Genomic DNA, 56130 nt, shown 5'->3' on the forward strand with positions numbered 1-56130 from the left:
GCCTCGACACGGCGCACACCGGCGGCCACGCCACCTTCGCTGATGATCTTGAACAATCCGATATCGCCGGTGCGACCCACATGCGTCCCACCACACAGCTCGCACGAGGTATCACCCAGGCGCATCACACGCACGGTCTCGCCATATTTTTCGCCAAACAGGGCCATGGCACCGGCATCCAGCGCCTCCTGATAACTGCTGACGCTGACCTCGGCCGCGTGATTGGCCAGGATCTCGGCGTTCACACGCGCTTCGACCTCGGCGATCTCGTCGGCGCTCATGGCCTGCAGATGGGCAAAGTCAAAGCGCAGGCGGTCTGGCGCAACCAAAGAGCCCTTCTGCTGAACATGGGTGCCGAGCACCGCGCGCAGGGCGGCGTGCAGCAGATGGGTGGCACTGTGATTGCGGATGATGTCGGCACGACGCTGCTCATCAACCTGGGCGTGCAAGGCCGTGCCCACACGCAACTCACCCTCGACCACGCGGCCCAGGTGCATGATCGCGCCGGCAGCATCCTTGCGCGTATCTTCGACCACGAACCGCAGCCCGTCGCCAAGCAGTTCCCCGGTGTCGCCAACCTGCCCGCCCGACTCGGCGTAGAACGGCGTGCTGGCGAGAATCACGGCGCCTTCATCGCCCGCGCCGAGCAGCTCCGCAGCCTGACCATCGCGCAGCAAAGCCTGCACGCTTTCACGCGCACTCAGGGCCTCGTAACCAACAAATTCGCTGGCTTCGCCAACCCCGGCGTCAAGCCCCGCCGCAGCGCCGAAACGGCTAGCCGCACGAGCCCGCTCGCGCTGCTGCTGCATGGCCGCGTCGAACCCGGCGACGTCGACCTGCAAATCACGCTCGCGCGCCACGTCCTGGGTCAGGTCCAGCGGGAAGCCGTAGGTGTCATAAAGCTTGAACACGGTGTCGCCATCCAGCGTGCCCTCAGCGGCCTCGCACGCGGCATCGAGCAACTTCATGCCCTGATCCAGGGTTTCGGCGAAACGCTCTTCCTCCTGACGAATCACCTTGCCGACAAAATCCTGCTGCGCGGTCAATTCGGGATAGGCCTGGCCCATCTCCTCGACCAGCGCCGGCAACAGCTTGTAGAAGAATGTGCCCTCAATGCCCAGCTGGAAGCCGTGGCGGATGGCACGCCGCAAAATGCGGCGCAATACAAAGCCGCGCCCTTCGTTGGACGGCAGCACGCCATCCACGATCAGAAAGGCACAAGCGCGAATGTGGTCGGCCAGCACACGCAGTGAACGATTGGCCGGATCGGCATCCGGCGCCAGCTCGCGCACGGCCTTGAGCAGATGCACGAACTGATCCGTGTCGTAGTTGTCATGCACATGCTGCATCACCGCCGCGACGCGCTCCAGGCCCATACCGGTGTCGACCGAGGGCTTGGGCAGCGGCGTCAGCGTACCGTCAGCCGCGCGGTTGTACTGCATGAACACCAGATTCCAGATCTCGATGTAGCGATCGCCATCTTCCTCAGGCGTTCCGGGCGGCCCGCCGGCGATTTCGGGGCCATGATCGTAGAAGATCTCGCTGCACGGACCACACGGACCGGTGTCGCCCATCTGCCAGAAGTTGTCCTTGGCGCCGATGCGGGCCAGCTTGTCGGGCGCAACGCCGATGTCATTAAGCCAGATCGCTTCCGCCTCGTCGTCGTCCTCGAACACAGTGACAAACAGCTTGTCGACCGGCAGCTTCAACTCGACAGTGAGAAACTCCCAAGCAAATTCGATGGCTTCGCGCTTGAAATAATCGCCGAAGCTGAAATTGCCCAGCATTTCGAAGAATGTGTGATGGCGCGCGGTGTAGCCGACATTTTCCAGGTCGTTGTGCTTGCCACCAGCACGCACACAGCGCTGGCTGCTGACCGCCCGGTTGTAGGAACGCGGCTCCGTGCCCAGGAACGTGTCCTTGAACTGAACCATCCCGGCATTGGTAAACAGCAGGGTCGGGTCGTTGGCCGGGACCAGCGGACTGGACGGCACGGCCTGATGACCCTGACGCTCGAAATAGCCGATGAAACGGCTGCGAATCTCGTTACTGCTGATCATGGACACAACGGCTTTAATCGCGGGATGCAAAACCGCGCGATTCTAAGCCAAGCCCGGTGAATTGGCGACCTCAGGCCAATTCGTCGGCTGCCAGTGCCGCCAGCGCCGCGTCGATTTGCTCCGCATCAAAGCCACGCGCATACAGTTTCTGGCGCCGACGCGGTTCGGGGTCGCGCGCGGGCAAACGCCGGGCCGCCCGCAAACAGGCCTCGTCCCAGTCAATGTCATCCTGATTCAGCGCCGCGGCGCAAACCTCGCCCTCAATGCCCTGGGCGGAGAGCTCGGCGCTGACCCAGCGCGGCCCCCGCGCCTGCCCGGCACGGTGGCGCGCCATAAAGGCGGCGTAACGGCTCTCGTTGAGCCAGTCGCGCTGTTGCAACGTCTCCAGCGCCTCATCCAGCACATCGCTGGAGTAGCCTTTGCGACTCAGCTTTTGACGCAGCTCGCGCGCGCCATGTTCACGCCGCGCGAGCAGACTGGCGGCGGCCTCAAGGGCTGCCGCCAGCGTATCTTCAAACGGCTTCTTCGGTCGCTTCACTCGCAGCTTCGCTAGCGTCGGCCGGTTTGCGCTTGGGCAGGAGAATCTCGCGCAGCTTGGTATCGAGCTGCTTGGCCATGTCCGGGTGCTCCTTGAGGAACTCGCGCGCGTTGTCCTTGCCCTGGCCGATCCGCTCACCGTTGTAGCTGTACCAGGAGCCGGATTTCTCGACCAGATTGTGCTGCACGCCCAGATCAATCAGCTCACCCAGCCAGGAAATCCCCTCACCGTAGAGAATTTCGAACTCGGCCTGCTTGAACGGCGGCGCCATCTTGTTCTTGACGATCTTGACCCGGGTTTCATTCCCAATCACCTCGGCGCCCTTCTTGACCGCGCCGATGCGGCGAATATCCAGCCGCACGGAGGAGTAGAACTTCAGCGCGTTACCACCGGTGGTGGTTTCCGGCGAACCGAACATCACCCCGATCTTCATGCGGATCTGGTTGATGAAGATCACCATGGTGTTGGCACGCTTGATGTTGCCGGTCAGCTTGCGCAGCGCCTGCGACATCAGGCGGGCCTGCAAACCAACATGCGAATCGCCCATCTCACCTTCGATTTCCGCCTTCGGAACCAGCGCCGCAACGGAGTCGATAACGATGATGTCAACGGCTGCCGAACGCACCAGCATGTCGGCGATCTCCAGCGCCTGCTCACCGGTATCCGGCTGCGACACCAGCAGATCGTCGACGTTGACACCCAGCTTGCGGGCGTACTCGGGGTCGAGTGCGTGCTCGGCATCGATGAATGCCGCGGTGCCACCCGCAGCCTGCGCGGCGGCCACCGCCTGCAGGGTCAGGGTGGTTTTACCGGAAGATTCCGGGCCATAGATTTCGATCACGCGACCACGCGGCAAACCGCCGATACCCAGGGCCACATCCAGCCCCAGCGAACCGGTGGAAATGGCTTCTATGTCGCGCACCGGGCCACCATCGCCCAGGCGCATGACCGAGCCTTTGCCAAATTGGCGTTCGATCTGAGTCAGCGCTGCGGCGAGCGCTTTTTTGCGATTGTCATCCATGCGTGTTCTGCCAGTGATTCAAGTTTCGATTATCTCAGGATTGCCGAGGAATTGCCGGACACCGCCTGGTGCAGATCACGCACAGCCTGTGCCGCAGCGGCCTCGCGGATCGTGGCGCGATCGCCTGCGAACTGATGCCGCGCAAGCTGCGTTGTCGCGCCATCTCCCATGGCTATCAATACGAGACCCACGGGCTTTTCCGGACTCCCACCGCCGGGGCCATACACACCGGACTCGACCAGCACCCAGTCCGCGCCGCTCAAGCGCCGTGCACAGGCGGCCATTTCGCGCACGCTGGCCTCGCTGACTGCGCCATGCTCGATCAGCGTTTGCGGGGCCAGCCCCAGCAGCGCGGTCTTGAGGCTGTCGTGATAGCAGGTCAGTCCGCCAAGAAACCAGCGTGAAGCGCCAGCTGGCGCAGACAGGTGCGCCTGCAGCGCGCCACCGGCGCTGGCTTCGACCACGAACAGACGCTGCCCGCGACGAACCAGCGCTTCACCGAGCGATTCGACCTCATGACTTGCTAGCATTGTGGGTTTTCCGACCGCAAAGACCGTGAGTTCAGACCTTAGCGCGCACACGCCCATGATGCAGCAATTCCTCGCGCTCAAGGCCGAGCATCCAGAGGAGCTGCTGTTCTATCGCATGGGCGATTTCTACGAGCTGTTCTACGACGACGCCAAAACCGTCGCCAAGTTGCTCGACATCACCCTGACCACGCGCGGCCAGTCGGCCGGCCAGCCGATCCCCATGGCCGGCGTGCCGCACCATGCCTACGAGCAATATCTGGCGCGCCTGCTGCGCCTGGGCCAGTCGGTGGCGATTGCCGAACAATTCGGCGACCCCAGCGCCAAGGGCCCGATGCAGCGCAAGGTCGTGCGCGTGGTGACACCGGGCACGGTCACCGATGAAGCCCTGCTGGATGCTCGCCGCGAAAGCGCTCTGGGCGCCATCGCCAGCGTGGGCAACACCTACGGCATCGCGCGCCTGGATCTGGCCAGCGGGCGCTTTGTCATCGCCGAGTTCGATTCGGCCCACGCCCTGCATCAGGATCTGGCCACTGCCCCGCCCGCAGAACTGCTGATCAGCGACGCCAGCGAAGCGCCGCCCCTGACCCGTCTGCCGCCCGTGCGCAGCCGTCCGCACTGGCATTTCGAGCTGAGCAGCGCCCGCAAATTGGTGCTCGATCAGTTCCGAGTCCGCGATCTCAAAGGCTTTGGTTGCGATCGCTGCAGCGCCGCCATCGCAGCCGCCGGCGCGCTGTTGCAATACCTGCGCGACACTCAGAAACAGGAGCTGCCGCACATCACCGGCCTGCGCCTGGAGCAAACCGGCACGCTGCTGCGCATCGACCCAAACAGCCGGCGTAATCTGGAGCTGGAGGTCAACGCCAGCGGCGAACGCGACAACAGCCTGCTCGACCTGCTCGATGTCTGCGCCAGTGGCATGGGCAGCCGCTTGATGCAGCGCTGGCTGCGCGCCCCGACTCGCGACACCACGGTGCTGCGCGCCCGCTATCAGGCGGTCGAGGCGTTGCAACTCAACCGCAGTTTCGAGAGCCTGCATGATCAGCTGCGCGGGCTGTGTGACATCGAACGCGTCAGCACCCGGGTGGCACTGCGCAGCGCGCGCCCGCGCGACCTGTCAGGACTGGCCCGCACCCTGGCCGCCCTGCCGTCCATCGCAGCCAGCCTGCCGGCCAGCCCGCGCCTGGATGAGCTGGGCAGCGCGATCGGCGCCTACCCCGAACTGTGCGATTACCTGAGCGCGGCGATCGAAGCCGAACCGCCGGTGCTGCTGCGCGACGGCGGCGTGATCCGCAGCGGTTTTGACAGCGAACTGGACGAGCTGCGCGAACTTGCCCACAACTCGGCCGACTTCTTGCGCAAGCTGGAGGAATCGGAACGCCAACGCACCGGCATCGACAGCCTCAAAGTCGGCTACAACCGCGTTCACGGCTTCTACATCGAACTGCCGCGCAGCCGCTCGGCCGACGCACCGCCGGAGTACACCCGACGCCAGACGCTCAAGAATGCCGAGCGTTACATCACCGAAGAGCTCAAAAGCTACGAGGACAAGATTCTGTCGGCCCGCGAGCGCGCCTTAAGCCGCGAGAAGCATCTCTACGAGCAAATCCTCGACACCCTGCAACCCGAACTGCCGAAACTGCAGGCCACCGCCGCCGCGGTGGCCGAAAGCGACGTACTGGGCGCCTTCGCGCGCCAGGCCGAGCGCTATCACTGGGTTACCCCGCAGCTGGTCGACGGCCCTCAGATCCGGATTCGCGCCGGGCGCCATCCGGTGGTCGAAGCGCTCAACCCGACCAGTTTCGTGCCCAATGACCTGGCGCTTGACCAGGACCGCCGCATGCTGGTCATCACCGGCCCCAACATGGGCGGTAAATCAACCTACATGCGCCAGTGCGCCTTGATCGTGCTGCTTGCCCATATCGGCTGCCATGTGCCGGCCGATGAAGCCCTGATCGGCGCCGTGGATCGCATCTTCACTCGCATTGGCGCCGGTGATGACCTGACCACCGGACGCTCGACCTTCATGGTCGAAATGCAGGAAACCGCGGAAATTTTGCACAACGCAACCGCGCAGTCGCTGGTTCTGATGGATGAGATCGGGCGCGGCACAGGCACCTACGACGGGCTTTCGCTGGCTCAGTCTGCGGCTGAAGAGCTGGCCGCCACGGTGGGCAGCTTTACGCTGTTCGCCACCCATTATTTCGAGCTGACCGCACTGGCCGATGCACAGCAGGGCGTGCACAACGTGCATCTGGACGCCACCGAACACGGCGATGAGCTGATTTTTCTGCACCGGGTCAAAGATGGCCCGGCCAGCCGCAGCTATGGCTTGCAGGTGGCCCGATTGGCCGGGGTGCCGGCACCAGTGCTCAAACGCGCACGCAAGCATTTGCAGGCGCTCGAAGCCGGCGCCCAACACACGCTCGGGCCGGTGCCACAGATGTCCTTGTTCAATGACAGCGCGGCGCCAGCCGAGACCTCGGCTGTGGAGGAGACTCTGGCCGCGATCGACCCGGACAACCTCACGCCACGCCAGGCCCTGGAGCAGCTGTATGCGCTCAAGCGCCTGCTTGACGAGGAGGGCTAGGCCGCCACGGCCAAGCCCTGGACGCGATCAGGCCTTGGTCTTTTCGACCACGAACTCGGTCAGCTTGGCCAGACAATCACCAAAGGTCTCGGCGGTATCGACTTCCAACTCGGGCTTTTCCGGCTCTTCATACGGTGCAGAGATGCCGGTGAACTCAGGAATTTCGCCGGCGCGGGCTTTCTTGTACAAGCCCTTGGGGTCGCGTTCTTCGCACATCGCCACGTCAGCTTTGACATACACCTCGTAGAACGCCTCGCCACTGGCTTTGCGCGCGCGCTCACGGTCTTCGCGGTAGGGCGAGATGAACGCGGTGATGCAGATCAGGCCGGCCTGAGCCATCAGGTTGGCCACCTCGCCAATGCGGCGGATGTTCTCGGTGCGGTCTTCCGGCGAAAAGCCAAGGTCGGCGTTAAGGCCAAAGCGCACGTTGTCGCCGTCGAGCACGTAGGCCTGCTTGCCCAGCTCGTGCAGCTCACGCTCCAGCGCCATCGACAACGTCGACTTGCCCGAACCGGAAAGGCCGGTCATCCAGATCACAGCGCCCTTGTGGCCGTTCTTGGCAGCCCGCTCACCCGGACTGACGGTGTGGCTGACCTTGGTCAGATTCTTGTCGTTTGACATCACTTTCCCTGTTGCAGAACTTCGGCCGCAAAACCGTTCAGGCGACCGCAAAATTCCGCCATCATAGCCAATGCGCCCCCACCCTGACGAGATATTTGACACGTATTTATGTGCCCTCGGAGCACGATTGCACCGAGCAAAAAGTCATTGCATAGTTGGATTGGCGCCCCGGAAATCCAATCACAGCGCCGGAGGATGGTGGGCTAAACGATGTATCTGATCAGTCTGTTAGCAACGCTTGTGATTTACTGGCTGGTGCTGTCCGGTTTCTTCGACAATGGACTGCTGCTCAGCCTGGGTGCCGTGTCCTGTGTGATCACCGCCTGGCTGTGCCATCGTATGCGCCTTATTGACGGTGAAAGTCACCCACATCATCTGGCCTGGCGGCTGCCGCCTTACTGGCTGAAGCTCAGCGTGGAAACGCTGCGCTCCAACTGGAGCGTGATCCGGGTCATTCTGAATCCCAGCAGCCGCGGTATTGCGCCGGTCACCGGGCATGTGCCCACACCGGTTGGTGACGACGTGGTCCGCGCCACCCTGGCCAATGCGATCACCCTGACCCCAGGTACGCTGACCCTGAACGTGGAGGATGACCGCATGCTCATCCATGCGCTAAACCAGGACATGCTCGACGACATCCGTCAGGGCCAGATGGTGCCCTGGGCCAGCCAGTTGGAAAAATCATGATGCTGGCTGCGGCGATGGCCGCCATCCTGGTGTCCATGGTGCTGCTGCTGGTCCGCGCAGTGCTTGGACCCAAGGTCTACGACCGCATCCTGGCGGTCAATATTTTCGGCAACAAGACCGTGTTGTTCATCTCCGTGCTCGGTTTTCTGAATGGCCGCCCGGATTTTCTGGATGTTGCGCTGGTCTATGCCCTAATCAATTTCATGGGCATGGTGGCGGTGCTGAAGTTCATGCATTTCAGAGACTTGGGCTACGGGTTGGTACGCCAGGACGAACGCTCATGATCGCCAGCGTGCTCTCCAACACCTTTTTGCTTCTTGGCAGTCTGGCCTTGATCATCGGCTCGCTGGGCATGATGCGCTTTCCGGATTTCTACGCCCGCACCCACGCCGCCGGGGTGACCGAAACGGCCGGTTCAGCATTCATCATGATCGGCCTGATGTTTGCCGCCGGCCCGACCCTGATCACCCTCAAGCTGATGGTGGTGCTGAGCCTGCTGCTATACACCTCGCCCACCGCCGGTCACGCCCTGGCCCAGGCCGCACTGATTGATGGCCAAAAGCCTCTGGGCCGCATCGAAACCGACGAGAGTGCCGGATGAGCGAACACGCCCTGCTCGCCATTGATGCGGTGTTGCTGATCATTCTGCTGACCACCGCGATTGCCATCGCGCGCCAGCGCAACCTGTTTGCCGCGGCCATGATGACCGGTCTGTTCAGCCTGACGCTGGCCTGCCTGTTCGTGCTGCTCGATGCCATGGACGTGGCCTTTACCGAAGCGGCCGTGGGCGCCGGCATATCCACCGTGCTGATGCTCAGCGCCCTAGCCCTGACCGAGTATCGCGACCACCCGACCTCCCGCGGCCAGCACACCCTGGCGCTGCTGCTGTGTTTTGCGGTCGGCGGCCTGCTGATGTTTGCGGCCAGCGAGTGGCCGGCGCTGGGCGCGCCCGACACCCCGGTGCACCAGCATCCGATCACGGCTCATTATCTGGAGCAGTCGCAGCAGGAGATCGACCTACCCAATGTCGTCACCTCGGTCCTTTCAAGCTATCGCGGCTACGACACCCTGGGCGAGGTCACCGTGGTGTTCACGGCCGGCCTGGCCGTTTTGATCCTGCTGCTTGGCGTGCGCCGCGACAACCACGAGGAGGACGACGCATGACGCCGAAAAGCAACAGCGCCGTGTTACGCGTGGTCACCAAGCAGATCATTCCGATGATTCTGCTGTTCGGCCTGTATGTGCAATTTCATGGTGAGTACGGCCCCGGCGGCGGCTTTCAGGCCGGGGTGATTTTTGCCGCCGGCTTTGTGCTCTACGCGCTGGTTTTCGGGCTCGACAACGCCAGCCGCGCCATGCCGGCACGCGCCCTGTTCAAGCTGGCCCCGCTGGGTGTGCTGCTGTTTGCCGGGGTCGGTGTTTACAGCCTGCTGCGCGGCTATGCCTTTCTCGACTACACCGCAATTGATCCTCACGATCCGGTGCACGCCCAGCATCTGGGCATCCTGATCATCGAACTGGGTGTCGGGCTGACCGTGTTCTCGGTCCTACTGCTGATCTTCTACGCTTTCGCTGGGCGGCGTCGCGCCGACAGCCTGACCCACAAGGACATGGGCTGATGGACCTGGGATTGATCAACGGCTACGCCGCCGTGGCCTTGCTGATGACCGGCCTGTACATCGTGCTGGCCTATGACAACCCGATCAAACGCCTGATCGGGCTGAGCATTTTTCAGGCCGCTATCTTCGTCCTGTACATCAGCATGGGACGCATCGCGGGCGGCACGGCGCCCATTCTGGCCGAGGGTATTGAGCGCTATTCGCACCCGCTGCCGCATGTGCTGATACTGACCGCTATTGTGGTCGGCGTGGCCATGCTTGCGCTGGGCCTGGCACTGATCGTGCGCATCCATGAGGAGTACGGCTCGATCGACGAGCAGCACATTCTGGAACTGGAACGGGAGCCCGACGCTTGAACAGTCTGGTTCTGCCGGCCCTGATTCCCCTGCTCACCGCGCCGCTGATCGTGCTGATCGGCGGGCGCCACCGCGCCTGGCTGATGGCGTTCATCAGCCTCGGCGCCGCGCTGCTCAGCGTGGTCCATCTGTTCAGTCTGGGTGACAGCCAGAATGCCCTGGGGGGCTGGGCTGCACCGGTCGGCATCACCTATGTGATTGATGCGGCCAATCGCCCGATCCTGCTGCTGATCATGCTCGCCGGCCTGCTCGGCCTGCTGTGCGCACCACCCGAACGACTGGCCTGGCTGGAATCGCCGCGCCCGGCCATCTTCTACGCCCTGTATTGCCTGTGCGTCAGCGGCCTAGCCGGGATTGCCTCGACCGGCGATGCCTTCAATGTGTTCGTGTTTCTGGAAATCTCCTCGCTGGCCACCTACGCACTGGTGGCCGCCGGGCCTGGACGCAAGGCGCTGCGCGCGGCGTTTCAGTATCTGGTGCTGGGCACGCTGGGGGGCAGTTTCGTGCTGCTCGGGGTGGGCATGCTGTACATGGCGACCGGCAGTCTCAACATGGCCGACATCGCGGCGCTGATCCCGGCCTCACCACTGCCCAACGCCGTGCTGGTCGGCGGCGCCTTTGTGCTGCTCGGCTTCATGCTCAAAAGCGCCCTGTTCCCGCTGCATCAGTGGCTGCCCGGGGCTTACAGCCGCAGCCCCAATGCGGTCGCCGTTCTGCTCGCGGGCAGCGGCACCAAGGTGTCTCTGTACGCCCTCAGCCGCATCATGTTTGGCGTCTTCGGGGTGAGCTGGCTGGTAGCCCACCAGGTCGACAAGATTCTGCTGATTCTGGCTTGCGCGGCAATGCTGTTCGGCTCGCTGGGAGCGATCCAGCAAACCCGTCTCAAAGCGCTGCTGGCCTGGTCGAGCATCGCTCAGATCGGCTACATCGTGCTCGGCATCAGCACCCTGAGCGAGGCCGGCTTACGTGCCGCCTGGGTGTTCATGCTATTTCATGCCGTGATCAAGGGCGGCTTGTTTGTCTGCGCCAGCGGCTTGCCCAGCGACCGCCTGGAAAACCTGCCGGGTCTGGCCCAGCGCGACCCGTTGCGGGCTGCATGCATGACCCTGCTCGCGCTGGCCCTGCTCGGCGTACCGCTGACCGCGGGCTTCGTAAGCAAATGGCTGATGCTGCAGGCCGCCTGGGACAGTGGCGCCCTGCTCGGGGTTATCGTGTTCGCGGTGAGTTCGCTGCTGGCCGTGGCCTACGTGGCACGCATCGTCCTACCGATCTGGCAGCACAGTGACAACACCCAGCCGATCATCACCCCGCCGACCATCCGCCTGGCCATGCTGCTGACCACCGCTGCGGCGCTCATCTTCGGTGTCTGGCCCGGCCCGGTGATTGAACTGTGCCAGCGCGCTGCGGAGGCTCTGCTGTGAGCTTGCTGCTGCCGATTCTGATGCCACTGGCCGGTGCCCTGCTGATCGGCCTGTGCGGACGCTGGCCCAATCTACGTGAAGCCATGTCGGTGATCGCTGGCATCGCCACGGCGGCCAGCGTGTGGGCGCTCTATCAGGCCGGCCCGAGCAGTCTGCAGCTGACCGATTTCGGCGGCGGGCTGAGCATTTACCTGGCCACCGAACCACTCGGCCTGCTGTTTGCCATGGTCGCCGGCGGCCTGTGGCCTGTGACCGCCGTGTATGCGGCAGGTTACTTGCGTGGCGCTGGAGAAAAGCACCACACGCGCTTTTTCACTTTCATGGCGATATCGATTGCCGCCGCGCAATGCATAGCGCTGGCCGGCAATCTGTTCACCCTGTTCATCGGCTACGAACTGCTGACCCTGGCCACCTGGCCGCTGGTCGCGCACAAGGGCGATGACAACGCACGCAAGGGCGGACGCACCTACCTCAGCTATCTGATCCCCAGTTCGGTGGCCTTGCTGTTGCCGGCCATCATCATCGTGCAGCAGCTTGCTGGCAGCACCGTGTTCAGCCCCGATGGCGTGCTCGCTGCCGCTGAGCTTGGCCCCATTGGCCTGGGCCTGTTGTACGCCATGTTCCTGTTCGGCATCGGCAAGGCGGCCTTGATGCCGCTGCATGGCTGGCTGCCGGCGGCGATGGTGGCACCAACCCCGGTCAGCGCACTGCTGCACGCGGTGGCGGTGGTCAAGGCCGGGGTGTTCTGCGTGCTCAAGGTCACCCTGTACATCTTTGGCCTGGACACCCTGAGTGCCGCCGGCGCCACAGACCCGCTGATTCTGATCGCCGCCTTCAGCATGATTGCGGCCTCGCTGGTCGCCTTGCACGCCGACAATCTGAAGCGCCGGCTGGCATATTCCACGGTCAGCCAGCTGGCCTATGTCAGCCTCGCCGCCGCGCTGGCCAGTTCGGCCGCAGCCTATGCCGGCAGCCTGCAGATCATGATGCACGCGTTCGGCAAGATCACCCTGTTCTTCTGCGCCGGGGCCATTTACGTGGCGCACAAGAAAACCCTGGTCAGCCAGCTTGATGGCCTCGGCCGGCAGATGCCGCTGACCTTCATCGCCTTCACGCTGGGCGCCATTTCCATCATCGGTCTGCCCCCGGCAGGCGGCGCCTGGACCAAATGGTGGTTGATGCTCGGCGCACTGGATGCCGGACACGCCTGGCTGCTGGGCGTACTTGCCCTGAGCACGCTGCTCAACATCGCCTATCTGCTGCCCATCCCGCTGCGCGCCTTTCTGGCCGGCGACACACCCTGGCGCTGGGCCGAGGCGCCGCTGGCCTGTCTGCTGCCGCTGTGCCTGACCGCACTGGTCAGCCTGTGGCTGTTCTTCCAGACCCCCATGGCCTCGGCATTGATCGCGATCACCGGAGCGCAACCATGACGGCGCCAGCCAACAAGACACCGCGCTGGCCGTTGTGGCTGCTCATCGCCGCCTGCGCCCTGAGCCTGATCGCCGGGCTGTTCAATCACTGGCATGCGCATTTTGCCGCCGAAGCATGGCCGGGCTTTTTTGCTCTGATCGGTTTTGCTGCGGTCAGCCTGCTGACGCTGCTCGCACGCCTTGTCGCGCCGTTGTTGCGGCGCCCGCCGCAGTATTACGGCGAAGAATCCAGCGAACGCGAGGTGCGCCATGATTGAATGGCTCCTCCACCCGGCCTATCAGCTGTTCGCCGCTGGGCTTATTGCGGCAGCGGCCGGCCGCCGCGTTGGTGGCGCCATTGCCGTGCTGGCACCGCTGATCGGCATCGCCACACTGATCAATCTACCCGACGGCTTCGGCCTCAGCGCAGGCCTCGGGCCTTACACCATCCAGCCGCTGCGGGTGGATCGTCTGGGCTTTGTTTTTGCTCTGATCTTTCTGATTGCCGCGGCACTGAGTCAGATCTTCGCCCTGGCCGAGAATCGCCGCGTGTTGCGCGGCGCTGGCCTGATCTATGCGGGCGCGGCGGTCGGTGGCGTTCTCGCCGGCGATCTGATTTCCCTGTTCATCCACTGGGAGCTGACCGCTCTGGCCTCGGTCATGCTGGTGTGGGATAGCCAGCGCAAGCCGGATGATGCGCATCTGCGCGCCGGCCTGCGCTATCTGCTGCTGCAGATCATCTCGGGTCTGCTGCTGCTCATCGGCGCTGTGATGTGGATACGCAGCACCGGGCACGCACGCTTCGAACATATCGGCCTTGGCGCCCCGGGCGGGCTGTGGTTCCTGCTCGCCTTTGGCCTGAAATGCGCCTTCCCATTGCTGCACAACTGGATGCACGACGCCTACCCCAGAGCCTCGGCCTCCGGCACGGTGATGCTTTCGGCCTTCACCACCAAGCTTGCGGTGTACGCGCTGGCTCGCGGCTTTGCTGGCACCGAATCATTGCTCTGGATCGGCGCCCTGATGGCCACCCTGCCGATCGTGCTCAGCCTGCTGGAGAATGATCTGCGCCGGGTCCTCACCTACGGCCTCAACAGCCAGCAGGGCTTCATGGTCGCCGGCATCGGCATCGGCACCCCGCTGGCCATCGATGGCGCCAGCGCTCACGCGTTCGCCTGTGTGCTGTACATGGCGCTGCTGTTCATGGCCACCGGCGCGGTGCTGCATCGCACCGGCACCACCCAGGCCTCAGAACTTGGTGGCCTGTACCGCAGCATGCCGCTGACCACGCTGTTCTGCATCGTCGGCGCGCTGTCGATTGCAGCGTTTCCGCTGTTCTCCGGTTTTGCGACCAAATCCATGATCGTCTCCGCGGCCGCCTACGAGCACGAACTGTGGCTGTGGCTGGCATTGCTGCTGGCCTCAGTAGGGGTGCTTCTGCATGCTGGTCTGCGCACGCCATACGCGGCCTTCTTTAGCGCTCGGCGCAGCAGCGCGCCAGTGCGCGAAGCGCCCTGGCCCATGCTTGTGGCGATGGCCCTGACCGCGCTGCTGTGCATTGCCATTGGTGTATTCCCGCAGCCCCTCTACGCGCTGCTGCCGCATGAATCCAGCTACAAGGTGTTCACCGCCGATCACCTGATCAGCCAGTTGCAGTTGCTGCTGTTTGGCAGCCTCGCGTTCGTGCTGGCCCTGCGCGTGGGTCTTGCCCCGCGCTCCAGCCGCGGCGTGGTGCTGGACAGCGATTGGCTGTATCGCCGCGCGGCGCCCGCCATCTGGCGAGTGGCGCTGAGCATGTGGGCTGGCCTGATGCGGCTGCTCGGCGCCTGCGCCCGGTGGCTGCTGCGTCACGGGCAAAAGATCTTTGTCGAATCCTTCAGCGAACAGGAGCTTGGCGGCGTATGGTCGCTGACCAGCGGTGCGGCCCTGCTGCTGATTCTGCTCGGCGTGTGGTTGCTGCAGCTGCTCTGAGCCACCGGCTCAAGCGCGACTCGCCTCCAGCGGTACGTAGCGCGCTTCCTCGCGCTGGATCTTGTAGACCAGATCCAGGCCCAGCACCGACTGGACCCGCGCCCACAGCACCGGCTGCTGACGCTGCAGGCGTTCCAGCACCGGCCGGGGCCAGGCCCGCAACTCGCCCTGACCGACTAGGCGCACGGTGGCGCTGGCCGGGCGTGCGGTGAGCAGACTCATTTCACCGACAAAGCACGGCGCCTGAACACGGCGCGGCGGCTGCCCCCATTTCTCCATGGTCAGGTGCCCCTGACCCAGCCAGTACAGCGCCTCCGGCACCTGGCCCTCACGGGTCAGCTCTGCAGCCTGCACCGTGCGCACTTCGGCCAAGGCCCAGAAACGCAGAAACTCGCCCGCACGCAAGGCCGCAAAATGCGCCTCGTAGAGCGCGCGCAGGTTCTGCGGAATGGTCACGGCGCGCCGCTCACGCAGTATCCGCACCACCCAGAAACTGTTGATCGCCACCAGCACAAGATTCCAGCCGGCAATGGCCACAACACCGCGACTGATCGCGTACACCGCCACCACGCTCTGAGCCAGAGCCAGCAGGGCGCGCAGCCACAGCACATCGCGCGCCAGCAAGGCCACCAGCTGCAGCAGATAGCCAAGATGGACCAGGTAGCCCAGCAGCAAGGCCCATTCCGCCATGCCCCTAGCCGAGCTCGTCCGTCCACAAGCAATCGCCGGCGGCTTCACGCAAGCGTTGCAGGTACGCCGCATGCGCCTCGCGCTCAGCCGCACTGGCGGCCTGCACGCGCGGCTGCTTGCCCAATGCGGCAAGCACCTCGGCCACGCTGCGCCCGGGATTGCTTTCATCCACACCGCTGCTCAACAGCAGCTTGTTCTGCCCACCGGTGAGCAGTAGGTAGACCTCGGCGAGCAGCTCGGCATCGAGCAAGGCGCCGTGCAACTCGCGGCCGGAATTGTCGACCTCGTAGCGTTTGCACAGCGCATCCAGTGAATTGCGCTGGCCCGGGTGTTTCTTGCGCGCCAGCAGCAAAGAGTCGATCACCTCGCCGGGCGGTGGCCAGTCGGCCGCACGGCCACATCGCTCGAACTCGACCGCCAGAAAGCCCATGTCGAAGTCCGCATTGTGGATGACCAGCTTGGCATCGCCGATAAAGGCCAGCAGCTCGTCGGTGATTTCGTCAAAACGCGGTTTGTCGCGCAGCTGTTCGTTGGTGATGCCATGCACCGCGATGGCGCCATCATCAATGCTGCGACCGGGGTTGATGTACTGGTGGTAGCTGCGACCGGAGATCCTGCGATCGATGATCTCCAGGCACCCGACCTCGATGATCGAGTGCTCGGCCGCCTCCAGACCGGTGGTTTCGGTATCCAGCACGATCTCGCGCTCGGCATTATTCATTTGTACGGCTCCATGCCCTGCCGGGCGAGTTCATCGGCACGTTCATTGCCAACATCTCCACTGTGGCCCTTGACCCAGTGCCAGGCCACGTCATGGCGCTGGGTGGCGGCATCCAGGGCCTGCCACAGATCCTGATTCTTGACCGGCTTGCCGGCCGCGGTGCGCCATTGTTTGCGCTTCCAGTTGGCCATCCACTGGGTCACGCCTTGCCGCAGATAGGTGGAATCGGTGTACAGATCCACCTGGCAGGTGCGTTTGAGCGCGTTCAGCGCCTCGATCGCTGCACGCAGCTCCATCCGGTTGTTGGTGGTGTCGGCCTCGCCGCCACACAGGTCGCGCTCCTGATCGGCGTACCGCAACCACGCGCCCCAGCCACCCGGACCAGGGTTTCCGCTGCAAGCACCATCGGTGTAGATCACGACACGGCTCATCGGGTCGACCCCGGCGGACTCAGCGGCACCACCACGCGGGCACTGCTGCGGGTGGCCACACCATCCATACCAGCCACGGCACTGCGCTGCCAGACCGGACGGCGCACCATATTGGCCGGGATGCGCCGTTTGCGCGCACGAATCAGGTACACCGGCGCGAACCAACCGGTGACCGGTCGCAACCAACGCAGGGGCTGACGCAACCAGCGCGGCGGCTGACGTGTCGGCCCGAAGCGCTGACAGGCCACCACTTCGTAATCCAGCAGGCGCAACCAGTCCTGGATACGCCCACTGCGCAGCGGGCGTGTGCCTTGGGGCAGCGCCGGGTAACGCCGCACCAGCCACTGCCACAGCCCCCACACGCTGTAAGGGTTGAAACCAAGGATCAGCAATTGGCCTCGCGCGCTCAGCGCCCGATCCACCTCGCGTAACAAACTGTGCGCTGACGGCGCCAGCTCCAGGCTGTGGGCCAGCAGTACCGCATCCACGCTGTTACCGGCCAACGGCAAAGCCGAAAGCTCACAGCGCACATCCACGTTACGCGCCGGACCGAGCACGCCGCTGCGCCAGTGCGGGGCCGGCGTGAGCAAACTTCCGCCCCAGCCGCCGATTTGCAGAACACTGCGACCGAACAGGGTGGTCATGGCGTGATCCAGCTGGACCTTCTCGGCACTCAGAACCGCCTGGCCGCGTGAGGTGTCCAACCACGCCTCGGATGACTTGGCATATTTCATGCAGAATAGTCGGTCTTCATTTGCACTCCTTGCAGGTCAGCGGATGTTCGCGATTTCGCCCATCCCCGCGTTTCAGGACAATTATATTTGGGCCCTACACAATGAGGCAGGGCATTGCGTGGTCGTCGACCCGGGTGACGCTGCTCCGGTGGAGCGTTTTTTAGACGCGCACAGCCTGAACCTTGGGGCGATTTTGATCACCCATCATCACCCCGATCATACCGGAGGCATCGCGGCCTTGAGCAGCAACCACGAGGTGGTGGTTTATGGCCCAGCCAATCCGGCCATCAGCGGCATCACGCAACCGCTGAGAAATGGTGATGAACTGACACTGGATGCGTTCGACCTGCACCTCAAGGTGCTTGAAGTTCCGGGCCATACGCTGGATCACATCGCTTTCTACAGCGCTCAGAAGCACATACTGTTTTGCGGCGACACCCTGTTTCATTGCGGCTGCGGCCGCCTGTTTGAGGGCTCCCCGGAGCAAATGCTGCAGTCGCTGGATCGCCTTGCCGAACTGCCCGGCGAAACCGCCGTGTACTGCACCCACGAATACACTCTGGCCAATATGCGCTTTGCTCAAGCCGTCGAGCCTGACAATGCCACGCTCGCCGCGGCGCTTGATGCCGTCCAGGCCCTGCGCAACCAAGATCAACCCAGCCTGCCCACGCACATTGATGTTCAGCGCCAGATCAATCCTTTTCTGCGTAGCCGCGAACTCAGCGTGATTCAGGCCATCCGGGCGCGCGAGCCCAGCGCCTCTTCGCCAGCGGAGATCTTCGCCAGCCTGCGCACCTGGAAAGACCGCTTCTGATGCGCCGGCTCATGTTGATCCTGGCTGTGGCCGGGCTGGTCAGCGGGTGGACGCCAGCGCAGGCATCAGATGAGGACTTCTGGGCCTGGCTGGGCCCACAGCTGGAACTGGCCGATATCCAGCACGATGAAATTGACCGCTGGGAAGCGCGTTACCGACGTCGCCACGTCGAGCTGGAAATCATTCTGCAACGCGGCAAGGACTTTCTATACCCGCTGGCCATGGCGGTGCGCGACCGCGGCATGCCGCTGGAAATTGCCCTGCTGCCGATCATCGAAAGCCACCTGGACCCGACCGCGGTGTCGGACCAAGGCGCGCGCGGCCTGTGGCAAATCCTGCCCTCGACAGCCGAACACCTGGGTCTGAAGCATGACTGGTGGAGTGATGAAAGCGCGGACTACCTGCTCTCCACGCGCGCCGCGCTGAATTATCTTGAATACCTGCATGACCGTTTCGGTGGCTGGCTGCTGGCCTTGGCCGCCTACAACGCTGGCGAGGGTCGCGTGTGGTCGGAAATGCGCCGGCTCAATCGTCGTGGGGACGCCTTCGATCTGTGGACGATGCGCCTGCCCGTACAAACTCAGGTTTACGTGCCCAAACTGCTGGGTCTGGCCCGTGTTCTGCGTGATCCACACGGTGTGGATCTACCCGCGCTCACCACCCGGCGCAGTTTTACCCGGATCAGCACCGACGGCCCACTGGATGTCGCCCAGATTGCCGACCTGGCCAAACTCAGCGTCGAGAAAGTCTATCGACTGAACCCACAACTGCTACGCTGGAGCCTGCCGCCTCAAGGTCCCTACACCGTCTACCTGCCGATCGAAAGCAGTGCTGCATTCCGCCATGCCCTGGCCCAGATGTCAGACAACCAGCGGCGCAAGTGGTATCGCCATAACGTGGCCAGCGGCGAAACCTTGAGCCTGATCGCCAAACGCTACAACTCCAATGTCAACCTCATCGAAGCCCTCAACGGGCTCAAGTCAGACACGATCAAAGTCGGCCAGACCTTGGTGATCAGCGATCACGAGTGGGGCATGGGCCGCGCAACGCTCAATGCGGCGCGCCAGCGCGGCCGCCTGGACTTTGCACCACGACCGCTCAAAGCCGGCTATCATCAGGTCGCGCAGGGCGAATCGCTGTGGAGCATCGCCCGACTGTACGGTACGTCGGTGGACAAGCTGCGCAGTCACAATGACCTCAATCCCCGTTCACCTCTGGTGCCGGGGCAGCTGCTGCGGACTGGCACCACGGATGGCCGCCACAAGGTGTTCTACACCGTCCGCAAAGGCGATGCGTTGTCTTTGATTGCGCAACGGTACAAGGTACGGGTGCGAGACATACAGGCCTGGAACCAGCTTGATAGCAGTCTGCTTAAGCCGGGACAGACCCTGGAATTGCGCCTCCCTGCAAACTCTGGCTAAGGCCACGAACGGATTGACAAATTTTTGACACCCAGCATGGATGATGGCTGTCACGGTTTCTGCAGCAGTTTGGAAATCGCCGTACCGGTGCGGCATAGGGCCGTTCGTCATCCCTCAAATAGAGTTGTTACGTGCGTATCGTTAAACTTGCCGTTCCAAGCGTGGTCAATAGCCTTTCCGGCATCAAAGTCGGCCCGCACACTCCCGCTGTCCAATAGAGAAAGCACCTGAACATGGCTCCAGCGCGCACCGTGATTCTCCTGCTATGTGCCCTGAGCGGCCTGGGCTCAGCCTGGGCTGACGATCAGCGCCAGCACCTGTCCGATCTGCGGCTACTGGATAGTGAAATCCAGGGCATCAAACAATCCGTCCTCGATCTCGAACGCGATATGGCGCAGCTCGAAGACAGTCAGATTTATCCGGCCGTCCAACAGTTGCGCGTGTTCCTGACCATGGAAGTGTTCGACTTCGAACTTGATCAGGTCGAACTCATGCTGGGCGACACCGCCCTGAGCAGCCACGAGTATTCCGCCCGCGAGGTCTACGCCTTGCGCAAAGGCGGCGTTCAGCAGCTCTTTTTGGGCAATATCTCGCCCGGCGTGCACACCCTCAAAGCCCGCTTCAACGGACACTTCGAAGACGCTGGATCAGACCAGCCGTACGAAAAGTCCATCGAAGTCAGCTTCCGCAAAGATGCCACACCGCAGTGGCTTGAGCTGCGCATCGACCGCAGCAGCGGACAACAACTGAATGTTCGCGTGTTCCAACGGGAGGCCACCGAATGAGCCGCCTGTCCTCAACCAGCAAACTCCTCACCGCTGTCATTGGCGCCAGCCTCAGCGCTGCCAGCGCAATCGCCTACGAACCTGATGCCGGTACTTTTGCGTTTAATCGCGCACTGTTTCAACACTACAGCCGCGACCATCTGAGCGCGGCGGTCACCGCGTTGAACCTGCCCGAAGAGCAGCGCGACGAGCGCGTCGATGCCTTCATCGCCGACAACCTTCTGCACTACGGCTTGTACCGCGATGCCCAACGCCGTCTGCGCCCGCTGCTGTCCAAGGGTGGCCTCGACGCCCAGACCCGCGCCGAGTTGTGGATGAATCTGGCCCGCTACGAATATGAACGCGGATACCTGAACTCTGCCGAAACCACGCTTACTGAGATGCGCGTGGATGTTGGCGCACGCCGCCTGCGCACAGAACGCAATCAGATGCTGGCCCAGCTGCAGCTCATGGATGGTCGCGCCGACGACGCCGTGTCCACCTTGATCGAAGGTCGCACCTACGCCAAGTCGGAGTTCGCGCGCTACAACCTGGGCATCGCGTTTATTGCTGCCGGCGACGTCCGCCGTGGCCGCATCGAGCTCGACAAGCTGGGGCGCAGTGTAGTCAATGACCCCACCGAACACGCCCTGCGTGACCGCGCCAACCTGACACTGGCCTACAACTACCTGTCCGAAGCCAAGGGCGCCTCGGCCAAGCCGGTCCTCAAACGCATCCGCCTGGAAGGTCCCTACTCCGACGAAGCCCTGCTGGGCTTGGGCTGGGCCGAGATCGCGGGTGACAAAGCCGACGACATCCGCCTCACCGACATGGACAACGATGACACCATCGGTGGTCTGGTCGGCGCCATTTTGCGCCCGGGTCGGGTCGACGAAGATCTCAGAGCACGCCTGGGCATGCTCAGTTCGCGCGCCAGCGCCGGGTCGGAGGAAGAACGCTTCCGCAAAGCCCTGGTGCCATGGCTGGCGCTGGATGATCGCGACCCCAAAAAACCCGCCGTGCTGGAGGTTCAGCTGGCAATCCCGTTCGCCCTCGATACCCTGGGCGAGCCAGATCGTGCGCGCCAGTTCTATGAACGTGCGATTGAACGCCTGGAAGCCGGCCGCAATGGCCTGGAAAAGGCCATGGACGGCATCCTCAGCGGCCGCATGATCGAAACCATGATCCGTCGCGACCGTGATCGTGAGGCCGGCTGGAACTGGCGTCTGCGCGATCTTCCCGATGCACCGGAAACCTATTATCTGGCTGAAATCCTGGGCGAGCACCGTTTCCAGGAGGCGCTCAAGAATTATCGCGACCTGAAGCAACTGCAACGCAAGCTGGTGCGCCACCGCTCAACCCTGGAGATGGCCAGTAGCGGCGCCGGTCAAGCCTCCGTTCCCGCCCCGGAACTGTTCCGCCAGCGCCTCGCCAATCAGCCACCGCTGTGGCAGAACATCACGCCGGATCTGCGTCTGGAAACCAGCCTTGGGCGCTTCCCGCGCAATGAGACCCTGGAAGGCCTGCTTGCCTGGACCTATCGCTACGCACCAAAAATTGCTTTGCAGCTCGAAGATCAGCACGGGCCGTTCGTGCAAGGCCCAAGCCAGTCTGCACTGGCCATGATGGAGCGTATCGACGTTCTGCTTGAGCAGATCAACCCGCTGCTGCAGCGTCAGCGTGCACTGCTCGAATCCATCGCCGTCGCGGGCATGCAGGAACACAAAGCTATGCTGACCCGCTACCTGATCGATGCCCGCTTCGCGCTGGCCCGCCTGTACGACGAAGCGCAGGCTGACATCGAGGACGACGCGCAATGAACCGTCATCTCTATCTCGGGCTGACCGCAAGCGCCATTTTGGCGGCCTGCGCCACCCCCTATGACCCCAAACAGCATCGCAACATCGAGTCGCTGGAACAGGCACCGCCGACGCTCGACGAACTGCTGCCACCGGTCGCAACCCCAACCCCGCCTCCGCAGAGCAGCGCACGCGCCACGCCGCGGCCAACCGAGGGTTTGGCCGACGTTGAAAAAACCAAAAAAGCGATTGAGAACTATCGCCAGATTTTGGAGCTCTCCCCCAATGATCGCGCGATCAAATGGGAGGCACAGCGCCGCCTGGCCGATTTGCAGGTCGAAGTCACCGAACTGGACCCCGAAGCCGCCGCTCAAGGCAACGCCAGCGCAGAAAGCTCGATCGACCTGTACAACAGCCTGCTCGACTCACGCCCGTCCGACCCGAACAACGACCGCATCCTGTATCAACTGGCACGCGCCTACCAAAATACCGGCGAGGTCGACAAAGCGATCGAAAGTCTGGACGAGCTGACCACAACCTTCCCGGATAGCGCACTGTGGACCGATGCCGAGTTCCGTCGCGCCGAACTGCTGTTCAATCGACGTGATTACGAGCCGGCCGAAAAAGCCTACGCCGCCGTCCTGTCCAAAGGGCCCCGCACCAGCTACTTCGAGCAAGCTCAATACAAGTACGGCTGGTCAATCTTCAAGCAAGAACGTTACGCCGACTCACTCGATACCTTCATGACCATTCTCGACCGCGAATTGCCGGTCGGCGCGGCGGAGAACCTCGACGCCACCCTGGAAGTGGTCTCACGGGCCCAGCGTGAGCTGGTCCGAGACGTGCTGCGCGTGGTCTCCTTGAGCTTCTCCTACCTTGGTGGCGGCGTGGCCATCACCGAGTATCTGGAAGGCAAACCGGTACGCAGCTTCGAGCCGGTGCTGTACGAAAATCTGGCCAAGCTGTTCCTGGAAAAGAACCGCTACGACGACGCCGCGCGGACTTACGCCGGCCTGGCCGATCGCAGCCCCACGCATCCGCTGGCGCCGACCTTTCAGGCCCGCGTGATCGAAGTTTACGATCAGGCCGGTTTTGCCGACCTGGTGCTCAAGGCCAAAGTCGACTACGTCGAAAAGTACGATCTCGACCAGATCTACTGGACCGTGCACAACCGCGAAGACTCGCCACAAGCCTACGAGCAGTTGCGCAGCAACATGGATGAACTGGCCCGCCATTGGCATACCGGCGCCCAGAAGGCCACCACCGCGGCGGACAAAGCCCGTTTGTTTGAGCAGGCCACACAGACATACGCGCGCTATCTCGAACGTTTCGACGATGCCGACAACCGCCCGGATATCAACTTCCTGTTGGCCGAGGCCTACTTCCAGAACCAGCAATTTGAGCAGGCGGCCGAGCAATACACCCGCACCGCCTGGGACTACCCGGAACATGAGCGTTCAGCCGAAGCCGGCTACGCGGCCGTGCTGTCGCGCCAGACCCTGGCTGAAAAGGCCACCGGAGAAGCCCGTTTGGAGCGCGTGCGCAGCTCGGTCGATACAGCCCTGCGCTTTGCCGACAGCTTCCCCGAGCATGAAGAACAGCCGCGTGTGCTGATGCGCGCTGCAGAAGATCTCTACGCCATCAAGGCCACCGACGAAGCGATCACCGTCGCAACCCGTGTAACCGCCATGCAGGGCCCTGGCGCCAAAGCGCTGCAGAGCCCGGCCTGGACACTGATCGGCTACGCGCACATGGATGAGAAGCGCTATCCGGAAGCCGAACAAGGCCTGACCCAGGCGCTTGCCCTGAGCACACCGCAAAGCCCGCAGGCCGCGGAACTGCGTGACAACCTGGCCACCGCCATCTACCGCCAGGGCGAAGCCGCCCGCGATGCCGAGGACCTGGACACCGCGATTGGCCACTTCCTGCGCGTCAAGAATGTTCAGCCCGGCAGCAAGCTGGCAGCGGCTGGTGACTTCGATGCCGCTGCGGCGCTGATCACCCAGGAAAACTGGACGCGTGCCGCCGAGGTGTTGCTCGGCTTCCGCCGCGCCTACCCGACGCATGATTTGCAGGCCGAGGTCACGCGCAAGCTGGCTGGTGTTTATCTTAAAGATGACAAGCCGCTGCTCGCTGCCGCCGAGTTCGAACGCATCGCACGCAGCAACAGCGAAACCGCTGAAGCCAAACGCGAGGCCGCCTGGGAAGCCGCGTCGCTGTATGACAAAGCTCAATCGCTGGCCCAAGCCGAAACGGCTTACGCCTACTTCGCCAACACCTACAGCCAGCCATATGCGCAGGTTCTCAAGGCGCATGAGCGGCTCATCGAGCTGACCGAGGCACGCGGCGACCGCGCAGCCAACCGTCGCTGGTTGCAGGCCCTGATCACACGCGAAAACGCCGCTGGCAGCCAGTCCACCGCGCGTGGCCAGACCCTGGCCGCCAAAGCCAGCCTGACCCTGGCCAACGACGTACGTGCCGAGTTCGACCGTCTGCGTTTGAGCACACCGCTCAACCGCAGTCTGCCTGCTAAAAAGGCAGCCATGGACAAGGCTCTGGCGGCGTATCAAACCGTCAACAACTACGCCATTGCCGAATACGCCACCGAAGCGACCTTCCGCATTGGCGAGCTTTACGCAAACTTCTCACGCGCTCTGCTCGACTCGGAACGTCCGCGCGGCTTGTCCGAGCTTGAACTGGAGGAATACCAGTTCCTGCTCGAAGATCAGGCCTTCCCGCTTGAGGAGAAAGCCATCGAGATTCATGCCGTCAACACCCAACGGACCGAAGACGGCCTCTACGACCAGTGGGTCAAAGCCAGTTATGCCTCGTTGGCCAAGCTGCTGCCAGCCCGCTACAACAAGACCGAACGCATCGAGGTGACGCTTGAAACCCTGGATTAAGCACGGCCTGAGCCTGGGCCTGGCCGCCGCGTTGTCGGCCTGTGCGGTCATCCCGCAGGGTCCAGGCACCGACGGCGACACCCCGGCGATCAAACCCAAGGTCGAATTGCCGGCAGACTATGCTGCGGCGCTCAGCTATCTCAGCCAGGAACGCTGGGGCCCTGCCGAGTCGGCGCTCAAGGCTTATGCCGAGCGCAATCCGGGACAGAGTAGCCCGCATGTAAATCTGGCCCTGTTGTACAAGCGCACCCAGCGCGACGACCTGGCCCAAGCGGCACTCAGCAAAGCCCTGGAGATCAATCCCAACCAGGCCGCGGCCTACAACCTGCGTGGGGTTTATGCCCGCGAGGCCGGTGATTTCGCCGCTGCCCAGCAAGCTTACGAAAAGGCCATTGCGGTGGATCCGCAATACCCCAATGCCTACCTCAATCTGGCCATTCTGCATGACCTGTATCTGCATCAGGTCCGACGTGCGCTGCCCTACTACGAGCGCTATGCAGCGATGGTGGGCGAGGAAGCCCTGGACCAGACCGTCAAGAGTTGGATCGCTGATGCGCAGCGGCAAGTGAATTGATGCGGGAGCCAAACATGATATTTTGCAGCGCAACAAAACGCTGTTTACACTACAGCGCAGTGCTCGCACTGACTCTGGCATGGCCATTGTCGGCGCAGGCCCAGAACAACGATCAAGCAGTTGAGCTTGGTGGCACGACGATCATCGGTGATCGTGAGCTGCCAATTGGTTTGTACATCTCCCCGTGGCGTACTGCCACTCCCGGAGAAGAGCTCGACCGCCCCTCGCGGTATCTGGACGTAGGCACCACGCCTTTGGACCCCGAAGTTTTCAAACGTCAGGTCGAATATCTTGACGCTCTGGATGCCGCAGCGCGGCGTAAATAGTTGAAATAAGGAAAGATCATGGAATTCCTCACAGTCGTTGCGCGCTTTTTCCAGGAAGGTGGCGCGTTCATGTACCCGATCGTTGCAATGCTGATCCTGGGTCTGGCCATCGCCCTCGAACGAACCCTTTATCTGCGTAGCACGCGGGTCAACAACCGCAAGATCTGGGAAGCGGTTGCGCCGCTGGTCGCCCAGGGCCGCTACGACGCCGCGCTGTCGCAGACCGAAGAATCCGACGGTGCGCTGGCCCGCGTCATGAGTTACGGCTTGGCCCGTATCAAGACCGCACGCCGTCGCGAAGATCTGGAAATGGCCATGGAAGAAAGCATGATGGAAGTGCTGCCGCAGCTGGAGCGCCGCACGCCGTTCCTGCAGGTGTTTGCCAACGTGGCCACCCTGCTCGGCCTGCTCGGCACCATCATCGGCCTGATTCAGGGCTTCCAGGCCGTGGCCAACGTCAACCCGGCCGAGAAAGCCAACATGCTGTCGGCCTCAATTTCGGTCGCCATGAACACCACCGCCTTTGGTCTGATGTGCGCGATCCCGCTGCTGCTGATCCACGCTTGGTTACAGGCCAAAACCACCGCCCTAGTGGATAGCCTGGAAATGGCTACGGTGAAGTTCCTCAATCAGTTCTCCGAATCTCGCGAGAACCACGCCTCCGCTCAGCAAAGCTAAGTTTCCGGCATGAAATCCCGCTGGCGTCGTCATCGCCTCCGTCATCAGGAACCGGCGGAGATGAACATCACGGCCTTCATGAATTTGATGGTCATCCTGGTCCCGTTTCTGCTGATTACGGCGGTCTTCTCGCGGCTGGCCGTGCTGGAGCTTGATCTGCCCAGCCCGAACAGCGAACCGAGTGAAGAAGAGCCCAAGCAGCGCCTGACCATCACGGTGCGTGAGAGCGGCATCACGGTCAGCGATCGTGATGGTGTGATCAAACCGATCGAGAAAGTGGCGGATGGCTACAACTACGCCGCGCTGACCGAACTGATGGTTATGGTCAAGGACCGCATCCCGCAGGAAACCAGTGCAACCCTGTTGCTGGAGCCGCAAATCGACTACGACACCGTGATTCAGGTCATGGATGCCGTGCGCGTGGCGACCAAGGAACAGACTGGTGACACTCGCGACCGTGAACTGTTTCCGGCCATTGCCCTGGGCGATGCACCGATGAAAAGCGCACAGGAGCCAACCCCGTGAATCAGACGCGCAGAGCGCATCGCATGGAAGTGCGCGCGATGAACAAGAATCGCGTGGGCTCGCTGAATCTGGTGTCCCTGATGGACATCTTCACGATTCTGGTGTTCTTCCTGCTGGCCCAATCGGCCGCAGTGGAAGTGCTGCCCAATGCTGAAAACCTTGAGCTGCCGGAATCGCTGGCCACCGAACGCGCCCGCGAAACGGTTCTGGTGATGATCACCGAGAAAGACATCCTGGTGAATGGCCAGGCCGTCATGCCCACGGCTGAGGCCAGCCGCAGCAGCGGGGACCTGAGCGCCCTGCGCACCGCACTGGAAGCCCAGGCCGAGCGTGTGGTCAAAGTGGGCGACTCGGACGAACAGGATCGTGGCGAGATCACCATCATGGCCGACAAGGGGCTGCCCTACGCCCTGATCAAGAAAGTCATGCTGACCTGCACACAGGCGCAGTACGGCCTGTTGTCCTTCGCTGTGCTGCAGCGTGATCAGGACACCGTCAATCTGGGAGGAACCAGCGAGTGACCAGCATCGCCTTCTCCCGCAACAGCTGGGCTGAACTGGAACGCGATGAAGCACGCTTCCAGCGCACCCTGCTCATGGTTGCCCTGCCTTTCGTTATTCTCGGCATTCTGATTCCGCTGTGGGAACTCAGCGGTCTGAAACAGGGTGGCGGCGAACAACTGTCGGATCGCTATGCCGAACTGTTGATGCAGTCGGCAGCCCAGCAGGAAGCGCCTGAACCCGCACCGGAACCGGTGGTTGAGGAACCGGCCGAAGAAGAGCTGCCGGATGCAGAGCCGGAGCCGGAATCTGCTCCGGAGGAAGAACCGCAGCCCGAAACACAGCCGGAAACCAAGCCGGAGCCACAGGTCGATGCGCGTCAACAGGCGCGTGAGAATGTCCAACGCAAGTTCTCAGCCGCGTTCAACGCTCTCGACTCCCTGCGCGAACAGGACCCGGTGGTCACCGCCAACAGCCGACCACTGACTCAGGCCAGCAGCGCGAGCGAAGAAGTGGCTTCGAGCAGTAGCGTGCTGACCTCCAATCTGAACCGCGGCAGTGGTGGTGTTGGCAGTGCGCCGAGCCGCAACACCAACCCCAGCACCACCGGGCTGAAAGGTCGTCAGACCACCCAGGTCAACTCTGGCATCACCGCCAGTGGCGGTGGCTTCGGCGCCGACACCAGTGAAGCCGGCTTCGGTGGCGACAGCCGCCTGCAGGGCCGCTCGCTGGAAGAGATCCAGATTGTCATGGATCGCAACAAGAGCGGTCTGTACTCGCTGTACAACCGCGCGTTGCGGCGTGACGCCACCTTGCAGGGCAAAGTGGTTCTGGAGATCACGATCGCACCGTCCGGGGAAGTGACCCGTTGCCGCATCGTGTCCAGCCAGCTCAATAACGCCGAGCTGGAAGACCGCATCATTCGCCGTGTGAAGTTGATCAACTTCGGGGCCAAAGATGTGTCCGAAATGACCATCAAGTACCCGATTCACTTCATTCCCAGCTGATCGCATAGCACCCGGGTGAAAGCATTTGCCGCGAACCCGGGTCTATAGCGGCATGAACAAAGAACGGCGATTTGAGGCATTGGTGAGCGGGCATTCGGCCCTGCTCTACCGTTATGCCTACTGGTTGTGCGACGGTCATCACGCCAGCGCTGAAGATGTCGTGCAGGAAACCTTTCTGCGCGCCTGGAAATCGCTCGATCAACTGCAGGAACACCAGGCTGCAAAAGCTTGGTTGATGACCATATTGCGCCGCGAAAATGCGCGCCGCTTCGAACGCAAGCAATTCGATATTGTCGATGTCGAACTCGATGATGTCGCACTCAATGACGACCGCTTCGAGTTCGAGCTCGACAGCCACGAATTGCGCCGCGCCATCCTGCAACTCGACCACGCTTATCGCGACCCACTCCTGCTTCAGGCTATCGGTGGTTTCTCCTGCGAGGAGATCGCCAACATCCTGGATCTGGGCAAAGGCGCCGTCATGACGCGCGTGTTTCGCGCCAAGAAAATGCTGATGGACATCATGAACCCGCAAGCCTCGGAGGCCAGCCATGGATGAACTCGAGCTGCGCCGGCGCTGCTACGCCGAGCCCACTGACGATGATGCAGACTTTCGTGCCTGGCTGGCAGACAATCCGGCCGCGCTTGAAACCGCGCGCAAAGCCGCTCAATTCGACAAGACCTTGCGCTTCGCACTCAACCAACCCGCAGCGCCTGAAGGTTTGCAGGGACGCATCCTGCTTAACACCGCCATGCATGGGCGGCGTCGCCGCCAACGCCGAGTGTTTGCCGGATTGGCCCTGGCCGCATCGGTCGTGCTGAGTGCCACGCTCGTGCTGAGCCCGCCACCACCCGTCGATGAACTGCCCGTTAGCCAGCAGGCGCTGTCTCATGTGTACGAAGAAATCGCCATGCTTGAACGTGCTGACCATGTCATCAGCCAGACTGAGCTGCGCGGCATGTTCCGCGAAATGGGCGGCGAGCTTCACGGCGAACTGGAGCACGTCCGCTTCGCCTTCCTGTGCCCAACGCCGCACGGTCGCGGCCTGCATCTGATTGCCGATACCGACGCCGGGCGCGTGACCGTCCTGTACCTGCCGCAAACCGAAATTGACCCGCAGCAGCTCGAATTCGCCGATGCACGCTTCAGCGGCTACACCATGGCCACCAATGGTGCCGGTACGCTGAACGTCATCGCCGAAAGCACCGCCGCAGTCAACGTGATGCGCCAGCAACTGACGCAAAGTGTCTCGTGGCCTGAACCGACCCGCCTGACCGCACATACGCAGGCTCCCTACACGCTGCATATTTGAGTCGTTCGACGACTCGGCTGACGGCGCCAGATCTTGTCCGGCGTCGTCGGCGTAGCTTTTGTTACGCTGTGTTACAAGGATTTGACGCAGCTGCAACGCGCGCCTACTGTTCGCTCGTGAATTTTCACGCTGTAAACCTATAAAAACTGACCGGTCATCACCGGATTTCGAACAGGAGACACACTATGCCGGCATTGCAATGTCGGACGCTCGCGCGCGCATCATTAATGTCGCTCGGCGTCGTCGCCCTACCCGCTCAGGCGGCCTCATACTTGCTCGGCCCGGTCGATGTTCAGGTCGACACCACCCTCTCCGCCGGCGTCAGTCTGCGCATGAACGACCCGGATGCCGACCAGATTGCGATCAGCAATGGCGGGACCTCACGCTCAGCCAACGGCGATGATGGCAACCTTGGCTACAAAGCCGGTGATGTGGTGTCATCAGCGATCAAGGCGACCTTCGACATCGATGCCTCGATCTCAAGGCAGTACGGTCTGTTCTCCCGAATTTCGGCGTTCTACAACCCCGAAGCCGACAATGCCGGTGACCTCGAAGCGCGCCTCAGCGCCAACGACGGTGCCGGTCGATCACGCGCGCTCGGCGAAGCTGAACTGGGACGCCGGGGGCACAGCCGGCTGGATTCCGAAGTGGAACTGCTTGATCTGTTCGCCTATGGCAGCTTCCGCCTCGGCGAACGCTCGATTCTGGTGCAGGCCGGCAATCAAGTGGTCAACTGGGGTGAAAGCACGTTCATTGGCAACAGCATCAACGTGCTGAATCCGATTGATGTGGTGAAGTTTCGTTTGCCCGGCTCCGAGCTCAAAGAAGCGCTCACACCCACTCCGATGCTGTGGATTGGCGGCTCACTCACCGACAATCTGAGTGCTGAGCTGGTCTGGATGGCCGATTGGAAGGAAGTCGAAATCGACCCACGGGGCAGTTACTTCTCGACCAATGATTTTGCATCCGACGACGGCGACAACGTGGTGGTCAGCTTCGGACGTCGCCACGACGACAACACCCGCCCGTTTGCTGTGCTCAATGACGACCCGTCCGACGATGGCGCCCAGCAGGCCTGGGTCCCACGCGAACACAACCGAGATCCTAAAGATCAGACCAGCCAAGCCGGCTTCGCTCTGCGCTACTACGCGGAATGGTTGAACTCGACAGAGTTCGGGCTCTACTACCTGAACTATCACAGCCGTCTGCCCCTGGTGTCTTCAATTCGCGGTGCTGCGACCAACCCGGGCAATCTGGGCACCCCAACCTGCTCGCAAAACCCGGCCGCCGATGGCTGTCGCGCAAGTTACTTTGTCGAGTACCCGGAAGACATCCAGTTGTATGGCCTGAGCTTCAACACCAGCGGCCCGGCTGGCGTGGCGATCCAGGGTGAAGTGTCTTATCGCCCCAACAACCCAGTGCAAATCAGTGGCGCCGAAGTGGTGCTGGCATCGCTGGTTCCGGCCGGTTCACTGCTTCGTCCGGCAGGCGCGGCGCCGGGTGAAACCATCCGCGGATACGAGCGCGTCGCAACCACACAAGCCCAGGTCACCCTGACCAAGGCGATGGGCCCGAGCTTCGGGGCCAGCCAGTGGATTCTGCTTTCGGAGATTGGCTACACCCATCAGGACCTGTCCGATCTGCCGTTCAACGGCCCCGGCGCGGCCTTGCCATCGTGCCGCCAACCTGGCGGTGCGGCATTGCTCGCCGCAGTCTCCAATGGCTCTTGCCAGGAAGCCGTCGGTGGCGGTTTTGCCACCACGTCTTCGTGGGGGTATCGCTTCGTTACACGTCTGGATTACACCAACGTTTTCGCCTCGATCAACATGTCGCCGCGCCTGGTCTGGTTCCACAACGTTAACGGCGTGAGCAGCAATTTCAACGAGGACAGCAACGTGCTGGCTCTGGGCCTGCGCTTCGACTATCTGCAACGCTGGCAGGCGGATATCGCCTACACCGCCTTTCTCGGCGGCCGTAACTACAGCGGCACCGACCCGGTTGCACCGGGCGCACAGCTGAACGAAACCACATTCGCGCCGGGCTCGCCCGACCAGTCGTCCAGCTTCTCAACCAGTTCCAACCCATCCGCTGATCGTGATTTTCTCGCGATTTCCATCAGCTACGCGTTTTGAGCCCCACCAAGGAAACACCGATGAGAAAGATCACATTCGTTCTGACGCTGCTTTCCGCGGTCGCAGGTGCGCACAGTGCATGGGCAGCGGTATCCCCCGAACAAGCCAAGCAACTGGGCAACAATCTGACCCCGGTGGGCGCCGAAAAGGCCGGCAACAAGGCGGGTACGATTCCGGCCTGGACCGGCGGCATCCAGCGTATCCCGCAGGGCTTCAAGCAGGGTGGACATTATCCTGATCCATGGGCCGAAGATGCCCCTCTGTTCACCATTGACGCCAGCAATTACCAGAAGCACGCGGAACACCTCACGCCGGGCCAGATTGCCTTGTTTGAGCGGTATCCGGAAAGCCGCAAAATGGTGGTCTACCCGAGCCGGCGCAGCGCGCTTTACCCTCAGGGCATCTACGATGAAACCCAAGCCAACGCCACGCGTGTGAAGTTGCTCGATAGCGGCAATGGTTTCACCGGAACCACCGGCGGCTTTCCCTTCCCGATCCCGCAGAACGGACTCGAGGTGATCTGGAACCACCTGACGGTCTACAAGGGCGACACTTACGCCACCAGCTGGTCACAGGCTCCTGTGACCACGCGCGGCGACTACAACCTGGTCGAATTCGACTACGAGTACGACTTTGTCTACGGCAACCAAAGCAAGTCGCCAGAACAGCGCCAGGACAATCTGCTGTTCTACTTCCTGCAGATGGTACAAGCACCGCCGCGCCTGGCGGGCTCGATCCTGCTGGTCTATGACTATGCTGATCAGGTGAAACAGCCGCGCAAAGCCTGGACCTACAACCCAGGCCAGCGCCGTGTTCGCCTGGCTCCGAATGTTGCCTATGACAATCCCGGTACCGCCGCTGACGGTCTGCGCACCAATGACGACTTCTTCATGTTCAATGGCGCCACCGACCGCTACGACTGGGAGCTGATCGGCAAGAAGGACATCTACATTCCTTACAACGCCTACAAGATCAACGGTCCGGATCTGAAAATTCGCGATGTCATCCGCCCCGGGCACATCAACCCCGAGCACGCTCGTTACGAGTTGCACCGAGTCTGGCATGTGCGCGCGAGTCTGAAGTCAGGCACCAGCCACATCTACAAAACGCGCGATTTCTTCCTCGATGAGGACAGCTTCATCGTCCACGTAGCGGACAAGTATGACAATCGCGATGAGCTGTGGCGGGTCGACGAATTGCACTCCTACACCTACTACGACGTGCCATTTTTGGCGCCTGGTGTGGAAGTTCACCATGACCTGAACGCCGGGCGTTACATCGCATTAAGTTTGCGCAACGAAGAACCGTCGGTATACCAGCCGATCCAGCGCAGCCCGGCCGATTTCCGCCCGGACACGCTGCGTAACCGCGGGCGCCGCTAAATCTGCACCGTGCATCGCCCCGGCTGGATCCAGTCGGGGCGATGTCTTGTCGAGGCGCACAACACATCAACTCGCCGCTGTAGCGTCGCGGGGTACGCCACGCACGGCCCGCCATATCGCGCCTAACGGCAGGAAATACACCCCGAGGAAAACGATCACCGTCGCATACTCGGCGCTGGCCGCCTGGCTGAACCCAATTGCCATAATGATCAGGTGCAATTTGACCACATTGGCATAGGGCGCAGTCATGCCATGGCGCAGTGACGCAGGACGCCGCCATGCCGGCACATGAGACAGCACGCACAGCGCAATGAAGGCGGGGTAGGCCTCAAAACAACGCATCAGGTACGTCTGAGCCTGGACCAGAAGATCTGGCTCCTGACGCCCCCACTCCACCAGCGGGAAGAACAGGTTCAGAAACACGCTGTGAATGACGTGGAACATGCCAAAGTGCACGCTGAAAAAGGCCAGCATGAAGGCAGCCCCCGCGAGCAAAATGGCAAACGCCCCGAGACCACCGCCGCCGCGCGCCGCCAAGGTTGCGCCGCCCCCGATGATCGTGACCAACAGGGTGATGTAGCCGGTGATCAAGCTGGTCGACCACAGCGACCAGACCACATCCCCCGGCCCCCAGCCCTGCACGCTCAGCAGCCATAAGGCAAAGGCATACAGGGCGGTTTCCCAGCCCAAGGTCTGCAGCAGGCTCATTGCACGGGATGTCGATGAAGCGGTCATGGATCTATCGGCCAGTCCCGGCACTGCGGGCAGGTGAAGCCAAAAATGCTAGCCGCATCTTTGGCCAGGCACAAAAAAGCCGGGACAAGCCCGGCTTCTCGTTTTTGCATGCGTGGTTTTGTCAGTCCACTTTTTCCAGAATCGTAGCCACACCCTGGCCCATGCCGATGCACATCGTGGCCAAACCGAACTGCTGGTTCTGCTCGTTCATGATGTGAGCCAACGCACCGGTGATGCGCGAACCCGAGCAACCCAGCGGATGACCCAGCGCAATGGCGCCGCCCTTGAGGTTGACCTTGTCCTGCTGATCCAACAGCTTGAGCTCCTTCATCACGGCCAGCGACTGTGCCGCAAAAGCTTCGTTCAGCTCGATCACACCGATATCCGAGAGCTCCAGCCCGGCACGCTTGAGCGCCTTCTGCGTAGCCGGCACCGGACCACGGCCCATCACCGACGGATCACAGCCGGCACTGGCCATGGCGCGAATCTTGGCCATCGGCTTGAGGCCCAGTTCGTCGGCCTTCTCGCGCGACATCAGCAGCACACCGGAAGCACCATCGGACAGCGCCGAGGAGTTGCCTGCGGTGACCGTGCCACTGGCCGGGTTGAACACCGGGCGCAATTGCGCCAGGCCTTCCAGGCTGGCATCGGCACGCACCACTTCGTCGAAATCGACCAGGGTCGCAGCACCATCAGCAGCATGCCCGGCAACCTTGATCATCTCATTGGCAAACTCGCCATTGGTGTTGGCGCGATAGGCTTTCTTGTGCGAGTTGAGGGCGAATTCGTCCTGCGCTTCGCGCGAAATACCATTCATGGTGCCGAGCAGTTCGGCGGTCAAGCCCATCATGCCCGAGGCTTTGGCCACGTTCACCGACAGGGCCGGATTGGGGTCAACACCGTGGGTCATCGGTACATGGCCCATGTGTTCAACACCACCGCAGATGAACACATCACCCAGGCCCGCGTGAATCGCACCAGCCGCGGTATGAATCGCGGTCATCGACGAACCACACAGACGGTTGACGGTCTGCCCCGACACCTCATGCGGCAGGCCCGCCAGCAGCGAGGCCATGCGGGCGATGTTGAAGCCCTGCTCCAGGGTCTGTTGCACGCAGCCCCAGATCACATCTTCGATGTCCTTGGCGTTGAGTGCCGCGTTGCGCGCCAGCAAAGCCTTGATGACTTCGGCTGACAGATTCTCGGCGCGCACATTGCGGAACACGCCGTTTTTCGAGCGGCCCATCGGGGTGCGGACCGCATCAACAATTACCACTTCAGTCATGGTTTAACTCCGTATCCGTTCAGCCGTAGTAGGTTTCGCCGTTGGCGGCCATTTCACGCATGCGCTCAGTCGGCTCATACAACTTGCCGAGATGGCTGTACTTGGCTGCCATGTCGATGACAGCCTGCAGCCCCAGCGTGTCGGCGTACTTCAGGGCACCACCACGGAACGGCGGGAAACCGATCCCCAGGATCAGGCCCATATCGGCCTCGTTGGGGGTTTCGACAATCTTCTCTTCCAGGCAGCGAGCGGTTTCGATGATCATCGGAATCATCATGCGCTCGACGATCTCCTGCTTGTCGAACTCCTTCACACCGTCCGGCTGAACCTGCTTGAGCATGTCCATCACGCCAGCATCGAAGACCTTCTTGGGACGCCCTTTACGGTCAACTTCGTAGACGTAGTAACCCTTGTCGTTCTTCTGACCGTAACGGGTTTCCTCGTACATCACGTCCAGAGAAGTGCGCTGCTCGGACTTCATGCGATCGGGGAAGCCTTCCGCCATCACTGCCTGAGCATGATGGGCGGTGTCGATACCGACCACGTCGAGCAGGTAGGCCGGGCCCATCGGCCAGCCAAAGCCTTCCATGACCTTGTCGACCTGACGGAAATCAGCACCTTCGTTCATCAGCGCCTGGAAGCCGGCGAAGTACGGGAACAGAATGCGGTTGACCAAAAAGCCCGGGCAGTCGTTGACCACAATCGGGGTCTTGCCCATGGCCGCAGCGTAAGCCACGGTGGTGGCGACGGCCAAATCAGAGGACTTCTCGCCACGGATCACTTCCACCAGCGGCATCTTGTGCACCGGGTTGAAGAAATGCATGCCGCAGAAGTTTTCCGGACGCTTGAGCGCCTGAGCCAGATAGGAAATCGAGATGGTCGAGGTGTTGGAGGTGATGATCGCATCCTCACCAACCTGATCTTCCACTTCGGCCAGCACCGCGTGCTTGACGTTGGGGTTTTCAACCACCGCTTCAACCACGATGTCGACGTCATTGAAATCGCCGTAATTCAGGGTTGCCCGGATGTTGGCCAGGGCCTTGCCCATCTTGACCGCATCGATCTTGCCACGCTCGACCAGCTTGGCTAGCAGCTTGTTGGCTTCGTTCAGGCCCAGTTCGAGCTGCTCGGTCTTGATGTCCTTCATCACGATCGGCGTGCCCTTGGAAGCCGACTGGTAGGCAATACCGCCGCCCATGATGCCGGCACCCAGTACCGCAGCCAGCTCGACCTTGTTGCCGGCTTTGGTTGCGCCCTTGGCTTTCTTCTTGAGCAGCTGGTCATTCAGGAACAGACCGATCAGGCTGGCGGCCACCGACGTCTTGGCCACCGACAAGAAGGCTTCGTGTTCAGCCTTCAGCGCGCCATCACGATCCTTACCCGCGCCTTTCTGAATCGACTTCACAGCCGCCAGCGGGGCCGGGTAGTTCTTGCCGGCCTGGCCTGCGATGAAGCCCTTGGCGGTTTCGAACACCATCATGGATTCGACCATGTTGAGCTTGAGTTTGCCGGTTTTCTGAGCGCGACGGGCCTTCCAGTCGAACTTGCCGTCAATCGCATCCTTGAGCAGCGCCAGCGAGGCATCACGCAACGCATCAACACTGACAACCGCATCGACGGCGTGATTCTTGAGCGCGGCGTCGGCTTTCTGCGGCTTGCCGCTGGCAATCCATTCGATCGCATTGTCAGCGCCGATCAGGCGCGGCAGACGCACGGTGCCACCAAAGCCCGGAATAATGCCAAGCTTCACTTCCGGCAAGCCGATCTGCGCCACATCCGCCATCACGCGGTAGTCGGTCGACAGCGCCATCTCCAAGCCGCCGCCAAAAGCGATGCCGTTGATCGCAGTGACCGACGGGAACGGCAGATCCTCAATCGTGTTGAAGATCGCATTGGACTGCGCGCACCATTCCAGCAACTGCTCATCCGACTGCTTGAAACTCTCACCGAATTCGGTGATATCAGCACCGACGATGAACACTGGCTTGGCGCTGCTGACGAGCAGGCCTTTAACGTCCTTAGCCGCAGCCAGGCTGTCGCCAATCTGTTTCAATTCATCCAGCGTCTGGCGGTCAAACTTGTTGACCGACTCGCCTTGCAGATCAAAGATCAACTCGGCGATCCCATCGCCCAGCATCTTGAGCTGCAGGGACTGTCCCTGAAATTCCATGCTTCGCTCCGTGGTTGGTTGTCATGATCACGGGTGCGTCGCGCGCCCGCGCTTTGTGGACCGCGCATATTACCAGCCAGACACGACAAACCGGTGAATGTAATCTCAGTGACCCGGCTGCGCGCGTATCACATCTCCCTGTGTTTTGACAGTGGCGCGCCCTGCCGCCTACACTGCGGCGGGGTTTTTCCTTTCGCCTGAATAGCTTGCGCACAGGGGGCATCAATATGGCCACGAAGAAGAAGTTGAAGGATCTGAAGTCCAAAGTGGATGAGCTGCGGCTCATCATTTCCAACGGGTTTGAAAAGCTGGTTGACCACGAGCTCAACGGGCTCAAGAACCACTACAAGGAACTGCAGAAAAGTCTCAAGGCAGCAAGCAAGAGTGGCAGCGTCAAAGGCGCAGCCAAGACTCAGCTGGCGATGCTCCAGGAGACCATGGACCGCATTCTGGAGAACCTGCGCGAAACCGCAGACATCATCAATGACACGCGAGCCGAAGTGGCCAAACTGACCGGCGATCCGCCGCCGCCTGCAGCACCGGTAGCGAAAGCTGAAGCCGCGGTCAAAACCACCGTTGCCAAAGCCAAACCTGCGGCCAAGAAGGCCGCCAGCACCGCCAAGACAACAGCGAAGAAAGCCACGGCAAGCGCGTCGACAGCAGCCAAAAAGGCCACCACCACGGCCAAAGCGAAGGCCAAGCCGGCCGCACGCAAGACCACGAAAGCCGCAAGCACAGCAACCAAGAAGGCATCGGCAACGGCCAGCAAAGCCTCGAGCACCGCCAAGAAAGCCGCCAGCACAACGGCGAAGAAGGCCAATACCACGGCCAAGAAAGCCACCACCACCGCGCGCAAGACCGCCACACGCACCAGCACCCAGGCGAAAAAAGCTGGCACCACAGCGCGTAAAACTGCAACAACAGCTGCAAAGAAAGCGACGACGACGGCCAAGAAGGCCTCATCAACAGCCAAGTCAACGGCAACCAGCGCACGCAAAAACGTGACCTCACGTGCACGCGCCGCGACCTCACGGGCCAAGGCTGCAACCACGCAAGCCAAGACCACGCCGGAAAAAGGCAGCTAGTTTCAACGGACGTACAAAAAGCGGTGCCCGCCACGCGGTGCACCGCTTTTTTTATGCCCGCTTAAACCCGCTCAAGCACCCAGGGCTCAACGCGGTCGTGCTCATCAAACCATACCGGCAGAACCAGTTGTGGCCAGCCTCCTGCTTCGCGCAGGCTGCCCAGACCAAAGGCAAAATCACCAGCCAGCGCACAGCCTTCCACCTCCATGGAAACGGCATAGACGTTGCGCCCCGCATGGGGAACGGCAACATGGCCGAAATAGGCACAACCGGCGTCATCGTAGCCCTCGATCCAGCCGTCTTCATCCACCGACAAGCTGATCTTTAAGGCGGCACTGTCGAGGTAATAAAGCCCTGCAATCTGCGCGTAGGACGCGTGCTGGTAGGATTGATCTGCGTTGTAGAAAAGACTAAGCGCCGCATCCTCACGCTTGCCATAGAGGTCCGCTTCAATACTGTCGCCGCTGCGGGCCTGCCCACGCAGTTGGTAATCGCGATCGCGCGCGCCGAACTCATCACGCGCGGCATACAAGCCTTGCAAACGCCCGTTCTCAAGGCGTAATTCACCACTGTGTGCACGCTTGCCATCATGACTGACAGCCAGCATCAGGCCGTCCAGCACGTGAGCCTGCAAGGATTCATGCTGCTGGGCATCGCTGACCACACCACGCCATACGCCATTCAATGCAGCCGTGTCCTGCTCATCCGAATCCGGCGCCTGACACGCCGACAACCCCGCCAGTGCCGCCACCACAAGAACCAAACGCATAAGCCGTATCCATCGGAATGTGCAAGTTCAACGCAGCGTGGGCGGCCGCGTTGACCCGGCACCGTATTCAGATCCGACTGACTTTGGCTGGCGTCACCGGCGTGGCTGCCATGACCCGGTTTCGGCCGGCACGCTTTGCTGCATAGAGTGCCTCGTCTGCGCGTGACAACATATCGGCCAACTCGCCCTGACCTGCCCGCGCACTGGCCACACCGATCGACACCGTGGCCTCAACCTGATGACCCTGAACCCGAGCACAATCGGCCTGCACCGCTTCACGCAGCAACTCGGCCAGCGCCTCGGCCTGTTGCGGTTTGAGCTGCGGCATGATCACGGCAAACTCCTCACCGCCGTAACGTCCGAAATGACATTGCGGCGGCAGGTGACGCTTGACCGCCCGACACAGCTGACGCAGCGTTTCGTCGCCAATCAAATGTCCGTGTTCATCATTGACCTGTTTGAAGCGGTCAACATCCATCAGCGCCACCGACACGTAAGGCACCGGGGTCTCATGTGGCGCCGGATGGCAGGCCACTTCACCCCAGGCAATCACGCTGCGCCGATTGAGTGCGCCGGTCAGCATGTCCAGCGTTGACAAACGGGCCAACTCGGCACGCGTAGCCTCAAGACGCTGCAACAGAGAGAACACCGCAATCAACGTGGGCGCACCTAACACAAACGGAATCATGGTGGTGTTGAGCAGGCCGGTCACGCCGATCGGGTCACCGGTCAGATAATGTGCGAGCGAGGCCAGCGCCACCGACATGGCGGACAAAGCGGCACAGGCCAGGAAGATCGATCCACCCATGCCAACGCGCTCGATCACCCGCAGCAAACGCGAGGAATGCGACGAAGAAGCCAGTTCCAGAAAGCCAGGCTGGCTGGGCGGCATGTCCGGCTGCAAAGCGGCGCCGGGATTGTTCTTATCGATCATGACCTGACCATACGTACGGTTCACCTTGCTATACGCAAGATCGCACAGAATCCGGACAAGGTCGCGGTTTTTTTCAGCGCGCGTAGGCCGAATGGCTGCGAGCCTGCTCCAGATAACGCTCGATCTCGGTGCGCTCCTGCTCAAAAGCGCGAGCCAGCGCACGCTGGAAACGCGCGTCGGCAAACCAGTGCGCCGAGCGGCTCAGCTCCGCCTCAAAACCGCGCAGAATGCGGTGACTGCCCTGCACACCGGCATCGAAGGTGGTCAACCCATGAGCCAGGCAGTATTCGATGCCCTGGTAGTAACACAGCTCGAAATGCAGCTTGTCAGCGGCCAAACTGCTGCCCCAGTGGCGACCGTAGAGGGTGTCGTGATCGCGAAAGAAGAACGCCATCGCAACAAGCTCGCCATCGCGGCGCGCCACGCAAAACACGAATTGCTCGGCCAGGTCACGCGCCCAAGCCCGCAGACAGCTGGCCTCAAGGTAGGCCGCCTGACCGCGCACCGCGTAGGTATGGGTGTAGAGCCGATACAGTTGCTGCCATTCCTCGGCGCTGAATTCACCGGCATCCTGCCAGCGGATGTCGAGGCCCAGCGCGGCCACACTGCGCCGTTCTGCACGAATGTTCTTGCGCTTCTTGCTCGCCAGGGCAGACAAAAAGCCTTCGAAATCAGCAAAACCACGATCACGCCAGACATAGCGCAAATCCTGGCGGGCCAGCCAGCCAGCCTGGGTCAAGGCCTCGATATCCTCGGTCTGGGCGAACAGCACATGCGCGGATGATGCCTCATGCTCCGCCACGGCCTGCTCAAGCGCGGGCGCCGTCAACCCGCACAGACGCGGGCCGCTGACCGGGGTAAAGGGCACGGCCAGAACCAGGCGCGGGTAGTACTCCATGCCAACCTGCCGGTAGGCATTGGCGATTTCGAAATCAAACACGAACTCGCCCCAGGAATGGCTTTTGAGGTAGGCCATGGGGGCAAGCTCAGGCAGGTGCTGCCAACCGCTCTCCGGCGCAGCACTGCCACTGCCGTGCAAGGCATCCAGATAGGCCGGCTGTATGAACAGCTCGCCATGACTCATGTTTTACGCCCCCGCACAGCTGCATCCAGCGCCAGCCGTCCCCAGTAGCGCGCCGCATCCGGGTCGTCAAAAATCTCCTCCGGCGCGCGGTGGTAGGACAGGGTCACGGGCTGGGCCTTGCGCTGGTAGACGAAAGGCTCAAGCTCCTTCTCCTCGAACGCGGCGCGGTTGTGGTCGTCCACTTTCAGGTACACCACCTCGTCAGCGACCAGCGCAAACATCAGCCCGTCGCAGAACAGACCGGCGCCTCCAAACATGCGCCGCACCGAGACATCACCCAGGTGAGAAAACTGCTCGCGCAGAAAATCACTGAAGTCACTCATTGCGTCTTGGCGTTTTCACCCTAGAATCCGGACACAAAGTGTAACCGCGCACTTTCTCTGGGGAGACCATGACAAGAACATACGCCATTGCGGCCAGCCTGCTGACCGCAACACTTACCGCCTGCGGCGCCGATCGCGGCCCCGACAACAACATCGTCGATGCGCAAGACCTGTGCGTGAACTCCGCCTGCGGCGAGGTCATCGAACTGGTCAACATCCCGGATGCGGAGAACATTCACTTCACGCCTGAAGGCCGTTTGTTCGTCACCGGCGGCAGCAACGCCTATGAGGTCATTCAGCACAGCGACGACAGTTTTGAAGCCGTACCGCTGACCGAAGCAGGCTGCAACTTCACTGGCATGGCGCAAAAACAACAGACCCTGTACGTGGTCTGCGGCGACGGCCAGTTGTTTGCCGCACCGCTGGACGACGTGGCCAGCCTGGCGCCGATCTTCCAGATGCAGGGCATGTGCATCGCCAATGGCGCAGCGCTGGGGCCGGATGGTGAACTGTATGTGGTCGATGAACCACTGAACCCGGTCTGCCTGCCACCCGAGCCCAAGATTGTGCGCCTGCGCATCGATCCGGCTGACAACATGACCATCCTCGGTCAGGAAACCTGGGTTGATGGCGCCGTGCTGGGCCTGCTGCCCTTCGGTGTAGGCAACCAGCCGCGCTTTCCCAACGGCCTGGCGGTCAGCGGGCAGCGTTTTTTCAGCACCGACGGCGGCAGCATCTTCTACGTTGATCTGCTCGACGATGGCAGTGCCGGGCCGGTCACACCGATCGCCTTCAATGTGGCGATCCACGATGACCTGAGTATCGCTGGCGACACCTTGCTGGTCACCGATTTTCTCGGCGGGCGCATTCTTCAGATGTCGTTTGACGGTGAAATTCTGCAGAACACCAATCTGCTGACCTTTGATTTTCCGTCCGCCGTGCAGCTGGCGCGGCCTCCCATGTTCCGCGCCGACGACATCCTGGTCACGGAAAAAGGCGTGTTGCTGGAACAGAACCTGCCGATTGATGTGCTCAGCGTGTTCCGACGCAGCGGGTCAGGCTCAGAAATGGATGGCCTGACCCAGCGCTGACAACGCGGCTTCATGGAAGGCTTCGCTGAGCGTCGGGTGCACATGGATGGTGCCGGCGATGTCATCCAGACGTGCGCCCATTTCCAGGGCGTGGGCAAATTCGCCGGAGAGCTCCGAGACATGCCGGCCAACCGCATGTATGCCAAGCACCAGATGGTTGTCGGCGCGCGCGGTGATGCGCACGAATCCGCCATCCGCCCCGGCATCCATACTCAGGGCACGGCCATTGGCGCGTAACGGAAACTCTCCAACGATGATGTCCTGCCCCTGGGCCCGGGCATCATCCGGACTCAGCCCTACACCAACGATTTCCGGCTCGGTGAAACACACGGCCGCAATCGCACGCGGCTCGAAAGCCCGCTTATGCCCGGCGATCAACTCGGCCACCATCTCGCCCTGGGCACTGGCCTTGTGCGCCAGCATGGGCTCGCCGACCAGATCACCGATCGCATAGACCCCTCTGACCGAGGTGCGGCACGCCTCATCCACTTTGACGAACACGCCAGCGCGCTCGACCGGCATATTCTCCAGCCCCCAACCGGCCGTGTTGGGCTGGCGCCCGACGGTGACCAGCACTTTTTCCGCCGCTACGCTGATCTCGCCGCCCGCGGTTTGCGCCAGCAGCGCGTGATCGGTGAGCGCGGACGCCTTGGCTTCAAGGTGAATGTCGATGTCATGACGGCGCAGCCAGTCTTCCACCGGCTTGACCAAGGCTTGGTCATACAACGGCAGGATACGATCCTGCGCCTCCACCAGACTCACCTTGCAGCCCAGTTTGGCAAACGCAATACCCAGTTCCAAACCGATGTATCCCGCCCCCACCACAGCCATGGAGGCCGGCAGCGCCGGCAAATCCAGTGCCTCGGTTGAAGACAGCACGCGCTCGCCATCAAACGGCATATGCGGCAGGCCGCAGGCCACAGAGCCGGTCGCCAGAATGACCTGCTCGGCACGGATGCGCAGCGCACCCTCGGCGCTTGCGACCACACAATGCTTGGCATCCTCGAACTGCGCCCAGCCCGCCACCACGCGCACACCAGCGCGCTTGAGCAAGCCGGCAACACCGCTGTTGAGACGATCGACCACGCTGTTCTTCCATTGCACGGCATAGGCCATGTCGAACTGCGGCATGCTGCTAAGCCGGATACCCTGATGGCCCTGACCGACATGGACCAGCATCTCCTCCAGTTTGCCGGCCACGTGAATCATGGCCTTGGAGGGTATGCAGCCGCGCATCAGGCAAGTGCCGCCCAGCCGGTCGGCTTCCACCAGGGTGGTCTTGAGACCAAGCTGACCGGCCCGGATAGCGGCCACGTAGCCGCCCGGGCCACCTCCCACCACCAGCACCTGGGTGTCCACCTGCTGACTCATGACCACTCCTGCATGAACAGCAGCGCGGGCGTTTCCAGCAGCTGCTTGATGCGTTGTATGAACGACGCCGCATCCCAACCGTCGACGATGCGGTGATCGAAGGAGGACGACACATTCATCATCAGGCGCGGCACCACCATGCCGTTCTGGATCACCGGCCGCTCGACCATTTTGTTGACCCCGACGATGGCCACCTCAGGCGCGTTGATCACCGGGGTAGAGACGATACCGCCCAGCGGCCCCAGGCTGGATATGGTGATCGACGAGCCAGACAACTCCTCACGCTTGGCCGTGCCGCTGCGCGCTGCGTCGGCCAGACGTTTGAGCTCCGCCGCCATGGCCCAGATGTCCAGGGTTTCCGCGTGCCGCACCACGGGCACGACCAGGCCATTGTCGGTCTGCGCTGCGATGCCGATGTGCAGCGCGGCGATCTGGTGCAGCACGCCGGCCTCGTCATCAAATTGCGCGTTGATCTGCGGGAATTCGGGGGCCACCTTGACCAGTGCCTGCATCAGAAAAGGCAGCATGGTCAGCTTGGCCTGATTCTCGGTGCGCTGCGCATTGAGTTGCTGGCGCAGCTTCTCCAGCTCGGTGACATCGCATTCCTCGACATAGGCGAAATGCGGGATGCGCTGCTTGGCCCGCTGCATCGCCTCGGCGATCTTGCGTCGCACACCGATCACCTTCACGGACTCCACCGCCATGCGCGGCGCACGCCCCGCGCTTGCTGCGCCCGCGCCGTTGACGTGAGCATCCAGATCATCGTGGCTGATACGCCCCGCGGGTCCGCTGCCGCGCACCTTGGCAAGCTCGATACCCAGCTCACGAGCCCGTTTGCGCACAGCGGGTGAGGCCAGCGGCTTTTCACCCGGTGGTCGCGGTGCTGATGCACTTGCGGACGCCGTCGCGTCGCGGCGCGGCGAAGGGCTGACAACAGCCGGGCTGCCCCCGCTGTCGGCTTTGTTATCAGCCGACTGCGGCGTTAACTCAGGCTCCGGCGCCGCACTCGCATCTGCCTCAAGCGGTGCCCCGCCGGCCACTTCGATCAGCACCAGCGGTCCGCCCACGGCAACCAGATCCCCGGCCGCTCCCTTGAGCTCGAGTATCTTGCCGGCCACCGGCGAAGGAATCTCCACCGCAGCCTTTTCAGTGAGCATGTCGCACAGCGGCTGATCCTCGACGATGTCATCGCCGACAGCGACCTTCCACTCGGCGATTTCAGCCTCGGCGATGCCCTCACCAATATCCGGCAGTTTGAAGGTATGCACGCCCATTACGCCGCCTCCATGACCCGTTGCAAGGCTTCCTTGAGGCGCTTGGGCCCGGGGAAATATTCCCATTCAAAGGCATGCGGGTAAGGCGTATCCCAGCCGGTGACCCGCTCGATCGGCGCCTCCAGATGATAGAAGCAGTACTCCTGAACTTCGGCAATCAGTTCGGCACCGAAACCGGAGGTGCGGGTCGCCTCGTGGATCACCACGCAACGGCCGGTCTTCTTGACCGACGCCACGATGGTGTCGATGTCCAGCGGGATGATGCTGCGCAGGTCGATGATTTCGGCGTCGATTTCGGTTTCCGCCACCGCAGCTTCAGCCACGTGCACCATGGTGCCGTAAGCCAGCACGGTAACGGCGGCACCGGGCCGCACGATCTTGGCCTGACCCAGCGGGATGGCGTAATAGTCCTCGGGCACCTCGCCCAGCGGGTGCTTGGACCAGGGCGTCAAAGGCCGGTCGTGGTAACCCTCGAACGGGCCGTTGTAGATCCGCTTGGGCTCGAAGAACAGCACCGGATCATCATCCTCGATCGCGCTGATCAGCAGGCCTTTGGCGTCGTACGGGTTGGACGGAATCACGGTCTTCAGGCCGCATACGTGGGAAAACACCCCTTCCGGCGACTGGCTGTGGGTCTGTCCACCGTAGATGCCACCACCGACCGGCGAACGCACCGTGATCGGGGCGTGAAACTCGCCGGCGGAGCGATAACGCAGGCGCGCCGCCTCGGAAACCAGCTGGTCAAAGGCCGGGTAGATGTAGTCGGCGAACTGGATTTCCGCCACCGGGCGCAGGCCATACACCCCCATGCCGATGGCCATGCCAAGAATGCCGGACTCGGAAATCGGCGTGTCGAAACAGCGCTGCTTGCCGTATTTCTGCTGCAAACCGGCGGTGGCGCGAAACACCCCACCGAAGTAACCCACGTCCTCACCGAAAGTGAGCACATCCGGGTCCCTGCTCATCATGATGTCCAGCGCCGAGTTGATCGCCTGGATCATGTTCATGCGTGCCATGCGAACGCTCCTCAATAGCCGGCCTGCTGACGTTGCCGCCGCAGATGGATGGGCAATTCCTTGAACACGTCATCAAACATACTGGCCGGACTGCACGGGGCGGTGCCCAGGGTGCCGTGGCTTTCGGCCTCCTTGAGGTCGGCCAGGACCTGCGCGTCCAGTTCCTCCTGCAAGGCGGCATGGCGCTGCTCATCCCACTCACCGCACCCCATCAGATGCTGTTTAAGACGTTCGATCGGATCACCCAGCGGCCAGCTGGTGGCCTCGGCGGCGGAACGATAGGCACTGGGATCATCCGAGGTGGAATGCGCCGCCACCCGATAGGTGTACAGCTCGATCAGGGTGGGGCCGAGATTGCGCCTGGCGCGTTCGGCGGCCCAGCGGGTCACCGCATAGACCGCAAGAAAATCGTTGCCGTCGACACGCAGCCCCGGTATGCCGTAGCCGATGGCGCGCGCGGCGAAGGTCGACTGTTCACCTCCGGCGATGGCCTGAAAGCTGGAGATGGCGTACTGATTGTTGGTGATATTGAGCACCACCGGCGCCTGATACACCGAGGCGAAGGTCAGGGCATTGTGGAAGTCCGACTCGGCCGTGGTGCCCTCGCCGATCCAGGCCGCAGCGATGCGGCTATCGCCCTTGTACGCCGAGGCCATGGCCCAGCCCACAGCTTGCGGATACTGGGTGCACAGGTTGCCGGAGATGGAAAAGAAGTTGGCATCGGCAACCGAGTACAGCACCGGCAGCTGACGGCCCTTGGTGCGGTCCTTGGGGTTGTTGAAGATCTGGCACATCAGATCCACCAAGGGCCACTCACGCGCCACCAGCATCGATTGCTGGCGGTAGCTGGTGAACAGCATGTCGTCATCGTCCAGCGCATAGGCCTGAGCCACCCCACAGGCTTCCTCGCCCGTGCACTGCATGTAGAACGAGGTTTTGCCCTGACGCTGGGTCTTGAGCATGCGTGCATCAAATGCGCGGGTCAGCATCATGTGACGCAAGCCACGCCGCAGGGTCTCGGGATCAAGCTGTGGATCCCACTCGCCAACAGCACGTTGCGCGTCATCCAGCACCCGGATCAGGGTGAAGGGGTAGTCGCGCAGCTGATCATCCGGCGTGTCCACAGCAGGCCGCGGCACGCTTCCGGCATCGACGATGATGAACTCGGAAAAATCCGGTTCCTCACCCGGTCGAGCCGGTGGTTCAGGGATGTGCAGCTTGAGTTTTGTTTTATCGGTCATGTCTCCTCCGGCTGCGGATTGGCTTCAGCTTGAACGCCCGAGTTTGTCTCGGGCCAGCGCATCCGCAATTTCGTTGGGGGGGTGTTTTTCGCGCTGCGAGCGTTGGAAAATCTCGGCTAGGCGCGGCCCGATGTCGGCCACCCGAGCATCCACTTCCGCCGCGCTCAAGCCACCGATGTACTCGGCCGAGCAACTGATGATGCCGCCGGCGTTGATGACGTAGTCCGGGGCATACAGAATGCCGCGCTCGAACAGGCGCTGACCGTCGGCATCACGCAGCAGCTGGTTGTTGGCCGCACCGGCGACGATGCGCGCTTGCAGACGCGGAATGCTGTCGCTGTGCAGCACCCCTCCAAGGGCACAGGGGGCCAGCACATCAACGTCCTGGTAAAGAATCTCGTCGACCGCAACCGGGGTGGCATCAAAACGCTGGCAAACCTGCGCCACCGCTTCGTCATCGATGTCCGCCACCCACAGGCGTGCACCCGCCTCATGCAGCAGCGCACACAGGTGGCGCCCCACATTGCCCAGGCCTTGCACCGCCACGCGTAAGCCGTCCAGGTCCTGGCGACGCAAACTGGCGCTGACCGCAGCCTGAATGCCACAGAACACACCCAGGGCAGTTTTCGGCGAGGGATCACCACCGGCGGCATCACCGTTCTGAGGCAGACCGCTGACATAACGGGTATGACGCGCCACGATCTGCATATCGGCCTCACACACGCCGACATCTTCAGCCGTGACGTACTGCCCGGCGAGTCCGTTGACGGCACGCCCGAAAGCCTCGAACAAGGCCTCGCTCTTGTCTTGCCGCGCGTCCCCCAGGATCACCGCCTTGCCGCCGCCCAAAGGCAGATTCGCCATGGCGTTCTTATAGCTCATGCCGCGCGACAGGCGCAGCACGTCCTGCAGGGCGGCGTCCTCGGAGGCGTAGTTCCACATCCGACAACCGCCCGCACCCGGCCCCAGCGCGCTGGAATGGACAGCGATGATGCCGCGCAAGCCCGAGTCGACATCGCGCACAAAGTGCACAAGCTCATGCTCGTCGTAGGCGGAATGGCTGAACAGCGACATCCAGTCTCCTTAAATACAGTTATGTATATTACAGCACGAAAGCGTACGCTGATCGCTCACGATTGCCAAGAGCACGCGATTCCGGAAGGGGTTTAAATCCAGCGCTTGCGACGGAAGAAAATCAGCACTCCGGCGACCACCGACACCATCACGCCCCAGACGAACAGATAACCGAACTTCCAGCCCAGCTCGGGCAGGTTGTAGGGGCTGTCGGTGTTGAAGTTCATGCCGTACAGACCAACCAGAAACGACAGCGGCACGAACACCGTGGACATCACGGTCAGCACCTTCATCACATCATTCATGCGATGGCTGATCAGGGCCAGATGGGTGTTCAGCAAATCCGCCGCACTTTCGCGCAAAAAGGCCAGCCCTTCGGCGTAGCGGTCGGCATGATCCAGACAGTCGCGCCAGAAAACATGCTGGTCAGCAATGCCATCGATCTGGTCGCTGTCGAGCAGCTCACGCACCACCTCCTGCTGGCGCTGCGCCTGGCGCAGCAGGGCCGACAGCTGGCGTCGCACGCTGTAGATGTCGCGGCTGAGATCGGCATGCGCCTCCTCGACCCGCTCCTCAAGCTCGTAGAGGTGCTCGGTGATGCTGCTGATCAGTGGAAACCCCAGATCCACGGTCAGATCCATCAGTGCGTAGAGCAGATAGTCCGCTCCACCGGCGCGAATCACTCCGCGCCCGGCTTCAAGGCGCCGCCGTACCGGATCAAAGAGATCACCGCGATCATGCAAAGAGATCACCAGATGCGGCCGAATGAACAGGCTGAGCTGCTCGAAGCGGGCGCCGGCATCCTCGACCGTCGGAATCTGCAAGACCGCGAAGGCATGATCGTCGAACTGCTCGAGCTTGGGTTTCTGCCCCTGATGCTGCACATCCTCCAGCGCCAGCCGATGCAATCCGTAGGCGGCGCCCAGGGCATCCAGCCCGCGCGTGCCCGGCACACCGAGGATGTCCAGCCACAGGCAATGCTGCTCGGGTATGGCCGGCAATTCGGAAAAGTCCTGCAGCTCGCCCTGCTCCAGGGTTTCGCCGTCGTAGCGGGTCCACAATATGCGCACGCGGCTGTGCTGCTCGAACAGCATGCCGGGACGCTGGCCCGGCTTGATCGCATCAGTCTTGGCCCACATCGCTCTTCATCCATACGTCGCGTTGGGGGAACGGTATCACCACCCCGTGCTCACGGAACACCTTGTCGATGGCAAAGCGCAAGTCACTGCCGACGCGGCCGCGCAGGTTGACGTCGCGGATGTAGGTGCGCAGCTCGAAGTTGAGCGAACTGTCACCGAAGCTGACGAAATACGCGTGCGTGTCGGGCACTCCCGGCGTGCCCAGCGGCAGGGTTGCCTCATGCGCCAGCCCGGCCTTGACCAGCAGCTCGCGAACCAGCTCGGTATCCGAGCCATAGGCCACTCCGACACTGATCACCACCCGGGTAAACGGATCGCGCAAGCGCCAGTTGTAAACCGCCGAGGCGATCAGTTCGGAATTCGGCACCACCACGCTGACCCGATCGAGGGTTTCGATTTCGGTGGCACGGATATGAATCTTGCGCACCTCGCCTTCGACGCTACCGACCCGCACATAGTCGCCGCGGCGTACCGGCCGCTCGCTGAGCAGAATCAGTCCGGAGACAAAGTTGTTGACGATGTTCTGCAAGCCGAAACCGATCCCCACCGACAGGGCACCGGCCACGATGGCCAGATTGGTCAGATTGAACCCGGCGGCCGACAAGCCGATGAGGATGGCCAGCACGAATCCGACATAGCCCAGCATGGTGGCCACCGATTCACTGGTGGCGGTATCGAACTGGCGCAGTTTGATCAGGCGCCGCTCGATCAGCGCGCGCAACATCCTGGCCAGGGAAATCAGCACCACCGCCAACATCACGCCAAACAGCAGGCGCACCGGCACCACATGGATGCCGGCCACATTGAAGCCGGCCTGGGCAAGGCGCTTGAGCACATCCGAGGCCACCTGCTGCATGCCCAAGGCGTGCAGGCTGAGCAAGCCGGCGCCGCACCACAGCAGGCACATCAGTGACCAGTGCAGCCACACCAGCTCGCTCATGCGCTGGCCCGGCTGCAGATGCAGGGCCGCGGTAATACGCTGGGCCCAGCTGGCCTGCAGACCCGGCAGACGCCGGATCAGCACAAACGACAGGATATGCAGCAACGCCGCTGCACCGACGATGGCAGCAACGGACAACCAGGGGGACATTGCTTCGGGCATGCGAATGACGGCGTGATCAGATCGCCGGTATCCTCCGACCAGTTTGAGCACACTGTCAATCTGGCATGCCGACAAACAGCGCTTTGCATCAGGCCTATCTTGCAACCTGCTACCGGGTGACCCCGGATACAGCGTCAGCGCCGCTCGATCTGCACATTGGCCAGCATCACGCCGTGCTGGACGAACACCTGCGCGCCCACGGCTTCGAGCAGGCCGCCTTTGTAACCGCCTGCAACCCGTACAGCGCGGCGCTAAGCGCGCCACACAACCGCCAGCACATGGCGGCGCTGCACGCCGCATTGCGCGCCGAAGGCTGGTCCTTCTGGCCCGGCCTGGGCATTCCCGACAATCCCGGCTGGTCGGCCGAACCCAGTGTCCTGATTCTTGGCATGGACAGACCCACCGCCTGCGTCTGGGGGCGCCGTTATGCCCAGAACGCGATCGTCTATGTACGGCGCGGCCAAGCCCCCGAACTGATCTGGCTTGAAGCACCCGCCCAGCCCTAGGGTCTGCTAACAGACCCTAGTCGAAGGAATCCCGCGACCGCTATCATCAGCGCAGATTTTTCCAGGCTCAGCCATGTCTTCACCCCGCGCCCTGATCACCCCGGACGGAGCCCCGCGCTTCGGCCATTTTTCTGATGCCCTGCACATCAATCTTGGCGATTATCGGCACCGCACCCCGATGGGCCGCCCGGCCGGCCCGCTGGCCCGCTGGATCGGCTACAAACGCTTTCAGTATTTCGGCATCCTCAGCGATCAGGTGCTGGCCGGCTGCGCCCTGGTTCACCTGCGCCATGCCGCCATGGCGTTTGTCTACGTCTACTCACCCGAGCACGGCATGCAGTTCGAAAAGACCTTCCGTCTGCCGCTGGGGCTGGGCTGCCGCCTGTCCGATGATCCCTGCAACGGTGTCAGTCGCCTGCGCAGCGGGCGCACCCGTATCGAGCTCGGCTACAGCGACAACCCTCGGGTCAAGACACTGAGCGTCAAAGTCCCCGGAAAACTGGATATCGAAGCGCAATTCGACGAGACCGCCGGCCAATTCCAGCCCATGTCGCTGTGCACGCGCATTGGCCGCAACGGCTGGGTCTATGCGCACAAGGTCGCGGCGTTGCCGGCCCAAGGACACATCGAATGCCGTGGCCAGCGCTACAATCTGGCCGATGTTCAGGCCTACGCTCACCACGATTTTTCCGCCGGCTACATGCGCCGCGAGACCTTCTGGAACTGGGCCTGCTTCTCCGGCACCTCAACCGCGGGCGAAGCGGTGGGCCTGAACGTGTCCTGCGGCGTCAACGAAACCAGCTATTCGGAGAACTGTTACTGGCGTCAGGGTCGGCTGCAGCATCTGGGCCCTTGCCAGTTCGAATACGACTGGGATGCGCCAAGTGAAAGCGACTGGCGGGTGACCAATCACGACGGCCGTCTGGATATGGTCTTCACCCCGGCCGGGGCCTACACCGAGCGCTTCAACCTCGGTTTTGCGGCGAGCGATTTCAAGCAGATTTTCGGCCATTTCAGCGGCCGCATCGTGGGCGCTGAGGGCGAGCTGATCGAGGTGCTGGCCATGCCCGGTTTCGTCGAAGACCAGTACGCCAAGTGGTAGCGTGATGCCATGCTGCACATCAACGAGCATCTGCAAGTTCCACTGAGCGAGATCGAGCTCAGCCCGATTCGGGCCCAGGGCGCAGGCGGACAGAACGTCAACAAGGTCTCCAGCGCAATACACCTGCGCTTCGATATCGGTGCGTCCTCCCTGCCCGAGCGCACCCGCGAGCGCCTGCTGCAGCAGTCCGACCAGCGCATCAGCAAAGATGGCGTACTGATCATCAAAGCGCAGCAGTTCCGTACCCAGGAACAAAACCGCGAGGATGCCCTGGCCCGTCTGGCCGAATGCATCCGGCGCGCCGATTTCAAGCCCAAGGCACGCAAGGCCACCCGCCCGACGCGCTCATCGCAACGCAAGCGCATGGACAGCAAAACCCAGCGCGGACGGGTCAAACAGCTGCGCGGCCGGATCAGCGAGCGTGACTGAACTGAGCCTGCGCGCGGCCCGGCCCGAGGATCTCGACGCCCTGTGTGCGCTGGAACAACGCTGTTTCTCCAGTGACCGCCTCAGTCGCCGGCGCCTGCGTCACTGGATCGCGGCCAGCAATCGGGAACTGCTGATCGCCCTGCGCGACGGCGTAGCTCTGGGCTACGGTCTGGTGCTGCTGCATCGCGGCACCCGTCTGGCCCGGCTGTACTCGCTGGCCGTGGCACCGGAGGCACGCGGCCTGGGTCTGGGCAAACAGCTGCTCACCACCCTGGAAGCGGCCACCACGCGGCGTGGCCGCCTGTACATGCGTCTGGAGGTGGCTGAGGACAATCAGCAGGCCATCGGCCTGTATCAGTCGCTGGGCTATCAACGCTTTGGCACCTGGAATGATTACTACGAAGATCACCAGAATGCCCTGCGCATGCAGAAGCGCATCCGCTACGTACCGGAAAATCTGCAGGCCAACCGGGTGCCCTGGTACCAGCAAACCACCCCATTCACCTGCGGCCCCGCCGCGGCCATGATGGCCATGGCCAGTCTGCGCCCGACCCAGGAACTCAGTCGTGGCGAAGAGCTGGACCTGTGGCGCGAAGCCACCACCATTTACATGACCGCCGGCCACGGTGGTTGTCACCCGGTGGGCCTGGCCCTGGCCGCGCAGCGGCGCGGTTTCAAAGCCCAGGCGCTGATCAACCGGCAAGGTCCACTGTTCCTCGACGGGGTTCGCAGCAGCGAGAAAAAGGCCCTGATCGAGCTGGTCCACGAGCGCTTCATCGCCAGCGCCCAGGACAACGGCGTGACGGTCCGCTACCAGGATGTCAGCCAGGACGATCTGGCCCGCTGGATCGCCCGTGGAGCGATGATCCTGGTCCTGATCAGCACCTGGCGCCTGGATCGCAAGAAAGCGCCACACTGGGTTGCGATCACCGCGATTGACGAGGAATGCCTGTACATCAACGACCCGGATCCGGGCGATGATCAGAGCGCACTGGATTGTCAGTCGATGCCGATCGCACGCAGCGATTTCGACCGCATGTCACTGTTCGGCCGTGATCGTTTGCGCACCGCAGTGGTGATCGAAAACGCCCGGGCTGATTAGGGGCACGCTGAAGAATCCAGCGCTTTCCTAGCGTCCACGTTTTTCCAGCCGTCGGGCGAATTCGCTCATGATCTGCATGTACAGCTCATCGCCTAAAAACGCATCCTCAACCCCGTGCTCCAGGCTCGGATTGTCGTTGACTTCGATCACGTAGACCTTGCTGCCCTGCTGCTTCAGATCGATGCCATAGAGGCCATCGCCGATGATCTTGGCCGCCTTGAGCGCAGCGGCCAGCACCGCCTTGGGCACCTCGTAGGTCGGCAGAGTTTCAAACCCACCGCTGCCCACGCGGCCCTCGCCATGCTTGTAGATCTGCCAGTGGTTCTTGGCCATGAAATAGCGACAGGCGTACAGCGGCCGGTTGTTGAGCACCCCGATACGCCAGTCGTACTCGGTGAACAAATATTCCTGGGCAATCACCAGTGCCGAGGTGTCGAGCATGCCGCGCAGCACGCTGTCGAGCTGGGCGCGGTTTTCCGCCTTCTTGACCCCAACCGAGAACGAGCCGTTGGGAATCTTGAGCACCAGCGGATAACCGAACTGCTCTTCCAGCGCATCCAGCGCCGCCTCATCAGCCGATGAGACGATGCGCGTGCGCGGCGTGGGCACCCCGTTGTAGCTGAACGCATCCTGCAGAAACACTTTGTTGCAACAGCGCAGGATCGAGGTCGGATCATCGATCACCACCAGGCCTTCGATCTGTGCCTTGCGGGAAAAATGATAGGTGTGGTGCGCAATCTCGGTGGTCTCGCGGATGAACAGCGCGTCAAACTCGCCGAGCCGCGCATAGTCCGCCGGCTGGATGAATTCGGGACGAATACCAACCTTGCGCGCGGCGCGCTCCAGCCGTTTGAGCGCCGCAGCGTCGCTCGGCGGCAAGGCTTCTTCGGGATTGACCAGAATGGCCATGTCCCAGCGGCTGGTCTTGCGCTGCCGCGGACTGCGCCACAAGCTCTGGGTGAACTGCTCCAGCGCGGCGAGAAAGGCGCCATGTTCGTCGGCCTCAAGCTCGGCAAAGGACGACGCGGCGATACTGCTGATCTGCCATTGCTGCTGCCATTGCAGCACGACCTCCAGCACCGGACAGGCAAAGCGCTCGAACAGTCGTCGTGCCAGCGCGCCCAAAGCTGGATTGTCGGTGTGACCGAAATACACCTTGAAGCGCAGTTCGCCCGCCGCTTTCAAAGCCGGTTCCTGGCGCTGCAGATCCTTGAGCAGATCATTGAGCTGCATCAGGTACAGGGCCTCGCTGGCCAGGTCATTGAGTGTGTTGACCGCCGGTATGACCTTGTGGCCGCGCGCTTCCGCCAGCAGCGAGCAGTAATAGCCACGACTCAAGTAACGGTCGGTGGCGCACAGGTTGATGATGCGGGTCTTTTTCTGGCCCTTGACCGGGTGCTCGGCCAGATAGGTGTCGAACGAAATCACGCCCTGGCTTGGAAAGTCCGCCGGCCAGTTGTCCAGCTCATCAAGCACCAGAAAAATGTTCGACATCGCCACCTCGCATTGATCAGACGCGCATCACAGCAGGTTGTGCGATGCGCTGCAATGCTTATTTCATGTCTTGGCCTGCATGCCCCACGCGGTGACCGATCAGGGCTCGGCCGGGGGCTGGGTATCGGCGGCGCACAGCGGATAGGCCGGCCCGTTGCGGAAGCGGATCGGTGCACTGACCGCCGCCACTTCTGGACTTTGCCCATCGCCATCAGCATCGCCCAGATCCAGGATGCGCACGTAACGCCACTGCTCATCGCTGTCGGGCGT

57 protein-coding genes (2 of these 57 running past the window's edge) are annotated in these 56130 nt (G+C 62.2%); 32 read left to right on the plus strand and 25 right to left on the minus strand.

The features are described 5' to 3' along the window. From alaS to ATO7_RS05400, 4 genes are all read right to left on the minus strand, one after another. Positions 1-2060, minus strand: the 5' portion of a protein-coding gene (gene alaS, locus ATO7_RS05385; RefSeq protein WP_206044796.1) for an alanine--tRNA ligase. The gene continues 544 nt to the left of window position 1, outside the view; 2060 of the gene's 2604 nt are visible here — the first part of the coding sequence; it begins with the start codon at positions 2058-2060; the stop codon falls past the left edge of the window. 70 nt (positions 2061-2130) lie between these two features. Continuing rightward, positions 2131-2598: a regulatory protein RecX gene (locus ATO7_RS05390; protein WP_158523060.1), complete on the minus strand. Its 468-nt coding sequence runs from the start codon at positions 2596-2598 to the stop codon at positions 2131-2133. After that, the gene (recA, locus tag ATO7_RS05395) at positions 2573-3619 is read right to left on the minus strand and encodes a recombinase RecA (RefSeq protein WP_083560242.1); all 1047 of its coding nucleotides are present in this window, start codon (positions 3617-3619) and stop codon (positions 2573-2575) included. The genes ATO7_RS05390 and recA overlap by 26 nt, the downstream gene beginning before the upstream one ends. 29 nt (positions 3620-3648) lie before the next feature. Next, complete coding sequence (locus ATO7_RS05400; protein WP_158523061.1) at positions 3649-4149, minus strand: CinA family protein; 501 nt, start codon at positions 4147-4149, stop codon at positions 3649-3651. Between the two features lie 25 nt (positions 4150-4174). Between ATO7_RS05400 and mutS the strand changes: the two genes are divergently transcribed. Then, entirely contained in the window at positions 4175-6736 is a 2562-nt protein-coding gene (gene mutS, locus ATO7_RS05405) for a DNA mismatch repair protein MutS (RefSeq protein WP_330395393.1), read from the plus strand. A gap of 27 nt (positions 6737-6763) precedes the next feature. Here mutS and cysC read toward each other — a convergent pair whose 3' ends face one another. Then, a complete protein-coding gene (gene cysC, locus ATO7_RS05410; RefSeq protein WP_083560250.1) occupies positions 6764-7357 on the minus strand; it encodes an adenylyl-sulfate kinase in 594 nt (197 codons plus the stop codon). 210 nt (positions 7358-7567) lie between these two features. Here cysC and ATO7_RS05415 point away from each other — a divergent pair, with 210 nt between their 5' ends. Genes ATO7_RS05415 through ATO7_RS05460 form a run of 10 tightly spaced genes read left to right on the plus strand, consistent with a single transcriptional unit; the run spans position 7568 to position 14820 of the window. Further along, the gene (locus ATO7_RS05415) at positions 7568-8044 is read left to right on the plus strand and encodes a Na+/H+ antiporter subunit E (RefSeq protein WP_083560253.1); all 477 of its coding nucleotides are present in this window, start codon (positions 7568-7570) and stop codon (positions 8042-8044) included. After that, the gene (locus ATO7_RS05420) at positions 8041-8328 is read left to right on the plus strand and encodes a monovalent cation/H+ antiporter complex subunit F (protein WP_206044797.1); all 288 of its coding nucleotides are present in this window, start codon (positions 8041-8043) and stop codon (positions 8326-8328) included. The genes ATO7_RS05415 and ATO7_RS05420 overlap by 4 nt, the downstream gene beginning before the upstream one ends. Next, on the plus strand, positions 8325-8645 hold the full coding sequence (gene mnhG / locus ATO7_RS05425; RefSeq protein WP_083560255.1) for a monovalent cation/H(+) antiporter subunit G: 321 nt from the start codon (positions 8325-8327) through the stop codon (positions 8643-8645). Before ATO7_RS05420 ends, mnhG begins: the two co-directional genes overlap by 4 nt. Next, positions 8642-9208, plus strand: a complete 567-nt coding sequence (locus tag ATO7_RS05430) for a DUF4040 domain-containing protein (RefSeq protein ID WP_083560257.1) — start codon at positions 8642-8644, stop codon at positions 9206-9208. The genes mnhG and ATO7_RS05430 overlap by 4 nt, the downstream gene beginning before the upstream one ends. Next, positions 9205-9663, plus strand: coding sequence for a Na(+)/H(+) antiporter subunit B (locus ATO7_RS05435; protein ID WP_083560260.1), 459 nt, complete (start codon positions 9205-9207; stop codon positions 9661-9663). The genes ATO7_RS05430 and ATO7_RS05435 overlap by 4 nt, the downstream gene beginning before the upstream one ends. Next, positions 9663-10019, plus strand: a complete 357-nt coding sequence (locus ATO7_RS05440; RefSeq protein ID WP_083560262.1) for a cation:proton antiporter subunit C — start codon at positions 9663-9665, stop codon at positions 10017-10019. The genes ATO7_RS05435 and ATO7_RS05440 overlap by 1 nt, the downstream gene beginning before the upstream one ends. Further along, positions 10016-11440, plus strand: a complete 1425-nt coding sequence (locus ATO7_RS05445) for a proton-conducting transporter transmembrane domain-containing protein (RefSeq protein ID WP_083560265.1) — start codon at positions 10016-10018, stop codon at positions 11438-11440. The genes ATO7_RS05440 and ATO7_RS05445 overlap by 4 nt, the downstream gene beginning before the upstream one ends. After that, on the plus strand, positions 11437-12870 hold the full coding sequence (locus ATO7_RS05450; RefSeq protein WP_206044798.1) for a proton-conducting transporter transmembrane domain-containing protein: 1434 nt from the start codon (positions 11437-11439) through the stop codon (positions 12868-12870). Before ATO7_RS05445 ends, ATO7_RS05450 begins: the two co-directional genes overlap by 4 nt. Beyond that, positions 12867-13127, plus strand: a complete 261-nt coding sequence (locus ATO7_RS05455) for a hypothetical protein (protein ID WP_083560268.1) — start codon at positions 12867-12869, stop codon at positions 13125-13127. Before ATO7_RS05450 ends, ATO7_RS05455 begins: the two co-directional genes overlap by 4 nt. Continuing rightward, positions 13120-14820 carry a Na(+)/H(+) antiporter subunit D gene (locus tag ATO7_RS05460; protein ID WP_083560270.1) on the plus strand — a complete coding sequence of 567 codons (1701 nt, stop codon included), beginning with the start codon at positions 13120-13122 and terminating at the stop codon, positions 14818-14820. Before ATO7_RS05455 ends, ATO7_RS05460 begins: the two co-directional genes overlap by 8 nt. 9 nt (positions 14821-14829) lie before the next feature. On the opposite strand, the gene ATO7_RS05465 is transcribed toward ATO7_RS05460, so the two are convergent. Genes ATO7_RS05465 through ATO7_RS05480 form a run of 4 tightly spaced genes read right to left on the minus strand, consistent with a single transcriptional unit; the run spans position 14830 to position 17396 of the window. Continuing rightward, positions 14830-15510 (minus strand): cyclic nucleotide-binding domain-containing protein, encoded by a 681-nt coding sequence (locus ATO7_RS05465; protein ID WP_158523062.1) that lies wholly within the window; start codon positions 15508-15510, stop codon positions 14830-14832. Positions 15511-15514: 4 nt separating this feature from the next. Next, positions 15515-16231 (minus strand): DNA polymerase III subunit epsilon, encoded by a 717-nt coding sequence (dnaQ, locus tag ATO7_RS05470; protein WP_083560276.1) that lies wholly within the window; start codon positions 16229-16231, stop codon positions 15515-15517. Next, a complete protein-coding gene (gene rnhA / locus ATO7_RS05475; RefSeq protein ID WP_083560279.1) occupies positions 16228-16662 on the minus strand; it encodes a ribonuclease HI in 435 nt (144 codons plus the stop codon). Before rnhA ends, dnaQ begins: the two co-directional genes overlap by 4 nt. Next, entirely contained in the window at positions 16659-17396 is a 738-nt protein-coding gene (locus ATO7_RS05480) for a class I SAM-dependent methyltransferase (RefSeq protein ID WP_083560281.1), read from the minus strand. The genes rnhA and ATO7_RS05480 overlap by 4 nt, the downstream gene beginning before the upstream one ends. A gap of 43 nt (positions 17397-17439) precedes the next feature. Between ATO7_RS05480 and gloB the strand changes: the two genes are divergently transcribed. The 15 genes from gloB (at position 17440) to ATO7_RS05555 (ending at position 33534) form a co-directional block, all read left to right on the plus strand. Continuing rightward, positions 17440-18210, plus strand: a complete 771-nt coding sequence (gene gloB / locus ATO7_RS05485; protein WP_083560284.1) for a hydroxyacylglutathione hydrolase — start codon at positions 17440-17442, stop codon at positions 18208-18210. Further along, positions 18210-19631, plus strand: coding sequence for a LysM peptidoglycan-binding domain-containing protein (locus ATO7_RS05490; RefSeq protein WP_083560287.1), 1422 nt, complete (start codon positions 18210-18212; stop codon positions 19629-19631). The genes gloB and ATO7_RS05490 overlap by 1 nt, the downstream gene beginning before the upstream one ends. Positions 19632-19864: 233 nt before the next feature. Further along, complete coding sequence (locus ATO7_RS05495) at positions 19865-20416, plus strand: hypothetical protein (RefSeq protein WP_083560289.1); 552 nt, start codon at positions 19865-19867, stop codon at positions 20414-20416. Continuing rightward, positions 20413-22215, plus strand: coding sequence for a hypothetical protein (locus ATO7_RS05500; protein WP_083560291.1), 1803 nt, complete (start codon positions 20413-20415; stop codon positions 22213-22215). The genes ATO7_RS05495 and ATO7_RS05500 overlap by 4 nt, the downstream gene beginning before the upstream one ends. After that, positions 22212-25097, plus strand: coding sequence for a tetratricopeptide repeat protein (locus ATO7_RS05505; RefSeq protein WP_083560293.1), 2886 nt, complete (start codon positions 22212-22214; stop codon positions 25095-25097). The genes ATO7_RS05500 and ATO7_RS05505 overlap by 4 nt, the downstream gene beginning before the upstream one ends. Beyond that, positions 25081-25671, plus strand: coding sequence for a tetratricopeptide repeat protein (locus tag ATO7_RS05510; RefSeq protein ID WP_083560295.1), 591 nt, complete (start codon positions 25081-25083; stop codon positions 25669-25671). The genes ATO7_RS05505 and ATO7_RS05510 overlap by 17 nt, the downstream gene beginning before the upstream one ends. Before the next feature lie 59 nt (positions 25672-25730). Next, complete coding sequence (locus ATO7_RS05515; protein WP_083560297.1) at positions 25731-25997, plus strand: hypothetical protein; 267 nt, start codon at positions 25731-25733, stop codon at positions 25995-25997. Between the two features lie 18 nt (positions 25998-26015). Next, a complete protein-coding gene (locus ATO7_RS05520; protein ID WP_083560299.1) occupies positions 26016-26675 on the plus strand; it encodes a MotA/TolQ/ExbB proton channel family protein in 660 nt (219 codons plus the stop codon). A 9-nt stretch (positions 26676-26684) separates the two neighbouring features. Further along, the gene (locus ATO7_RS05525) at positions 26685-27200 is read left to right on the plus strand and encodes an ExbD/TolR family protein (protein ID WP_083560301.1); all 516 of its coding nucleotides are present in this window, start codon (positions 26685-26687) and stop codon (positions 27198-27200) included. After that, complete coding sequence (locus ATO7_RS05530) at positions 27197-27721, plus strand: ExbD/TolR family protein (RefSeq protein WP_083560303.1); 525 nt, start codon at positions 27197-27199, stop codon at positions 27719-27721. Before ATO7_RS05525 ends, ATO7_RS05530 begins: the two co-directional genes overlap by 4 nt. Next, positions 27718-28707 (plus strand): AgmX/PglI C-terminal domain-containing protein, encoded by a 990-nt coding sequence (locus ATO7_RS16915; RefSeq protein WP_083560305.1) that lies wholly within the window; start codon positions 27718-27720, stop codon positions 28705-28707. Before ATO7_RS05530 ends, ATO7_RS16915 begins: the two co-directional genes overlap by 4 nt. Before the next feature lie 25 nt (positions 28708-28732). Next, positions 28733-29266: a sigma-70 family RNA polymerase sigma factor gene (locus ATO7_RS05540; protein WP_276206668.1), complete on the plus strand. Its 534-nt coding sequence runs from the start codon at positions 28733-28735 to the stop codon at positions 29264-29266. Further along, entirely contained in the window at positions 29259-30020 is a 762-nt protein-coding gene (locus ATO7_RS05545) for a DUF3379 family protein (protein WP_083560308.1), read from the plus strand. Before ATO7_RS05540 ends, ATO7_RS05545 begins: the two co-directional genes overlap by 8 nt. A 185-nt stretch (positions 30021-30205) precedes the next feature. After that, positions 30206-32152, plus strand: coding sequence for a DUF1302 domain-containing protein (locus ATO7_RS05550; protein WP_083560310.1), 1947 nt, complete (start codon positions 30206-30208; stop codon positions 32150-32152). Positions 32153-32172: 20 nt separating this feature from the next. Beyond that, the gene (locus ATO7_RS05555) at positions 32173-33534 is read left to right on the plus strand and encodes a DUF1329 domain-containing protein (RefSeq protein WP_083560312.1); all 1362 of its coding nucleotides are present in this window, start codon (positions 32173-32175) and stop codon (positions 33532-33534) included. Between the two features lie 66 nt (positions 33535-33600). On the opposite strand, the gene ATO7_RS05560 is transcribed toward ATO7_RS05555, so the two are convergent. From ATO7_RS05560 to fadB, 3 genes are all read right to left on the minus strand, one after another. Beyond that, the gene (locus ATO7_RS05560; RefSeq protein ID WP_146680158.1) at positions 33601-34269 is read right to left on the minus strand and encodes a DUF6498-containing protein; all 669 of its coding nucleotides are present in this window, start codon (positions 34267-34269) and stop codon (positions 33601-33603) included. Positions 34270-34390: 121 nt separating this feature from the next. Next, positions 34391-35554: an acetyl-CoA C-acyltransferase FadA gene (gene fadA / locus ATO7_RS05565; RefSeq protein WP_083560316.1), complete on the minus strand. Its 1164-nt coding sequence runs from the start codon at positions 35552-35554 to the stop codon at positions 34391-34393. A gap of 19 nt (positions 35555-35573) precedes the next feature. Then, complete coding sequence (gene fadB / locus ATO7_RS05570; RefSeq protein ID WP_083560317.1) at positions 35574-37724, minus strand: fatty acid oxidation complex subunit alpha FadB; 2151 nt, start codon at positions 37722-37724, stop codon at positions 35574-35576. Positions 37725-37951: 227 nt separating this feature from the next. Between fadB and phaP the strand changes: the two genes are divergently transcribed. Then, positions 37952-38809 (plus strand): TIGR01841 family phasin, encoded by an 858-nt coding sequence (gene phaP / locus ATO7_RS05575; RefSeq protein WP_083560319.1) that lies wholly within the window; start codon positions 37952-37954, stop codon positions 38807-38809. 61 nt (positions 38810-38870) lie between these two features. Here the strand turns inward: phaP and ATO7_RS05580 are convergent, their stop codons facing one another. From ATO7_RS05580 to ATO7_RS05595, 4 genes are all read right to left on the minus strand, one after another. Next, the gene (locus tag ATO7_RS05580; protein ID WP_083560321.1) at positions 38871-39578 is read right to left on the minus strand and encodes a hypothetical protein; all 708 of its coding nucleotides are present in this window, start codon (positions 39576-39578) and stop codon (positions 38871-38873) included. 67 nt (positions 39579-39645) lie between these two features. Next, positions 39646-40536 (minus strand): GGDEF domain-containing protein, encoded by an 891-nt coding sequence (locus ATO7_RS05585; RefSeq protein ID WP_146680159.1) that lies wholly within the window; start codon positions 40534-40536, stop codon positions 39646-39648. 49 nt (positions 40537-40585) lie between these two features. Next, positions 40586-41596 (minus strand): GNAT family N-acetyltransferase, encoded by a 1011-nt coding sequence (locus ATO7_RS05590; protein ID WP_083560325.1) that lies wholly within the window; start codon positions 41594-41596, stop codon positions 40586-40588. Continuing rightward, positions 41593-41919 (minus strand): TfoX/Sxy family protein, encoded by a 327-nt coding sequence (locus tag ATO7_RS05595; protein WP_083560327.1) that lies wholly within the window; start codon positions 41917-41919, stop codon positions 41593-41595. The genes ATO7_RS05590 and ATO7_RS05595 overlap by 4 nt, the downstream gene beginning before the upstream one ends. 68 nt (positions 41920-41987) lie before the next feature. On the opposite strand from ATO7_RS05595, the gene ATO7_RS05600 reads away from it, so the two are divergent. After that, positions 41988-43010: an SMP-30/gluconolactonase/LRE family protein gene (locus tag ATO7_RS05600; RefSeq protein ID WP_083560329.1), complete on the plus strand. Its 1023-nt coding sequence runs from the start codon at positions 41988-41990 to the stop codon at positions 43008-43010. Here ATO7_RS05600 and lpdA read toward each other — a convergent pair. From lpdA to ATO7_RS05635, 7 genes are all read right to left on the minus strand, one after another. Then, a complete protein-coding gene (gene lpdA, locus ATO7_RS05605) occupies positions 42981-44381 on the minus strand; it encodes a dihydrolipoyl dehydrogenase (RefSeq protein ID WP_083560331.1) in 1401 nt (466 codons plus the stop codon). The two genes, ATO7_RS05600 and lpdA, sit on opposite strands and share 30 nt — an antisense overlap. After that, positions 44378-45655: a dihydrolipoamide acetyltransferase family protein gene (locus tag ATO7_RS05610; protein WP_083560333.1), complete on the minus strand. Its 1278-nt coding sequence runs from the start codon at positions 45653-45655 to the stop codon at positions 44378-44380. Before ATO7_RS05610 ends, lpdA begins: the two co-directional genes overlap by 4 nt. Beyond that, a complete protein-coding gene (locus ATO7_RS05615; RefSeq protein ID WP_206044799.1) occupies positions 45655-46671 on the minus strand; it encodes an alpha-ketoacid dehydrogenase subunit beta in 1017 nt (338 codons plus the stop codon). The genes ATO7_RS05610 and ATO7_RS05615 overlap by 1 nt, the downstream gene beginning before the upstream one ends. 11 nt (positions 46672-46682) lie before the next feature. Next, a complete protein-coding gene (locus tag ATO7_RS05620; protein WP_083560335.1) occupies positions 46683-47912 on the minus strand; it encodes a thiamine pyrophosphate-dependent enzyme in 1230 nt (409 codons plus the stop codon). 24 nt (positions 47913-47936) lie between these two features. Then, on the minus strand, positions 47937-48986 hold the full coding sequence (locus tag ATO7_RS05625; RefSeq protein ID WP_146680160.1) for a Glu/Leu/Phe/Val family dehydrogenase: 1050 nt from the start codon (positions 48984-48986) through the stop codon (positions 47937-47939). A 92-nt stretch (positions 48987-49078) separates the two neighbouring features. Further along, positions 49079-50125, minus strand: a complete 1047-nt coding sequence (gene corA, locus ATO7_RS05630) for a magnesium/cobalt transporter CorA (RefSeq protein ID WP_083560337.1) — start codon at positions 50123-50125, stop codon at positions 49079-49081. After that, complete coding sequence (locus tag ATO7_RS05635) at positions 50109-51227, minus strand: mechanosensitive ion channel family protein (protein ID WP_158523064.1); 1119 nt, start codon at positions 51225-51227, stop codon at positions 50109-50111. The genes corA and ATO7_RS05635 overlap by 17 nt, the downstream gene beginning before the upstream one ends. Before the next feature lie 65 nt (positions 51228-51292). On the opposite strand from ATO7_RS05635, the gene ATO7_RS05640 reads away from it, so the two are divergent. The 4 genes from ATO7_RS05640 (at position 51293) to ATO7_RS05655 (ending at position 54366) form a co-directional block, all read left to right on the plus strand. Continuing rightward, positions 51293-51733: a DUF3293 domain-containing protein gene (locus ATO7_RS05640; RefSeq protein ID WP_083561021.1), complete on the plus strand. Its 441-nt coding sequence runs from the start codon at positions 51293-51295 to the stop codon at positions 51731-51733. A 73-nt stretch (positions 51734-51806) separates the two neighbouring features. Next, positions 51807-52835 (plus strand): DUF2804 domain-containing protein, encoded by a 1029-nt coding sequence (locus tag ATO7_RS05645; RefSeq protein ID WP_083560340.1) that lies wholly within the window; start codon positions 51807-51809, stop codon positions 52833-52835. A gap of 9 nt (positions 52836-52844) precedes the next feature. Beyond that, positions 52845-53264 (plus strand): alternative ribosome rescue aminoacyl-tRNA hydrolase ArfB, encoded by a 420-nt coding sequence (arfB, locus tag ATO7_RS05650; RefSeq protein WP_083560343.1) that lies wholly within the window; start codon positions 52845-52847, stop codon positions 53262-53264. Continuing rightward, positions 53257-54366, plus strand: coding sequence for a GNAT family N-acetyltransferase/peptidase C39 family protein (locus tag ATO7_RS05655; RefSeq protein ID WP_083560345.1), 1110 nt, complete (start codon positions 53257-53259; stop codon positions 54364-54366). Before arfB ends, ATO7_RS05655 begins: the two co-directional genes overlap by 8 nt. A 27-nt stretch (positions 54367-54393) precedes the next feature. Here the strand turns inward: ATO7_RS05655 and ATO7_RS05660 are convergent, their stop codons facing one another. Beyond that, a complete protein-coding gene (locus ATO7_RS05660) occupies positions 54394-55860 on the minus strand; it encodes a RimK family protein (RefSeq protein ID WP_083560348.1) in 1467 nt (488 codons plus the stop codon). Between the two features lie 99 nt (positions 55861-55959). Continuing rightward, a protein-coding gene (locus ATO7_RS05665) for a PKD domain-containing protein (protein WP_146680161.1) crosses the window boundary here: on the minus strand, positions 55960-56130 show its 3' portion. The gene runs 5010 nt beyond the window's last position; the window shows 171 of its 5181 coding nt (coding positions 5011-5181); its start codon lies beyond the right edge, outside the window; its stop codon occupies positions 55960-55962.

Origin of the sequence: Oceanococcus atlanticus (genome assembly GCF_002088235.1) — a bacterium.
Classification (GTDB): Bacteria; Pseudomonadota; Gammaproteobacteria; order Nevskiales; family Oceanococcaceae; genus Oceanococcus; species Oceanococcus atlanticus.

What these genes read in the sequence shown, in the direction of transcription:
- ATO7_RS05595 (WP_083560327.1), bottom strand. Translation starts at nt 41,919, where the DNA reads ATGAGTGACTTCAGTGATTTTCTGCGCGAGCAGTTTTCTCACCTGGGT.
- ATO7_RS05465 (WP_158523062.1), bottom strand. Translation starts at nt 15,510, where the DNA reads ATGGCGGAATGGGCCTTGCTGCTGGGCTACCTGGTCCATCTTGGCTAT.
- ATO7_RS05645 (WP_083560340.1), top strand. Translation starts at nt 51,807, where the DNA reads ATGTCTTCACCCCGCGCCCTGATCACCCCGGACGGAGCCCCGCGCTTC.
- ATO7_RS05525 (WP_083560301.1), top strand. Translation starts at nt 26,685, where the DNA reads ATGAAATCCCGCTGGCGTCGTCATCGCCTCCGTCATCAGGAACCGGCG.
- ATO7_RS05420 (WP_206044797.1), top strand. Translation starts at nt 8,041, where the DNA reads ATGATGCTGGCTGCGGCGATGGCCGCCATCCTGGTGTCCATGGTGCTG.
- ATO7_RS05635 (WP_158523064.1), bottom strand. Translation starts at nt 51,227, where the DNA reads ATGCCCGAAGCAATGTCCCCCTGGTTGTCCGTTGCTGCCATCGTCGGT.
- ATO7_RS05400 (WP_158523061.1), bottom strand. Translation starts at nt 4,149, where the DNA reads ATGCTAGCAAGTCATGAGGTCGAATCGCTCGGTGAAGCGCTGGTTCGT.
- ATO7_RS05590 (WP_083560325.1), bottom strand. Translation starts at nt 41,596, where the DNA reads ATGAGTCATGGCGAGCTGTTCATACAGCCGGCCTATCTGGATGCCTTG.
- gloB (WP_083560284.1), top strand. Translation starts at nt 17,440, where the DNA reads ATGTTCGCGATTTCGCCCATCCCCGCGTTTCAGGACAATTATATTTGG.
- ATO7_RS05490 (WP_083560287.1), top strand. Translation starts at nt 18,210, where the DNA reads ATGCGCCGGCTCATGTTGATCCTGGCTGTGGCCGGGCTGGTCAGCGGG.
- ATO7_RS05555 (WP_083560312.1), top strand. Translation starts at nt 32,173, where the DNA reads ATGAGAAAGATCACATTCGTTCTGACGCTGCTTTCCGCGGTCGCAGGT.
- ATO7_RS05455 (WP_083560268.1), top strand. Translation starts at nt 12,867, where the DNA reads ATGACGGCGCCAGCCAACAAGACACCGCGCTGGCCGTTGTGGCTGCTC.
- ATO7_RS05625 (WP_146680160.1), bottom strand. Translation starts at nt 48,986, where the DNA reads ATGTCGCTGTTCAGCCATTCCGCCTACGACGAGCATGAGCTTGTGCAC.
- ATO7_RS05430 (WP_083560257.1), top strand. Translation starts at nt 8,642, where the DNA reads ATGAGCGAACACGCCCTGCTCGCCATTGATGCGGTGTTGCTGATCATT.
- ATO7_RS05520 (WP_083560299.1), top strand. Translation starts at nt 26,016, where the DNA reads ATGGAATTCCTCACAGTCGTTGCGCGCTTTTTCCAGGAAGGTGGCGCG.
- phaP (WP_083560319.1), top strand. Translation starts at nt 37,952, where the DNA reads ATGGCCACGAAGAAGAAGTTGAAGGATCTGAAGTCCAAAGTGGATGAG.
- rnhA (WP_083560279.1), bottom strand. Translation starts at nt 16,662, where the DNA reads ATGAGCCGTGTCGTGATCTACACCGATGGTGCTTGCAGCGGAAACCCT.
- ATO7_RS05560 (WP_146680158.1), bottom strand. Translation starts at nt 34,269, where the DNA reads ATGACCGCTTCATCGACATCCCGTGCAATGAGCCTGCTGCAGACCTTG.
- ATO7_RS05440 (WP_083560262.1), top strand. Translation starts at nt 9,663, where the DNA reads ATGGACCTGGGATTGATCAACGGCTACGCCGCCGTGGCCTTGCTGATG.
- ATO7_RS05660 (WP_083560348.1), bottom strand. Translation starts at nt 55,860, where the DNA reads ATGTCGAACATTTTTCTGGTGCTTGATGAGCTGGACAACTGGCCGGCG.
- recA (WP_083560242.1), bottom strand. Translation starts at nt 3,619, where the DNA reads ATGGATGACAATCGCAAAAAAGCGCTCGCCGCAGCGCTGACTCAGATC.
- ATO7_RS05640 (WP_083561021.1), top strand. Translation starts at nt 51,293, where the DNA reads ATGCCGACAAACAGCGCTTTGCATCAGGCCTATCTTGCAACCTGCTAC.
- ATO7_RS05500 (WP_083560291.1), top strand. Translation starts at nt 20,413, where the DNA reads ATGAGCCGCCTGTCCTCAACCAGCAAACTCCTCACCGCTGTCATTGGC.
- ATO7_RS05480 (WP_083560281.1), bottom strand. Translation starts at nt 17,396, where the DNA reads ATGAAATATGCCAAGTCATCCGAGGCGTGGTTGGACACCTCACGCGGC.
- ATO7_RS05495 (WP_083560289.1), top strand. Translation starts at nt 19,865, where the DNA reads ATGGCTCCAGCGCGCACCGTGATTCTCCTGCTATGTGCCCTGAGCGGC.
- ATO7_RS05580 (WP_083560321.1), bottom strand. Translation starts at nt 39,578, where the DNA reads ATGCGTTTGGTTCTTGTGGTGGCGGCACTGGCGGGGTTGTCGGCGTGT.
- fadA (WP_083560316.1), bottom strand. Translation starts at nt 35,554, where the DNA reads ATGACTGAAGTGGTAATTGTTGATGCGGTCCGCACCCCGATGGGCCGC.
- ATO7_RS05620 (WP_083560335.1), bottom strand. Translation starts at nt 47,912, where the DNA reads ATGACCGATAAAACAAAACTCAAGCTGCACATCCCTGAACCACCGGCT.
- arfB (WP_083560343.1), top strand. Translation starts at nt 52,845, where the DNA reads ATGCTGCACATCAACGAGCATCTGCAAGTTCCACTGAGCGAGATCGAG.
- ATO7_RS05600 (WP_083560329.1), top strand. Translation starts at nt 41,988, where the DNA reads ATGACAAGAACATACGCCATTGCGGCCAGCCTGCTGACCGCAACACTT.
- cysC (WP_083560250.1), bottom strand. Translation starts at nt 7,357, where the DNA reads ATGTCAAACGACAAGAATCTGACCAAGGTCAGCCACACCGTCAGTCCG.
- mnhG (WP_083560255.1), top strand. Translation starts at nt 8,325, where the DNA reads ATGATCGCCAGCGTGCTCTCCAACACCTTTTTGCTTCTTGGCAGTCTG.
- ATO7_RS05505 (WP_083560293.1), top strand. Translation starts at nt 22,212, where the DNA reads ATGAACCGTCATCTCTATCTCGGGCTGACCGCAAGCGCCATTTTGGCG.
- ATO7_RS05610 (WP_083560333.1), bottom strand. Translation starts at nt 45,655, where the DNA reads ATGGGCGTGCATACCTTCAAACTGCCGGATATTGGTGAGGGCATCGCC.
- fadB (WP_083560317.1), bottom strand. Translation starts at nt 37,724, where the DNA reads ATGGAATTTCAGGGACAGTCCCTGCAGCTCAAGATGCTGGGCGATGGG.
- ATO7_RS05460 (WP_083560270.1), top strand. Translation starts at nt 13,120, where the DNA reads ATGATTGAATGGCTCCTCCACCCGGCCTATCAGCTGTTCGCCGCTGGG.
- corA (WP_083560337.1), bottom strand. Translation starts at nt 50,125, where the DNA reads ATGTGGGCCAAGACTGATGCGATCAAGCCGGGCCAGCGTCCCGGCATG.
- ATO7_RS05415 (WP_083560253.1), top strand. Translation starts at nt 7,568, where the DNA reads ATGTATCTGATCAGTCTGTTAGCAACGCTTGTGATTTACTGGCTGGTG.
- ATO7_RS05545 (WP_083560308.1), top strand. Translation starts at nt 29,259, where the DNA reads ATGGATGAACTCGAGCTGCGCCGGCGCTGCTACGCCGAGCCCACTGAC.
- ATO7_RS05615 (WP_206044799.1), bottom strand. Translation starts at nt 46,671, where the DNA reads ATGGCACGCATGAACATGATCCAGGCGATCAACTCGGCGCTGGACATC.
- ATO7_RS05550 (WP_083560310.1), top strand. Translation starts at nt 30,206, where the DNA reads ATGCCGGCATTGCAATGTCGGACGCTCGCGCGCGCATCATTAATGTCG.
- ATO7_RS05435 (WP_083560260.1), top strand. Translation starts at nt 9,205, where the DNA reads ATGACGCCGAAAAGCAACAGCGCCGTGTTACGCGTGGTCACCAAGCAG.
- lpdA (WP_083560331.1), bottom strand. Translation starts at nt 44,381, where the DNA reads ATGAGTCAGCAGGTGGACACCCAGGTGCTGGTGGTGGGAGGTGGCCCG.
- dnaQ (WP_083560276.1), bottom strand. Translation starts at nt 16,231, where the DNA reads ATGAATAATGCCGAGCGCGAGATCGTGCTGGATACCGAAACCACCGGT.